Raw genomic sequence first — 57,671 nt, 5'->3', positions numbered from 1 at the left:
AAATATCTGTTTTTTATCAACCTTTATAATTTCAACAGCACCATTGGTTAAGTTAATAGTTTGCGCCTGCAAACCGGTAATGTATTCAATGCGATTGTAGCTGTAATATTCGATGCGAATGTTGGCCTCATCCTTACCATTATCGTTAAAAATTTTGATGCGCTTGTGCCTGTCGGTATTGATATTGTATTGGGTATCAAAGTAAGTATCGCCTTTGTCAAATAGAATTTCGGCGTTGGCGTCGGGTTCAAAATCGCATTTGGTCATTTCCAGATCTGCCTTATCAACTTTACCGAATGATTGAGCTGTTGGTAAGGGGGTGGCAGTTTGTGCGTTCGCGGTAATGGTTAACGAGCCCAGCAATAGCAGGGAAAAGATTTTGTTCATGTCAATAAGGTTTAATCAGACGAATATAATAATAGGAAAATGATTCTTGTTAAAATAAATAAAACAATTTATTTACTTGTTTGTAATCGGGCAACGTGTTTTTGTGGGGGCAAGCGCATCTAAACAGTTAACGGCGATTAGTTTAGTGTTAACCATGTTAAAATACAAAGCATTGATTGCTAAATATTTATAAAAAACATATCTGAAATGTGTTAAGTTATGTTAACCCAATCAGATACGTTTTCCCTGCGCTCTTTTTAAAACATATTTTATTAGTAATGACAGTCAATTACCTTTGTATGTGCTATTTTGGCGTTAAATAAGCCCCGGTTGTACTATATTAGTAAATTGGCACCGTGATTGATATACCATAGTTAATGAAGCAAAAATTTTACGATACTGCTGTGAAGCAGGAAAAAGCTGTTCTGGTTGGCGTGATGACACCCCATGTAACCGATGAGCAGGAGAAAGAATATTTAGAGGAGCTGGAGTTTCTGGTTGCTACGGCAGGCGGCGAAACCATAACTCATTTTACCCAAAAACTACAAAGGCCCGATAGGGCTACCTTTGTGGGCAGCGGTAAGCTGGAAGATATTAAAGCTTTTGTTATTGAAGAAGAGATTGATATGGTGGTGTTCGACGATGAGTTATCGCCATCGCAACTGCGCAATATTGAAAACGAACTACAGGTAAAGATACTTGACAGGAATAACCTTATCCTGGATATTTTTGCCAATCGCGCGCAAACGGCCCAGGCCAAAACCCAGGTTGAGCTGGCCCAGCTACAATATTTACTGCCACGCCTTACCCGTTTGTGGACTCACCTTGAGCGCCAGAAAGGTGGTATTGGTATGCGCGGACCGGGTGAATCGCAGATTGAAACCGACAGGCGTTTGATATTGAATAAGATAGCCTTACTGAAAGACCGGCTGAAACAAATAGACAAGCAAAACGAAACCCAGCGTAAAAACCGGAGCCAGATGGTGCGTGCAGCATTGGTGGGTTATACCAACGTTGGTAAATCAACCATCATGAACATGGTATCCAAATCGGAAGTGTTTGCCGAAAACAAACTGTTTGCCACCTTAGATACTACGGTAAGGAAAGTGGTGCTGGAAAATGTTCCTTTCCTGTTATCAGATACGGTTGGTTTTATTCGCAAGCTGCCGCACCAACTGGTAGAGTGTTTTAAATCGACCCTGGATGAAGTGCGCGAGGCAGATATATTGGTGCACGTGGTAGATATTTCGCACCCTAATTTTGAGGATCAGATACGCACTGTTAACGAAACCCTGAAAGATATTGGCGCCGTTGACAAAAGGATGATAACGGTATTTAATAAAATAGATGCTTTTAAGCCGGAAGATCACCAGATAGAGCAACAGGAAGAGCCGCTAACGCTTGACGATTTTAAACACAGCTGGATGGCCAAAAACAATAGCCCGGCCATATTTATATCGGCCACAAAAAGGGAAAATGTTGATGAGTTCAGGAGTTTACTTTATGAGGAAGTGAAAGCGATACATACCGAGCGTTATCCATACGATCATTTGTTGTATTAGCAGGTAAAGCCCCCTAACCCCCTGAAGGGGGAACTTTTGATTCGCTAAGTCGCTAAATAAAACGGCCCCTCTGATGCAAGAAGGGTCGTTTTATTTTAAACTATGGTTCCCCCTTCAGGGGGTTAGGGGGCTTAGAAACAGTTCTTCTTCTATTTTGGGTATAATATTCTTTTCCTGCGCCGTATCAAAAAGCAACGTTATCGCCTTCCTTCCCTCCTCGCCTAATTCCACGGAGTATTTATTTACATACAAATCAATGTGTTTGTACATCACCTCTTCACTCATTTCCTGGGCGTGCGAGCGGATAAATTCCAAACCCGATTTTGGGTTGGCAAAAGCAAACTCAACCGATTTACGCAATACCTTGTTTAATTTGTACTGAACATCTGCTGGTAAATTACGGTTGGCTACTATTCCGCCAAGCGGAATGGCGCAGCCGGTTTGCTTTTCCCAATGATCGCCCAGGTCGATTATTTTTTTTAAACCCTTATCCTGGTAGGTGAAGCGGTTTTCGTGGATAATCAATCCCACGTCAACGCGGCCTTCCAATACCGCGTTCTCGATATCAGAAAAAACAAGCTCAACCTTATTGGTTGCATTTGGGAAAGCGTTGCCCAATAAAAAATTGGCGGTAGTGTATTTTCCGGGAATTCCTATTTTAAGTTGTGAATTGTGAGTTGTGAGTTGTGAGTATAGTTTTTCAGGGTCGGCTTTGCAGATCAGCATTGGTCCCACGCCAAAGCCCAGGGCGCTGCCCGAATCAAGCAGTACATATTTATCGGCCACGTAAGCAAAGGCATGGTAGCTAAGTTTAGTCACATCTAATTCCCCTCGAAATGCTTTTTGGTTCAGGGTTTCTACGTCATCGTAAAAAACCTCAAATTCCAGTCCTTCGGTGTCAATTTTATGGTGAATTAGGGCATCAAAAATAAAAGTATCATTGGGGCAGGGCGAAAAACCGAGAGTTAGTTTCATTTACGTTATAAGTTGTACGTGTTACGTTATACGTTAAAAAAGGGTACGTATAACGTATAACGTCAAACGTAAAACCTCTGCTTGCGTTTTTGAAGTTTCACGTATAACGTACTACGTCAAACGTAAAACCTAACCCGTCATTAAAGCTTAATGATTGCGTCAATCAGGTCGATAGCAAAGGTATTCAGATTTTTTATGGCAAGCCCTATCTGCCAGTTATCACGATTGCGTTTTTCGACGAAATTTGACACTGCCCTGATTTGGATACAGCGCGCGTTAACCTGCCGGCAGGCATAAAAAAAAGCCGCGCCTTCCATGCTTTCCAGTTGCGGGTTTAAGCGCTCCTGCACCTTTTTGATAGATGTATCATTGCCATGAACAGTATTTACCGTAATGGCCCTGGCTTTTTTTAAATAGAAATTGCTTTCAACCTCGTCTAATGAGGTTGTTGGTTTATAGGTAACCTCGCCAAAGCCCAAAACGTTCATGGGTATAAACTTTTCGTCGTCTTCTGCACCGGTTTCAGCAAAGGTATCGTCGGTTACTTCTACTACAAAGCCAGGTTCAATGCTTTTGTCAAAGCTGCCTGCGATGCCTAAATTTATTACCAGGTCATATTTATTATGGGCAAAAAGACGCCCCAGGGCAAAGGCTGTAGGAACCATGCCGGCGCCGGTTATTAATACATCTATTTTATTCCCGAAGTATTTGGCCAATGGTTCAACTTCGGGCGCCGTTGCGGCAACAACTAATATGAGCATATTGCTTTTGTACCTTTTATTATTTACAGTTTTTTGACCACGAATATAAAACAACTGGCCTGTTTTTGTTTTGTATATTTGCACCCACTTATTATTATGATGATACATATAACGCGCAAAGAACATTTTAATGCCGCTCACCGGATGTACCGTGAGGAATGGAGCGCTGAAAAAAACAATGAGGTATTTGGCAAATGCGCCAACCCCAACTGGCATGGTCATAATTACAATTTATTTGTAACGGTTAAGGGCGAAGTTACCCACGCAACGGGCTATCTGATGGACTTGAAAGAGCTTAAGGTTATTATTAACGAGCATGTTATTGAAAAGCTTGATCATAAAAACATCAATTTAGATGTTGAATTCATGGCGGGTAAAATGGCATCAACGGAGTTACTTTGCATCGAGATTTTTAATCAGCTTAAGGCGCCAATTGAGGCTTATGAGGGGGTGTTTTTACACTCGGTAAAACTATATGAAACTGAAAATAATTCCGCGGAATATTTTGGCGGATAACCAGATAAAATGATTGATAAAAACCACATCCCCGACCGCGATGATGATATTGACGGTTACACCAAAATAGACAGGTATAACCCGCAACTGATTGAAAACCTATCGGCCCATTACCTTGATGTTTTAAAACAAATTGGCGAAAATCCTCAAAGAGAAGGACTGTTAAAAACACCTGAACGGATAGCCAAGGCAATGCTGTTTTTAACCCATGGCTATGACCTGGACGCTAAAAGCATTTTGAATTCGGCCATGTTCAAAGAAGAATACAGCCAGATGGTAATTGTAAAAGATATTGAAGTATACTCGATGTGCGAGCACCACATGCTGCCTTTTTTCGGAAAGGCACACATTGCCTATATTCCTAACGGCTACGTGGTTGGGCTAAGCAAAATACCACGCGTAGTTGATGCTTTTGCCCGCAGGCTGCAGGTGCAGGAGCGCTTAACCAACGAAATTCGTGATTGTATACAGGAAACGCTTAACCCGGTTGGTGTAGGAATAGTTATTGAATGCCGCCACTTGTGCATGAGCATGCGCGGTGTGCAAAAGCAAAACTCGGTAACCACCACATCGGCTTTTACAGGCGAGTTTTTGAAAGAAAAAACCCGCACCGAATTTTTAAATTTAATAAGTTCGAAATTAAGTTGAGCCCCCCGGCCCCCTAAAGGGGGAGCAGGAAGGGTTGATAAGCAATAATTATAAACATAAAATTCCCCCTTTAGGGGGTTAGGGGGCTAAATGAAAGCATATATTTTTCCAGGGCAGGGCGCCCAATTCCCGGGTATGGGCAAAGATCTTTACGAGCAATCGGATAAAGCACATGAGTTATTTGAAAAGGCCAATGAAATATTGGGCTTCAGGATTACCGATGTGATGTTTGATGGCACAGCCGAAGATTTGGTTCAAACAAACGTTACCCAGCCGGCTATATTTTTACACTCGGTTATTTTAGCTACCGTGTTGGGCGACGACTTTAAACCGGATATGGTTGCCGGCCACTCCCTTGGCGAGTTTTCGGCCCTGGTTGCTGCCGGTGCATTATCGTTTGAAGATGGCTTGCGTTTGGTGGCCGCACGTGCCAATGCCATGCAAAAAGCTTGCGAATTACAACCATCAACCATGGCTGCCATATTAGGGTTGGATGACTTTACAGTAGAAGACATATGTCAACGCGCTACCGGCGTGGTGGTAACGGCAAACTATAACTGCCCGGGCCAGTTGGTTATTTCCGGCAGTATTGAAGGGATTGACGAAGCTTGCGAAAAATTGCTGGCCGCTGGTGCCAAACGGGCTTTAAAACTCAAAGTTGGCGGAGCTTTCCACTCGCCATTAATGGAATCGGCCAGGGTTGAATTAGAGGCAGCAATTGTTGCCACCGAAATTAAAGCCCCGGTTTGCCCCATTTATCAAAACATTGATGCCAAACCTTATACCGATCCTGCTGTTATAAAACAAAATTTAATAGCACAGCTTACAGGTGCCGTAAGGTGGACACAAACGGTGAAGCATATGTTAGAGGATGGTGCCACCTCATTTACCGAGGTTGGGCCGGGCAATGTATTGCAGGGGCTTGTTAAAAAAGTTGACAGGGCAATAGTTACACAAAGCGCGGTTATACCTCAATAATATTTTAAAAAGGCACTATTTAATAGTGCCTTTCGTTTTTAAACCAGTAATACCTGATAGTAATTTGACAACCCCGGGAAAAATACGTGTGCTGCTAACCCTTATTGGTATAGGGTTGTTGTTTACGGCTATTTTTATCCAAAAAACATATACGCCGGTAAATAACCTCGACCAATCAGCGCTGGCTCTTGAGGCTAACTTACACAAAAAGGAAGCTTACATTGGTAAGCTGCTAAAAGATAAAGAACAGGTTAACAAATTTAAAACCCTGGCCGATAACGACCAGGAGGCCATTAACAGGATAGAGGAGTTTACAACCAAAAGGAACACCTGGTTTATAACAGCGTACAATAACCATTTAAGTTTTTGGAGCGGCATTAAAGTTTTGCCTGATAGCATAGGCAATATCCACGAGGGCAATTCCTTTATCAGGCAGCCCAATGGATATTATGAGGCGATTAGGAAAACTGAAGGGGCTTTTTCTGTAATATTTTTCATCCCGGTAAAAATAAATTACAGCTTTACTAACCAGTATCTTCAAAACACTTTTGCTAAAGATTTAATAACGACAGACAATATTGAGCTTACCGACCTGGGCGATAAAAATGCTTACGATGTACACAGCATCAACAACGATTATCTTTTCTCTGTTAAACAAAAAGCCAGCAGCGTCAACTACGCATTTATATATTATCAAGCTGTTTTTTGGATTTTAACCATCATAACGCTTTGTATATTAATTCATAATATTTGCTGCCATATGGCGGCAAAGGGCTATGCCTGGTTATCGGTGGTTTTCCTGGGCTTGTACATAATTCTGTTTCGCATCGTTAATTTATATTATCACCTGCCCGATTTTCGGGGGATGCTTAAATTGTTCGACCCCGCCATTTTCCATTCCGGAGTTTTGTATCCGTCTTTTGGCGACCTGTGTATAAACCTGCTTTGTGTTTTTTGGTTTGTTGCATTTATTTACCTGCAACGGCGAAGATTGTTTACAGCGGTTTACAAAAACTCAATAGGCTATTTCATCGTAGCAGGCTGCATTCTTTTGCTCATTGGCTTGTCCACATCGCTGTTAAGGCTATTTTATGACCTGGTCATTCATGCAGGCATCAACTTTAACGTGAACAATGTGCTTGGTTTGTCATCATTCAGTATTCTGGGTGTTTTAATGTTGTGCTTTAGTTTTCTAATTTTTTATCTGGTTGATGAGGTGGTCCTTTTTATATGCCTCAAACTGGATGTACCCAAATTGCACCAATTACTATTGCTGGTAGTAGGCGTTGTTATTAGTACAGTTGTTTTTGCACATCATTACGATTTTAGTTTGTTTTATTTGTTGTGGATGCTGTTGGTTGTGATGAGGGCATTTGGATTTATTTACCAGGGCGGTAAGCTTACAACAAGCGCTTTTTTGGGCGTTCTTTTAATCTGTTCGTTAATTTCGGCTATTAAGTTAAACCATTTTGAAGGCATTAAAGAGGAAGCTGTACGCAAAAAGTTGCTGCAACGGTTAGGCGACCCAATTGACCATTATGCCGAAAACGCATTTATAAAGATTGAGAAGCGGATTCTTGTTGACACAACTATTGTACGCTACTTTAAGGAAAACATACATAACAACGAGTACCTGTTAACCCGATTTCAGAAACTGTACTTTGATGGATACCTGTCAAAATATGTTATAAAAATACACGAGTATGATGCCAGTGACCAACCCCTGGCTAACGACGACATCCCGATAACAGGATTTAAAGACCAGGTTGTATATAATTCATATAAGGTTGTACCAACATCTTATTTTTACCGGGGCACGGCATCGTTTGGACGCCAGAGTTATTTCGCGATACTGCCCATAAAAAACGGGAATAAGCAATTAGGAACATTGGCCATTGAATTTACATCAAAACCAGTTCAGGTGCTTGGGGCTTTCCCTGATCTGTTGATCGAAGGGTCGTTACAATCCGAAGATGAATTTAAAGATTACTCGTATGCGTATTACTATGATAATCGCTTGCAAAGCCAACGGGGAAGTTATGTTTACACCCTTAATAATCCGGATTTTAAAGGGGTATTGAAAAGTTATATTACAAAAACCACCCGGTTCAACAATCCCGAATGGTACAATACTTTTACAAAATACGACCACCTGATTTATAAACCCAACAAACGCAATATCATCGTAGTAAGTAAAGAAACAAACCCGCTCTATAACGGTGTTGCCTCTATAACTTTCTTTTTTATGGCGCTGTTGGTATTTAGTGCTATTATTATTATAGCCCGGGGCGTGTGGGTACGCGTTAGGATTTTGAGTATTAAGGATGATAAAATCCGCTGGAAATTCAGGATCAATTTTGATAAGGTACTTTACAGAACCCGCATTCAGTTTGTAATGATATTTGCGGTTGTTGTTACGCTTATTGTGGTGGGCTTTATCACCTTTGTATCAATCGGGCGGCAATATCATGAACAGCAAGACAAGCAGATTCGCGATAAAATAACCAGGATTGCCGAGACTTTTCAAACCGGAGCTTTAAACAGGTACATCTATAATGTAAACGAAAAAAACCAGGTTGATTTTAACGTATTGGCCGAAACATATTCTACCGACCTTATTTTGTTTGATACCAACGGGGTGCCGCTGGTTACAACCCAGCCAAAAATGTATGAGGCTGGCCTGGTGGCAAAAAAAATGAACTCCCGGGCTTTTATTTACCTGAGCCGGCTGCAAAAAACAGAATTTGTGAACGATGAAAAAATAGGAGAATTGAGCTACAAGGCCGCTTATGCACCCATAGTAAGTTCGGGGCAAAAGGTTATTGCCTACATCCAATTGCCCTATTTTTCAAATGAGGCCGATTATAAGCAGCGTATAAGTTCGTTGTTGAATGTGATGATAAACGTTTATGCACTGGTATTTATAGCAATAGGCTTATTGGCTATTATTATTGCCAGGCAAATTACTGCCCCCTTAAGCTTTATACAGGAAACCCTGAGTAAAACCATATACGGCAAAAAGAACGAGCCGATAAAATGGCAACGAAATGATGAGATTGGAGCGCTGGTTAAGGAATATAATAAAATGATCTCGGCCCTCGAGAACAGTGCAACCAGGCTGGCGCAATCTGAACGTGAAAGCGCCTGGCGCGAAATGGCCAAACAAGTGGCCCACGAAATTAAAAACCCATTAACGCCACTCAAATTAGGTTTGCAGTTGCTTGATAAATCGTGGCGGGATAAGGACCCTAAGTTTGATCAGAAATTTGAACGTTTTAGCAAATCGTTTGTTGAACAGATAGAAAGTTTATCGTCCATCGCGTCTGAGTTTTCCGCTTTTGCAAAAATGCCCGATACCCGTATTGAGCAATTGAATGTTTTTGAAATGCTTAACCAGGCGGTAACTATATTTAAACAGATGGATAACATACATATAGTATACCAATTGCCCGAGGCCCCTTTTATGATAAATGCTGATAAAGATCAGCTATTGAGGTGCTTTAACAATTTATTGAAAAACGCCATCGAGGCCACGCCGGCAGATAGAAACGGGCTGATAAACATCAACTACCTTATAACCAGCAAAAATGTGTTGCTTACCATAAAAGATAACGGTAACGGCATCCCCGAGAATATGCGTGAAAAAATATTCGAGCCCAATTTTACAACCAAAAGCTCGGGTACGGGCCTTGGGCTTGCTTTTGTGAAAAACTCAATTGAAAATGCCAACGGTAAGGTTTGGTTTGAGACAACCATCGGCGTCGGTACCACTTTTTACCTGAGCTTTCCATCCGCGTAATTTGAGGTGAAAGGCAAAAGGTCAAAGGCGAAAGGTAGCTGCGGAAAAGGTATGTAATTTGGGGCGAAAGGTTAAAGGCAACTGCGGAAAAGATAAAAGACAGCTCCGATTTAATAGATAATGGCATTTGTCCCAAAAAACCATTCACCTTTGACCTTTCGCCTTTAACCTTTCCCCTAATCGCGGGCGAATTTCTTCACCGTTTCCGTAATATGCGCTAAATGATGCTTGCTATGCCATGAGTATAAGGCCAGCCCCTTTTTAAGCGAAACGGTATCGCCCGATGCAGGATGTACAAAAGTGCGTTCCCATTCGTTTTCGGTAAAACTTTCAAATAAGGCTACCATATGAATATGGATGCCTTCCAATATTTTTAATGACGATTCTACCGGCAGGCGATAATCGGGCAGTAAAGCCCAGTCGGCTTCTTCATATGGCTTTATAACAGGATTGGTTTCGGTGAGTGCAAGCTTAAACCGGGTAATCGAGTTCATGTGGCTATCGGCCAGGTGGTGGATCACTTGCCTCAATGTCCATCCGCCGGTACGGTACGGGGTATCCAGTTCCTGGTAGTTTAAACCGGCTATTGCATTACGCAATTTACCTGGCAATGTGCGCAGATCATCTACCCATTCGCGAATGTTTTCGTCGGTGTAAGATGCCGGTGGTGCAAATTTCCCAATCGGGAACTTCATTTGTTCGTCTGTCATAAATGTAAAAAAAAATTAAATTAGGTATAATTTTATAGTACAGCAAGCTTTAACCTAAATTAGCGTTCTGTAGGTGTTAGTTAAAACGATGATAAAAAGACTGTTTTTTGTACTGCTGCTGTTAAAATGCCCCATTACATATGCACAAACCATTAAAACCGATATTTTGGTAATTGGCGGCGGTCCGGCCGGCTGCTCGGCGGCCATACAGGGCGCTCGCAGCAAAATTAAAACAGTACTTATTGAAGCAGGGCCGCAACTATGCCCATCAATGCAAGCCCAAACAATGGTAACCATCGGCCACGGGCACAATCTGCCATCAGGTATCTGGGGCGAATTCCGGAAATGGGTAACGGTGTTTTACAAAAAAACACCTGGATATGACACCGCGTACAATGCCCCGCTCCGTTTAGAACCATACACAGGAGCCGCTATTATTAAAAAAATGGCCGATACGGTTAAAAATCTAACCACGAAGCTAAATACTGTTGTGATTGCGATAAAAAAAGATGGGGACGGCTGGGTGGTAACTGTTAACCAAGATTCAAAATCGCAACAAATAAAAGCAAAGCTGATTATCGATGCTACGCCAAATGCTTCAATAGCCGAAAAATTGAATATCAATTTTAAACCGGTTGATTTAATTGCCGATAATCACCAATCGGCCGCATACCGTACCAGCATTGCAACAGGCGACGGTTATCCGGAGCAAAACGGAGACAAAACCCCTCCTTCGGGCAACTACCCACAACTGCCATTATATTGTATTCCGCTGAGTTCAATTGTAGCTCCTGGTGCCGAGAACCTGTTGGTTACTGGCAAGCTTTTTCCTGGAGATGACATACAATACCTGCCCAACCAACTTATGCTGGGCCAGGGTGCAGGGGCTGCCGCGGCATTTTGTGCGTTTTTTAAAACTACAACCCATAAGTTAAATTCACGCACGGTGCAGGGCGAACTGCTTGATTTTAAAAGTTACCTGGTTCCCTTTGCCGATGTAAACCAAAACGATCGTTATTTTAGGTCGGTGCAGCAGGTTGCTGCAACCGGGTTATTAAAGGGAGGGCAAAAATTGGATAGCAATGTGCCAGAGTTGCTGTTTATGCCCGATTCTGCAGTTAATACCGCCGAGATTGAACCCGTATTAAATGATATTTATACCCGCACATTTTTATGGTTCAACAGGGAAAAACCTAAGCCGAAATTCACGGTCGAAAACACATTATCGCTTATAAGTGAAATAACGTTAACTGATCCTAAAACGCTGCACATCTCCATGGCCAAAGCCTGGAAAAGCCAATATAAATTCCAATCGGATTTTGATGTTAACCGGCCAATAACCCGCCGGGAGTTTGCTATATTGGTTAATCAGTTTTTAAACCCCTTTGCCCGAACAGTGGATTTATCGGGTAGGTTTATAAATTAGGCAGAGGGCTTAAGTGTAGCGTACAAATGCTCGTCGAAAATAAGGCCGTTTTTAATGATGGCATTTTTACAGATAGCTTCTTTTACAAACCCCGCCTTTTCCAATACCCGCATCGATTTTGGATTATTGCCCAATACACCTGCCTGTAGTCGTACAATATCCAGGTTGGCAAACCCGTAATTAACTACCAGTTTTACGGCCTTTGGCATAATCCCCTTGCCCCAATGGTCCTGGCCCAGCCAATAGCCTATCAATGCCGATTTTCGGTAAATATCACCTCTTAAATCAATGCCAATTACGCCGGCTACTTCGCCGTTAATAACTATCGCGAATTTGGTTTGCACGTTTTCGGCCATCGCAAGCCCAATAAAATCAACGGCATCGGCCATTGTGTATGGCGATGGAAAGCGATCAAGAAGGGCATCAAATATCCTTGGGTTATCAGCGTGTTTTTGTAGCGATTCGGCATCGGCCAAACGCAGTTCACGTAAAATAAAACCGTCGCTTTTGATTTCCATTTTGTAACAATAAAACGTCTAAAATTAGCAAAGCAAAGCCAAACTGTTAAATTGCATCCGCGTATTAGTTGCGCGAAACAAGACTGACTCATGAAAAAAATATTTACACTGCTATTACTGGCCAATACTGCCGGTGCTTTTGCCCAAAAGCTGGATACCCTTACCATTGAAAAAATTATGCGCGATCCAAAATGGATAGGTGTATCCCCATCAAACATTCACTGGAGCGATGATAGCAAAAAGATTCTTTTTACCTGGAATCCGGATAAGATCGGGCCGGATGAATTGTTTGCCGCTACCCCCGGCGGTACCGGGCCGCAAAAAGTAAGCATTTCCGATAGGCGCGGTTTGCCGGCCGAAAACGGTAGCTGGAATAAAAAACGCACCCAAAAAGTTTTTGAAAAAAATGGCGACCTGTTTTTAGAAGACCTAAAAACGGGCAAAATAACCCAGCTTACCCATACTGAGGAGCGCGAAAGCTCGCCGGCTTTTAATGGTGATGAAAGCCACATCATATTTTCGCAGGGCAGTAACCTGTTCTATATGAAGCTTAACGGAAATGGATTGGAGCAACTTACTAATTTTGTTAAATCAAAAAGCAAGAAGGGGACCGACGAACTTAACGAAGAAGAAAAATGGCTTAAAAGGCAGCAGCTGGAATTGTTTGATATTGTTAAGGTTGAGAAGAAAGAGGCAAAACAAGACTCGACCGAAAGGGCAGATCTGGCACCGAAGGAATTGAAGGAACTGATTTTTGGAACTAAACGGGTTGGGCGGGTTAAAATAAGCCCCGATGAGCGTTTTGTTACTTACCGGCTGACAAAATCTGCCGACGATGTAAAAAATGCCATCGTTCCTAATTATGTAACCGAATCGGGCTTCACAGAGGATATTCCCAACCGTTCAAAAGTAGGCAGGCCTTCATCAACATCCGAAGCATTTATTTACGACAGACAGCGCGATAGTGTTTACCGTATAAAAACATCAGACCTGCCGGGCATTAAAGACGCGCCTGATTATTTAAAAGATTACCCAAAGGAGCAGGATGCCTATAAAAAAGCGAATGCCGACAGGGCGGTAACTATTGAGGGTATATTCTGGAGCGAAAACTCAGCCAATGCTGTCGTAGTAATATCTGCCCAGGATAATAAGGACCGCTGGATTATGCGATTAGATGCCCTTACCGGCAAACTTAGCCTGCTCGACCGCCAGCGCGATGAAGCCTGGATTGGCGGTCCCGGAATTGAAAACTCGGCAACAGGGAACGTTGGTTTTATTGATAACTATCATTTCTATTTTCAAAGCGAGGCCAGCGGTTACTCGCACATCTATATAGTTGATATTAATAGCGGCGTAAAAAAGCAAATTACCAGTGGTAAATGGGAAGTACAAACGCTGCAGCTATCCAATGATAAAAAAAGATTCTACTTCACCGCTAATATCGATCATCCGGGGTTAACGGATTTTTACAGCCTGCCGGTGGATGGCGGTACACCAACAAAAATAACAGGCTTAAAGGGAGGAAACGATGTAACACTATCGCCCGATGAAAAATGGCTGGCCATCCGTTACTCCTACTCTAACAAACCATGGGAATTATATGTGCAGGCCAATAAACCCGGAGCCCGGGCGGTACAGGTTACCAGATCGATAAGCGCCGAATACGAATCGTACCCGTGGCGCGCGCCGGAAATCATCACCTTTAAAAACAGGTACGGCAGCGATGTTTACGCCCGTTTGTACTTGCCCAAAAAGGTCGACCCTGCAAAACCGGCTGTAGTGTTTGTACATGGCGCAGGCTACCTGCAAAACGTAACGTATTCCTGGAGCTATTACTTCCGCGAGTTTATGTTTAACAATATGCTGGCCGATAATGGTTATACCGTATTGGATGTTGATTACACCGCAAGTGCAGGCTACGGCCGCGACTGGCGAACAGGCATCTACCGGCACATGGGCGGTAAAGATTTGACAGACCAGGTTGATGGTGTAAAGTACCTGGTAGATAAATATGGCGTAAACCCTAAACACGTTGGCTTATATGGCGGATCATACGGCGGGTTTATTACGTTGATGGGCATGTTCACCGAACCGGATGTTTTTGCTGCCGGCGGTGCCATTCGCTCGGTTACCGATTGGGCACATTACAACCACGAGTACACTTCCAATATTTTAAACGAACCTTTTACAGATGAAACAGCTTACCGTAAAAGCTCGCCTATTTACTTTGCCAATGGCTTAAAAGGCAATTTATTGATGCTGCACGGCATGATAGACCAGAACGTGAACTACCAGGATATTATCCGCCTGACGCAGAAACTAATTGAGCTGCACAAAGAAAACTGGGAACTGGCATCGTACCCTGTAGAAGACCACGCCTTTGAACAACCCAGCAGCTGGACGGATGAGTATAAACGTATTTATAAATTATTTGAGCAAACGTTGAAGAAATGATGGCTCCACAAAAAAAGCAAGGGACAGTGCGATTCCTTCCTTGGGGAAGGGAAGGTAGGGGTTTAATAAACTATGCAAAACTCATCGCGCGTAGAAACCCCTCCCTGCTCTCGCTCAATCCACCACACCCCTCCCGTCGGGAGGGAATTACCTTTTTTTTTGTTAAGATGATTGGTATAATGACACTGTTTATTATCGGCTGCTCTTCCAATCAACACAAAATCAACAACGTCAAAATAAACCTTACCCCCGATAAGCACTCCCTCAAAATAACCGGCCTCGATCCGCTGATTGTTCAGGATATCAACCGCGATTCAACTGAAGGTAACTGGCAGAGCCTGGTGCCTGTGTATAAAATGCCCGCCGATACAGATCTGAAAAACTATCAGCCTATTCAGCCGGGCAAATACATGGTAGCCGATAGCGTGGTTACATTTACGCCCGATACCCCTTTTGCAGCGGCCCAAACTTATTTTGTTCGCTATTATAAATATGATGCCAACAGCAAAGCTTCGGATTTTATATTAGGAAAAAATAAACTGGGCAGTTTGCATTATACAGATTTGATTTTTAAGCAATAACCCTGTTTGATAGTTGAAAAATTAATAAATTTGATTATATTTGCAGTCAATTAATAAAAGAGGGGGCAAATAGCCCCCTCTTTTATTTTATCAATTAAAAATTATCAATCAAAAACGGGCGGGTAATGAACATTGAAAAAAGAGTAAGGGAACTGGTAGAAGAGAAGATAGCCGATAAGCCGAATTTGTTTTTGGTGGATGTTAAAATGCACTCAAACGGAAAACTTATCGTTTTGCTTGATGGCGATGATGGTGTAGGTATTGACGATTGCGTGGCAGTAAGCAGGCATGTGGGCTTCCATTTAGAGGAAGAAAATGTAATTGAAACCGCCTACAACCTGGAAGTATCGTCGCCGGGGATTGATTTTCCGCTTTCGTCGCCAAGACAATATGCCAAGAATGTTGGGCGTACGTTGGGCATCAAAATGGCTGATGGCGTAAAACGGGAAGGGATTTTATCGGCATTAACCGAGGATGCCATTGTAATTGAAGAAAAAATAAAAGAAAAAGGGAAAAAGGCCGAAACTGTTGAGAGCGTTATCCCATTAGATAAAATAACAGAAACAAAAGTTTTAATATCATTCAAGTAGAAAATGAGCAATATTAATTTAATTGATTCTTTTCAGGAATTTAAAGATTTCAAGAACATTGACCGCCCAACCATGATGAGCGTTTTGGAAGACGTTTTCAGAAGTATGATCAGGAAAAAATACGGCACAGATGAAAATTGCGACGTGATTGTTAATACCGACAACGGTGACTTAGAGATTTGGCGCACCCGTAAGGTTATGGAAGATGGGTTTAGCGAAGATGATGACCTGGAGGTTGAACTGGCCGAAGCAAAATTGTTTGATCCGGATTTGGAAGTAGGCGATGAGCAAATTGAGCAAATTACCCTGGAAAGCTTTGGCCGCCGTGCTATTTTAGCGGCACGCCAAACACTGGTTTCAAAAATTTTGGAACTGGAGAAAGACGAGATCTTTAAAAAATACAAAGATCGTGTGGGCGAAATTGTTACCGGCGAAGTTTACCAGGTTTGGAAAAAAGAAACCCTTGTACTTGATGATGAAGGCAACGAATTGCTGCTGCCAAAAACAGAGCAGATTCCGGCCGACTACTTTAAAAAAGGCGATAGCGTAAAAGCTGTTGTACATAAGGTAGATATGCTGAATAGCAACCCTAAAATTATCATTTCGCGTACTGCGCCAGAGTTTTTACAGCGTTTGTTTGAACTGGAAGTGCCCGAAATTTTTGATGGCTTAATCACCATTAAAAAAATTGTACGCGAGCCGGGCGAAAGGGCTAAGGTTGCCGTAGAATCATACGATGACCGTATTGACCCGGTTGGTGCCTGCGTGGGTATGAAGGGTTCACGTATACATGGTATCGTTCGCGAATTAAAAAATGAAAATATTGATGTGATTAACTTCACCAACAATATCCAGCTCTATATTCAGCGTGCATTGTCGCCTGCCAAAATCACATCTATTAAATTAGATGATGAGAAAAAAACAGCAGCAGTGTACTTAAAGCCCGACCAGGTTTCTTTAGCTATTGGCCGTGGTGGTCACAATATTAAACTGGCAGGTAAATTAACCGGCTATGAGATAGATGTTTACCGCGAGGCTGATGAGCATGATGAGGATGTGGATATTGAAGAATTTACAGATGAAATTGATAGCTGGATTATTGATGAATTTAAGCGCATTGGCTTAGATACAGCAAAATCGGTATTGGCTTTAACTGTTGGCGAGTTGGTAAAACGTACCGATCTGGAAGAAGAAACGGTAAAAGAAGTGCTATCAATATTGAATGCTGAGTTTGAATAAGCATAATAACCAAAATTAAAATCGTATTTTTGCGATAATTAGCAGAGAAAATATAATAAATGTCAGAAGACAAATCAATAAAATTAATTAAGGCGGTAAAAGAGCTCAACATTGGTATGGGTACCATTGTCGATTTTTTGGCGACTAAAGGCTATAAGGTTGACAAGCACCCCATGGCCCAGCTAAATGGCGACATGTACGGTGCATTGTTGAAGGAATTTGCCTTTGATAAAAGTATTAAAGAGGAAGCCAAGCAGATCAGTATCGGTAAGATAAGGAAAGAGGAAACTGCGCCGCTGCCTGAAAAGCCGATCGAAAATCGCCGTTCACGCGATTTTGAGAACGAAGAGATACTGATCAAAAATGCCGGCCAATATACCGCGCCGCAGGCCGAGAAACCGAAACCGGTTGAGCCTGCTGCCCCGGTGAAAACCGAGGAGCGCAGTGATGTACTGCCCGGAGTTAAGGTAATTGGGAAAATTGACCTTAATAATCTGAATGCTAAACCACAGCCTGTTGCCGAAAAGCCTGCTGTAGCAGAAGCGCCAAAACCAGAGCCGGTTGTGGAAGCGCCTAAACCTGTTGTTGCCGAAAAGCCGGCCGTAGCAGAAGCGCCAAAACCAGAGCCTGTTGTTGAAACACCAAAACCGGTTGTTGCCGAAACCCCTAAAGTTGAAGCACCAAAACCACCTGTGGTTGAAGCACCAAAGGTAGAAGAACCCAAAGCAGAGGCGCCAAAACCTCCTGTTGTACAGGCACCTGTTGTTGAAGCCCCGGCCGAAACACCGGCAGATGGCGATGACGACGTAATACGGGCCAAGGCAGAGCGCCTTACAGGCCCTAATATTATTGGTAAAATACAACTGCCTGTTAATGCGCCAAAACGCAATCCGATAGCATCTTCATCAAATTCAAACAGCGCCGATCATAAGCGCAAAAGGAAACGTAAAGATAGCCAGGGCAATCCGCAGCAAGGTGGCGGTGGTAATCATCCGCAAAACCAGCAAGGTGGTGGTAACCATCCTCCGCATACCCCATCGGGTGGCGGTACTATTAACCCTAACCGTCCGGATTTCCGGAACCGGGGTAATGGTGCACCAGGAAACGGAGGCCCTCAGCAAGGAGGCGGCGGTGGAAACCGCCCTGATTTCAGAGGCAACCGTAACAATGCGCCGCAAAATACCGGCCCTAAGGAAGAGCCTTCAGAAAAAGATATACAAGACCAGATTAAAGCAACGCTTGCACGCTTAAGCGGTGCCGGTAAGTCGGGCAAATTTGCACAGCGGGCCAAATTCCGCCGTCAAAAACGCGATGACGTTGCCGCCAGTGCCGATGAATTGGCAATGGAGCAGGAGCTGCAATCGAAAGTATTAAAGGTTACCGAGTTTGTAACTGCCAATGAGCTTGCATTAATGATGGATGTATCTGTAACCCAGATTATATCTACCTGTATGAGCCTGGGCATGTTCGTATCTATTAACCAAAGGCTTGATGCAGAAACATTAACCATTGTGGCCGACGAATTTGGCTACCAGGTTGAATTTGTGAAGCCACAGGATGAAGAGGCTAACCTTGACCAGCCAGATGATCCGGCAGATTTAGTTCCCCGTGCGCCAATTGTAACCATCATGGGTCACGTGGATCATGGTAAAACATCATTGTTGGATTTTATCCGCAAAACAAACGTAATAGGCGGCGAAGCCGGGGGTATAACCCAGCACATTGGTGCCTATGAAGTTACCTTGCCAGATAATAAAGGAAAGATCACATTCCTGGATACACCGGGTCACGAGGCGTTTACCGCCATGCGTGCAAGGGGTGCACAGGTTACAGATATTGTAATCATTGTAATTGCTGCTGATGACAGCGTGATGCCGCAAACCCGCGAGGCCATAAACCACGCGCAGGCTGCAGGTGCACCAATCATCTTCGCTTTCAATAAAATTGACAGGCCTGGTGCTAATTCGGATAAGATCCGTGAGCAACTATCGGCCATGAACATTTTGGTTGAAGAGTGGGGCGGTAAATACCAAACACAAGAGATATCGGCCAAAACCGGTTTAAATATCGAACTACTGTTAGAGAAGGTATTGCTTGAAGCCGAATTACTTGAACTGACAGCCAATCCTAATAAACGTGCCGTAGGTACTGTTATTGAGGCTGCATTAGATAAAGGCCGCGGCATTGTAACCACTATATTGGTACAGGCAGGCCGTTTAAAAGTAGGTGATCCTATTTTGGCCGGTTGCTATAGCGGTCGTGTTAAGGCATTAACCAACGAGCGTGGGCAACGGGTTGATTCTGCGGGGCCTTCAACACCTGTACAGGTATTGGGTATGCAGGGGGCGCCTACAGCCGGTGATAAATTCAACGTATTGGAAAGTGAAGTTGAAGCACGTGAAATTGCCAACAAGCGTTTGCAACTACAACGCGAGCAAGGTTTGCGTACGCAGAAACACATTACACTTGATGAGATTGGCCGTCGTTTGGCAGTTGGTAACTTTAAGGAGCTTAACATTATTGTTAAGGGCGACGTGGACGGATCTATCGAGGCGTTATCAGATTCATTGCTGAAACTATCTACCGAGCAGATACAGGTTAATATTATATCTAAAGCGGTGGGTCAGATCTCCGAATCAGACGTTTTGCTGGCTTCGGCATCAGATGCAATTATCATTGGTTTCCAGGTTCGTCCTTCGGGAAGTGCCCGTAAACTGGCCGAGGCTGAGCAGATCGACATTAGGCTATACTCTATCATCTACGATGCCATTAACGAGATTAAGGCGGCGATGGAAGGTATGCTTGCACCAACCTTTGAAGAGAAGATTGTTGCAAACGTGGAGATCCGCGAAACCTTCAAGATCAGCAAGGTGGGTACCATTGCAGGTTGTATGGTGCTTGATGGTAAAATTAACCGCAACAGCAAAATCCGCATCGTTCGTGATGGCGTGGTTATATACACCGGCGAGCTTGCTTCACTGAAACGCTTTAAAGATGATGTGAAAGAAGTATTGACTGGTTACGAGTGCGGTTTGAACATCCAAAACTTCAACAATATTGAAGTAGGCGACATTGTTGAAGCTTACGAAAATGTAGAAGTAAAACGCAAGTTATAATAAGCAAAGCTTAATAATTTAAAGGGCTGATCTGTTAAAGATTAGCCCTTTTTCTTTGATATCAATAGCTGGTAAAAATGCTTACCACGAGCGCAGTGACAAAGCTATTTTCATTCCGGGCGATGCCCGTCCGATTCAATCCTTTAGCAAGCCTTCTACAAGCGCTTTCCATTGTGGGCCTGATAGTCCCTTGCGGGCAGTAAGTGCAATAATAGTATTACGGATGCTATCGTATAAATTGGTATCGGAGTTATTGATCACTTCGTTTCGTCCATGTACTGCTGCGCTAACGTGGTTTAAGTACCGCTCAACAATAAAAGTATTGGTGGCGCTATGATCGTAAAAATTGGCAATGGCTTCACCCGGATTCCTGGGATTTGCTACTGGTCGCACAGTAATAGCTATAAATTCACTCTCCGAACCCGCGTTTTCAAATTCCCGGATGCTTTCAATCATTACCCAGTCAAGCCCCCCTCCTGCTATCGAGCCAGGAGCAGGCAGGTCTACATAAAAATGATCTCCTTTTTCGGCCATACGGTATAACTCATTTCCCTGCGCGTCGGTAAGTGAAAACTTTGAGGAGGCCGGCCCGGCAAACTGGTGCCAGTTAGAGATATCTTTCAGCCTGTTTTTAGCCAGCAGGAAAAGGTTATGCGCCTCCTCTCGTGTATCAAGGTCTGCAAAGTGGATAAAGTCGGTCATTCCGCCTTCTGTTTGTTCCGGGATATTATGATAACCATCATTCATAACTATAAATTATAAACATTTAACAGTCACTGTTACAAACGGTTTCATCATTGCGTATTATATTGTTGTACTTACAATTGTAACATAATCACTACATCATGCGCATCGGATTATCTTTTCAGGTGCGGGGTTTGATTATTAATTAAAAGTAATGTACATTTCCTTTTTATAAAACCTAAATGATAAATAAACCATTCCTGTGCTTTTTTATCGTCTTCACTTATATAAGTGGCCGTGCCTTTGGACAAACAGTAACGGATGACAGTACGATGCAAAAAATCGCCATTGGCCATGTAGTTGATGCTTACAATACGTCTATCGGCCAAATGTCGCGCCTCTATAACGGTCCCGAATATGAATTTTATGATCCTTTAATTAAAGGCAATGCTTGTTTTTTAGATGTAAACGCGTTCAAAACCGGTTCGGTTAATTACGATGGCATATTTTACGCAAACGTGCCAATGATGTACGATATCAACAAAGACCTTGTTGTAACCCTACTATATAACGGCTTTTCTAAATATTCATTAATAAACTCCAGGTTACAGAGTTTCGATTTGCTTAGCCATCATTTTGTATACGTCGCGGCCGATTCGACAAACCAGGCATCGTCTATAAGTTCGGGCTTATATGAAGAGATATATGGCGGCAACCTGCAGGTTTTAGTTAAGTGGACAAAAAGTATACAGAGTATATCAACGCAAACTACGCTCGAAACTTTTTTTACAGAAGCTAAAAAGCATTACTATTTAAAAAAAGGCAATAATTACTATAGTACAGGCGGACAAGGTGCTTTCCTGAATGCATTGAAAGACAAGAAAAAAGAATTGCAGCAGTATATAAAGGCAAATAAAATTAGTTTTAAAGATAACCCGGAAAAAGCGATGTATTTAATAGCCGCCCAATACGATCAATTATCAAAATAAGAAAGCTTTCATACCTGTAGTATCCAACTAATAGATAGTAGTTAAAACCTTAACCCAGTTCAGGATATTGCGAGAAATAAATATGCGAATGAAAAAAATTTACTTTTTTACTTTTTGTTTTTTGATCCTGATGAAGGTTGGCAATGCCCAGCAAACGGCAGTTAAAACAATTAGCGTAAACGTACAACAAGCTACTATTGAGCAGTTTGTTACCGAAATTGAAGCCAAAACCGGCTATCATTTTTATTATGAACCAGCCTTATTTGATAGTTTAAAAGTAACCGTTAAGTTAGATAATAAGCCGGTTAACGCCGTGCTTGATGCCGCGTTAAAAAACACGGTGTTTCGTTACGCAATAACCGCTGAAGGCCAGGTGTTTTTAACCAAAGGCCGCGAGATACAACCATCGCTTGCTGCTGGCTTTTTTGGAATTAAACAAGGTCCGGAAACCGTAAAGAACAACGTAACTACAACTGTAGCAGAATTTACCGATCAGAAAGAAAAGATTATTCCGGAGGCGACTACAGAAAATAAATTATATGAGATAGGTAATAAAACTAACACAATTGGTACCGGCAATGCAACGCTATCGGGTTATGTTCGCGATAGTAAATCTGGCGAGGCGGTAATTGGGGGGAGCATTTTTGTTACCAATACCAAAACAGGGGTAGCGACAGACCAATTTGGCTATTTTACCATTAGCCTGCCCAAAGGCCGCCAGATTTTGAGCATCCGTGGCCTTGGCATGCGTGATACCCGCAGGCAAATTGTACTTTACTCTGATGGGAAGCTGATTATAGAAATGAAAGAGCAGGTTACCAGCCTGAAGGAAGTAAAAATATCGGCCGAGAAAGTTGCCAACGTACGTAATGTGCAATTGGGTGTAAACCGGCTTGATATCAAGAGTATTAAACAGGTGCCAACCGTATTTGGCGAGGCCGACGTGTTGAGGGTTGTATTAACGCTGCCAGGGGTACAATCAGTAGGCGAGGCTACAACCGGGTTTAACGTACGTGGCGGATCGGCAGATCAGAACCTTATTTTAATGAATGATGCTACGATTTATAATCCCTCGCATTTTTTTGGTTTTTTCTCATCATTTAACCCCGACATCGTAAAAGATATTGAGCTTTATAAAAGCAGCATTCCGGAAAAATTTGGAGGGCGCCTATCGTCAGTATTGGATGTTACCAACCGCGAAGGCAATAAAAAGAAGTTTACCGGTTCGGCAGGCATTGGTTTAATAACCAGCCGGCTTAATGTAGAGGGGCCTATTATTAAAGATAAAACGTCGTTTTCGTTTGGTGGCCGTACCACCTACTCTGATTGGTTGCTGAAATTGCTTCCCGAGGCTTATAAACACAGCCAGGCATCGTTTTACGATTTAAACCTCGACATCAGTCACCAGATAAATGAAAAAAATAATATTTATGTAACCACCTACCTGAGCAAAGATAAATTTAAGTTAAACAGCGATACATCTTACGGGTACAGCAACCGTAACGCCAATATTAAATGGAAGCATAATTTTAACGATAAGCTGTTTAGTGTAATAGGCGCCGGTGTAGACAGGTATCAATATGATATTGCCAGCTATGATAACCCGGTAAATGCTTACAAGCTTAATTTCGACATTAACCAAACCAACTTTAAAGCCGATTTTACCTATTATCTTAATCGTAAAAACACTATTGATTTTGGCCTAAGCTCTATTTTTTATAAGCTTCATCCCGGCAACTTTCAGCCCAATAACCCCAAGTCACTGGTAGCGCCCGATGTTATCCCGGCGCAGCAGGCTTTGGAGAGCGCCTTGTACCTGGGCGATAAGTATGATTTTACAGAAGACTTTTCGGTAAGCGGAGGCATCAGGTATTCTATATATAATTTCCTGGGGCCGCAATTGGTTTATAACTATGCACCTAATTTGCCAAAAACAACCTCAAACCTGCTGGATAGTACCAATTATAGCAGCGGTAAGTTTATTAAAACATATTCGGGACCCGAGATTCGCTTGTCGGCGCGTTACCAGCTGGGCGATAATACTTCTTTAAAGGGCGGTTACAATACGTTAAGGCAATACATCCATTTATTATCAAATACAACGGCCATTGCCCCTACCGATGTTTGGCAACTGAGCGACCCGAATATCAAACCACAATACGGCGACCAGGTATCGCTTGGCCTTTACCACAACATGAAAGCAAACACCATTGAAACATCTGTCGAAATTTATTATAAAAGACTAAGGGATTACCTGGATTACCGTAGCGGCGCCAACCTGGTATTAAACCACCATATTGAAAATGATGTATTGGGTACCGAAGGCAAGGCCTATGGTATTGAGTTTTTGCTGAAGAAAACTACAGGCAAGGCCAATGGATGGATAAGCTATACCTATTCGCGCACTTTTTTAAGGCAAACCAACCCTAACGAAGGCGAGCTCATTAACGGCGGCGCCTACTACCCGGCCAATTTTGATAAACCGCATGATTTTAACTTCATTGGCAACTACCGGTTTTCGCACAGGTTTAGCGTGTCATTAAATCTTACTTATAGCACCGGCAGGCCTATTACATTACCGGTGGCCAAATATGAGTACGGCGGATCGGAACGGGTATATTATTCTGACAGGAACCAGTACCGTATCCCTGATTACTTCCGTTCAGATTTTTCGATGAACATTGAGGGTAATCACAAAGTGCATCAGCTTACACATAACTCGTTCACCATAGGGGTATATAATTTAACCGGTCGGCAAAATGCATATTCTACCTATTTTACCGAACAGGGAGGCGTAATAAGCGGGTACAAGCTGTCTATTTTTGCCAGGCCAATTCCGTTTATCAACTATAACATCAGGTTTTAAACAATATGTGCAGGGGGGGCAACTATATGGTTTATTTGATATTACTTACCGCAACAACGCCGGCCTGTCGTAAACCGTATGCGCCAAACCCGGTATCGGCCCCCGGTAGTTACCTGGTAGTTGAGGGTGTTATTGATCCCGGCGCCGATTCGACAATTATAACGGTGAGTAACTCGGTGCACCTTTCAGATACCACCTCGCTGGCAACAGAAACCAGTGCACGTTTAACAGTTGAAAGCGAGGCAGGCGCAAGCTATTCGTTAAACGAGTTTAAGGCCGGGCGCTATCTTGCTATCGGGTTAAATCTTGATAAAACAAAAAAGTATCGCCTGCATATCAGAACAAGCGGCGGGCAGGAATACGCATCAGACTATGTGCCTGTTAAACCAACCCCTCCTATTGATAGTGTAACTTATAAAGTAACATCAAGCGGTTTACAAATCAATTCAAACACCCATGATGCTACTAATAGTACGCGTTATTACAGGATGGCTTATGAGGAGGCCTGGAAGTTTCACGCACGGTTTAATTCGGGATTGATTGTAAAAAACGGCGAAATAGTGCCGCGCCGGGAAGATGAGATGATTTATTATTGTTACCGGGGCGATAAATCGTCTAATACCATTTTGGCATCATCAGAAAAACTGACGCAGGACGTAATTGCCAATGCTCCGATTACCGTGGTGCCGCCATCATCAGAAAAACTCACTATAAAATACAGCATCCAGGTAAAACAATATGCGCTTACAAAGGAAGCATATCAATTTTGGGAAAACATACGAAGAAACACCGAACAGCTGGGCAGTATATTTGATGCGCAGCCCTCGCAGTTAAAGGGAAATATTCATAACGTAACAAACCCCGATGAACCGGTTATCGGGTTTGTAAGCATAAGCACAACACAGCGTAAACGAATTTTTGTTGATAACGACAGGGTGCCTTATACCTGGTACGTTCCTGACGACGGGTTGTGTGAAAAGCTGGGCTATTTGTTAAATAATAACGGGGAGAATGATGTTGAACTTTTTATTATTAAGCTTCATCTGAACCCCCTGGAAGCTATACTGAATCCGTTTACCGGGCAGATTATTGGCTACAAAGCCGCATCAGTTGAATGTTCGGATTGTACTTTAAAAGGGAAAACAACTGCGCCACCTTATTGGGAGTTTTAATGATAGTAAAAAACAGCTACATATGGTATTTTATGACTACGGCAACAATGATGGCCGGGTGCAGAAAGCCGTATGCACCACCGGCGGTATTGGCTCCGGCCAGCTACCTGGTAGTTGAAGGTGTAATTGACAGCGGTAGCGATTCGACCCTGATAACATTGAGCAGGACAGTAAATATCGCCAACAAAACATCGCTTTTAATTGATTCGGCTGCCGAAGTAGCGGTAGAACGGGAGGATGGCGCGAGTTACCCGCTGAGTAAATTTAAAGGCCGTTACCTGGTTATTGGATTGAACCTTGATAAGGCAAAAAAATATCGTTTGCATATTAAAACCGGGGGGGATGAATACGCATCGGATTATGAGCCCGTTAAATTAACGCCTCCAATTGATAGCATTAGTTATAAGATAACAGGTGCCGGCCTGCAAATAAACTCAAATACGCATGATGTTACCAATAACGCGCGCTATTACAGATGGGAGTACGAAGAGGCCTGGAAATTCCATGCGGCCGTTAATTCCGGCCTCATTGTTAAAAACGGAAAGGTAACTTTTAGAGACGCCAATGAGATGTATTATTATTGTTATGCCGGTGATAGATCAAGTAATATTGTTTTGGCATCCTCAGAAAAGCTATTGCAGGATGTAATATCCCAAAACCCGGTTACGTTGATTCCGCCAAACTCCGGGAAGCTGGAGATAAAATATAGCATACGCCTGAAACAATATGCCTTAACCAAAGGCGCCTACGCATTTTGGGAAAACCTTCAGAAAAACACAGAGCAACTCGGCAGCATATTTGATGCGCAACCATCACAGTTGGTTGGCAATATTCATAGCATAAGCAACCCCGCCGAACCGGTAATTGGCTATGTAAGTGTAACCAATATGCAAAGCCGAAGAATTTTTATATCAAAAAATGTTTTACCGGATGAGTGGAATATAGATTTGACAGGGTGCGAAAATAATGCCTACCTATTTGCTAATCCCAATACCCGCCAGGATGATGTAGCCCTTTTTATTTTAAAAGGCGGCTTAATACCAACATTAAGCGTATTGGATAGTCTGGGCCAGGTAATAGGATACCGGGCATCAACGGTAGAGTGCACCGACTGCAGAGTGAGAGGAAATGTTAACGCACCAGGTTTTTGGCAAAACTGAATATGAAAGGAAACAAGCATATATGGATTTTGATATTAACGGCCTGGTGTGCTGCCGGCTGCAGAAAACCGTATGCTCCGCCGGTGATAACCAATAACAAAAGCTACCTGGTGGTTGAGGGGAATATTGACAGTGGCAGCGATTCGACAATAATAACCTTAAGCACAACCGTGAATCTCAACACGCATGATACAACAACGTTTCAAAGCGGCGCACAGGTATCTGTTGAAGCAGAAGGCGGCGTTAGTATGCCGCTACAGGAACAGCAGTATCAGCCAGGGCGTTATTACGCTGCAGCATTAAATCTTGATAAAACAAAAAAATATCGTCTGCATATAGTGATGCCAGGCAATGAATATGTTTCTGATTATGAGGGCGTAAAGGTTAACCCACCTATTGATAGTGTGAACTATAAGATAGGCAGCAAAGGATTGCAAATTTTTTCGAACACGCATGACCCGGCCAATAATACCCGATATTATCGCTGGGCCTATGAAGAAGCATGGCGTTTTCACTCGGCATTTAACTCGGGCCTGGTGGTTAAAAATGGCGCTATCGTTCCGCGGAGCAGCGATGAGGGCATCTACTATTGCTATGCAGGAGACAGATCGAGCACTATTATTTTGGCATCGTCGGCCAAGCTGACCCAGGATGTAATATTTGAAAATCCGGTTATTTTGATACCGCCTAATTCAGAGAAACTGGGAATTAAATACAGCATCCTTTTAAAACAATATGCGCTTACAAAAGCGGGATACGACTTTTGGGAAAACATAAAAAAGAACACCGAGCAATTAGGCAGCATATTTGACGCGCAGCCATCGCAATTGGTAGGTAATATACACAGTGTTACACACCCTAACGAGACAGTGATAGGGTACATAAGCGTAACCAACATGCAAAGTAAAAGGATATATATATCAAGCAGCGCCTTGCCCGCTTCATGGCAGCCCGATTATAAAGGCAGCTGTGAGCTTGACTCGGCTCTTTTTCAAAATCCTAACAGCAAGCAAAATGATGTTAAGGTATTGATACTTGAAGGACCGCTTATACCAATAACAACAATATTAAAGGATTCTTATGTGGTACTTGGATATACAGCATCAACCCTTGATTGTGTTGATTGCAGGTTAAGAGGAAAGACAGAAGCCCCCCCATTTTGGACAGAATAATATGAATAAGATAAAGAAACCGAGTATATGGTGTTTGTTGATTTTGGCTGGTATAGTAGTTATCGGCTGTAAAAAGCCATATAATCCATCTATTATAAGCACCCCAAATCATTACCTGGTGGTAGAAGGGGTAATTGACGTTGGCGATAGCGTTACGGTGATTAAGCTGAGCGAGACCGTAAACCTCGGCGATAACGTAAAAACATCGGGACTGGCGGGCTATACTGTTAATATTCAGGATGAAGGCGGTGCAAATGTTGCCGAATTGAAAGAGGTACCCGGTCAAAGCGGAAAATACGCTTCGGCGGCAGTGCTAACACTTGACCAAACAAAGAAATACAGGCTACATATTTCGGGGAACAGTAAGGAATATGCCTCCGATTATATCGCGGTGAAAAAGACACCTCCTATCGACAGCGTCGGCTTTGCACCCAAAGGTGGCAACCTGAATATTTATGTTAACACCCATGACGCCACCAATAATACACGCTATTACCGCTGGGATTATGCCGAGGCATGGAAGTTTCATGCCAGGTACGAATCGGGCTTTATTGTGGATCCTGATACTAAAGCAATAAGGACCAGAAGGCAGAATGAAGCGATGTATTATTGTTATACGGGCGATACCTCAAGTAACACGGTTATTGCATCATCCGCTAAGCTGAGTTCAGATGTTATATTCCAAACCCCTATAATACAAATACCCTCTACCGCCGAGAAACTCTCGATACGGTACTCCATTTTATTAAACCAGTACGGCTTAACAAAAGAGGCATATGAGTTTTGGGAAAATATCCGAAAAAATACCGAACAACTTGGAAGTATTTTTGATGCGCAGCCATCCCAGCTACAGGGTAATATTCACAGTATAACCAATCCTAATGAACCGGTTATCGGGTTCATAACCATCACCAATATCCAGCGCAAACGGATTTTTATCAACAACAGTCAATTACCCGCAGAATGGTACCCCGTTTACCCATACAACTGCTCGGCAGATACAGCCCTTTTTTATAACCCTAAAACAATGCAGCACGAGGTGCAGCTAATTATAATTGACGGCAGTGCAATACCGGTTTCGTCAATTGTAAATATGAATGTCTTAATTGGCTATACATATTCAACGGTTGAATGTACCGATTGCCGGATAAGAGGTAAGTCATTACCTCCCCCATTCTGGAAGCCATAGCACACAAATAAAAACGATAACAACGGCAACGGAATGCCGCTTACATAATTATTAAACAAACCAGCTTTTAGCTATGGGAAAACATAACAGAACTATTAAAATTATAATCTCGTCGGGTTTGATTTTATTGCTTGCACAAACAGTGGGTTTTGCACAAGTAATTGAACAGGTAAAAAACGGCTTTAACCAATACCGGCAGCGTAGCGTGCAGGAAAAAATATATGTACACACTGATAAAAGCGTGTACCTGCCAGGCGAAATTATTTGGTTTAAAACTTATAGTGTTGATGCGTCCTTTCATCAATTATTAAACTTGAGCAAGGTAGTTTATGTTGATGTTATAGATAATGCCCACAATGCCATTATGCAAGCCAAAATAGCCGCGAATTATGGCACTGGTAATGGCTCGCTATATATCCCCGTATCGGTAAGCAACGGCAATTATACGCTGCGGGCGTATACCAACTGGATGAAAAATTTCAGCCCCGACTATTATTTCGAAAAAAACATCACCATTGTAAACCCGTTGAAGTCGCCGGATGCCCCGGTAAAAGAAACAGCCGCTGCTTACGACCTGCAGTTTTTCCCCGAAGGCGGAAGTCTTGTAGCCGGTTTAAGCAGCAAGGTGGCCTTTAAAGTTACAGCGCCAAATGGCAATGGTGTGGCGGTATACCGCGGTGCTGTTATTGATCAGCATAACGATACCGTGGCGCGTTTTGAGCCACTAAAGTTTGGTATAGGCAGTTTTACATTTACGCCGGTAGTAAATAACAGCTATAAGGCCATTGTTAAAACCAGCCAGGGTAATAAACTGGTTAAGGAATTGCCCATAGTTAGCAGCCAGGGCTATGTAATGCAGCTAAAGGATAACGGACCCGATTTACAGGTTACCGTGAACAGCAATACAGGTGGCGGCGAAATATTCCTTTTTGCGCACACCAGGCAATTGGTTAAAGCTGCTTTGAGTGCTTCGCTTAACTCCGGAGTAGCTACGTTTAGCATAGATAAAAGCAAATTGGGCGAAGGCGTATCGCATATAACTATTTTTAACAACGCCAAACAGCCGGTATGTGAACGACTCTATTTTAAACGCCCTAAGCAGCTATTACAAGTAGATGCGGCTGCCGATCAGCCCCAATATGCTACACGAAAAAAAGTAAATATTAACCTGGGTACCAAAGGAGCGAAAGGAACTTCCGTGTTGGCCAATTTGTCGCTCTCGGTTTACCGGGTAGATTCATTGCAACAAATGGATGCCGATGATATATTTAGCTACCTGTGGCTTCGATCGGATTTGAGGGGCAATATAGAATCGGCAGGCTATTATGTCAAAAATCAAAATGCCGAAACTGATGCCGCCATGGATAATTTGATGCTGTCGCAGGGCTGGCGCAGGTTTCAATGGAATAATATTGTAAATGGAGGCTCGTCGTCATTTAACTTTTTGCCAGAGTATAATGACCACCTGATAAACGCGAAAATAACCAACACGCTAACGGGGGCACCGGCAAAGGATATCGTAGCGTATTTGAGTGTGCCTGGCAAAAGGGTACAATTGTACGCATCCAGAAGCGATTCATCAGGCCATCTTGTGTTTAATACAAAACAGTTATTTGGTCCGGGCGAAGTAGTTGCTCAAACTAATTCCGAGAAAGATTCAACCTACCGGATTGATGTTTTGAGCCCGTTTTCGGAGCAATACAGTAAACGTACAATACCTCAGTTAACCTTGACTGCCGATTTGCAAAAAGCCTTAGAGCAGCACAGCCTGGGCATGCAGGTACAAAATATATACGCCCTTAATAAAATCAAACGGTTTTATGATCCGGGTGTAGATAGCTCTGGTTTTTTTGCACAGCCTTATAAAACCTACCTGCTGGATAACTACACCCGGTTTACCACAATGGAAGAAGTACTGCGCGAATATGTGAGAGAAGACAATATAGTGCGCTCAAAGGGCAGATACCACATTAAAGTATTAAACGAAAAGGGGTTTTTAGACGGCGATCCTATTGTTTTACTGGATGATGTGCCCGTATTTAATATTGATAAGGTGATGGCTATTGACCCATTGAAGGTACGAAAACTGGAGGTAGTAAGAGACAGATATTTTTACGGCCCCACTGTAAATGAAGGAGTATTCAGCTTCACTACCTACAAAGGAGACCTTGGAGGCGTAGAAATAGACCCCCACGCCGTAGTTTTAGACTATGAAGGCTTACAGTTAAAACGCGAGTTTTATTCGCCGGTTTACGATACCGAAAAGGCAACTAATAGTCGTGTGCCCGACTTTAGGAACTTGTTATTTTGGTCACCAGATGTAAATACAAACACGGTTGGAAAGGGTCAGGTATCCTTTTATACTTCCGATCAGAAGGGAAAATACGTGGTATCGGTGCAGGGAATAAGCGAAGAAGGCGACGTCGGCGCGCAGTATTTTAGCTTTGAAGTAAAATAAAAAAATAAATTTTAAGAAAATTTTAAAAGGGATGACCGATAAGGTCGTCCCTTTTTGCGTTGATATTAAGATAGTTATGTCGTGTATAAAAGTCGACATTAACATTGCGAAATAGATGAAACAGCCAATAAAAGCGATTAAACCAATGTTTTTTAAAAAACCACTTGTGTAAACCAAAATGGTGCGTATATTTGCAGACCCAAACGGAGTGGTAGTTCAGCTGGTTAGAATGCCTGCCTGTCACGCAGGAGGTCGCGGGTTCGAGTCCCGTCCATTCCGCTGAAAACAATGTCAAAATTGCCTAAAAGCCTGTAAATCATCGATTTACAGGCTTTTTTGTTTGCCAAAAAACACCAAAATATGCATGTTTTAGCATAAAAAAGGTGAGCAATTCGGTGAGCATATTAAAGCTAAAAAGATGCTCACCAGAAACACCATAAGTAACTGATTTAGAAGATGTTCAGCGAGTGAACATCTTGATTGCAAGTGATGGAATAATCAATTTTGTTTCACTATTTAATTCATTTGTAATGAGAACTAACATCAATTTGCTTTTTTATTTAAAGAAGCGCTCTACCTACAAGAATGGCCCAGTGGCCATTTATCTGCGGTTTACCGTTGACGGCCAAAGAGCTGAAGCCTCAACTGGTAAAACTTGCGAACCTTCCCGCTGGAATACACAAGCGGGCCGTGCTATCGGCACCAAAGAAGACGTTCGTACCCTCAACTCTTATCTCGACACCTTACAAGCCAAAGCTCAGGATTTCCATCGCTGGATGACTGCAAACAATGAAATGGTTACCGCCGAAAGTCTAAAAAATCGTTTTATTGGTAAAACTGGAAAGGCACGCACTTTAATTACTGTTTTTGAAGACCACAATCAAAAGATGCGTAGCCTGGTAGGGCAGGAATTCGAAAAGAGTACGTTCCAGCGTTATGAAACAGCTTTAATGCATACCAAAGATTTTATGCAATGGCAGCACAATGTATCTGATATACCTATTACTAAAATCAATTTTGAATTCCTGAATGACTTTGAATACTATCTGCGGAGCGTGCGCAAGTGTGCGAACAATTCTGCGATTAAGTATATCAAAAACTTAGGCAAGATTGTCCGTATCTGTTTGGGTAACGGTTGGCTTACTGTTGATCCTTATCTCAATTATAAACCAAAAACAAAGAAAGTTCATCGGGTTGTGCTGACTAAAGAAGAATTGACAGCTATTGCCGAAAAGCAATTTCCCGTAGACAGACTGCGATTGGTTAGGGACATCTTCCTGTTTAGCTGCTATACCGGGCTTGCTTATGTCGATGTTAAAAAGCTTAAACGTTCAGAAATGACTAAGGGAATCGACGGCGATCTATGGATCCATACCAACCGTCAAAAAACAGATACTTTATCCCGCATTCCCATTTTGCCGGCCGCATTAAAAGTTATTGAAAAATATGAAGACAACCCGCAATGCATTGTCGATGACCTTTTGCTACCGGTGATGAGTAACCAAAAAATGAATGCCTATTTAAAGGAGATAGCCGACTTGTGCGGCATTTCCAAACTACTGACTTTCCATATTGCCCGGCATACGTTTGCCACGACCGTAACGCTTAATAATGGCGTTCCGATAGAAAGTGTAGCTAAGATGATGGGGCACACCAGCATCAAGACCACACAAATCTATGCTAAGGTAATGGATCATAAGATCAGTTCTGATATGGCCGCACTTAAAGTTAAGTTGTCGGCAATTAATTAAAACCATCAATTGACAAATATTCACAAATATTAGGCAGTTCGTATAGTTTTTAGTTAATTTTGGGTATGATAAAAGAGATCAATAAAAGAGTAGTATTAGTGCATTGGAAACGCTTTGCAGGAATCGATATTGATGTATTTTCAAGTCTTAAAGGTTTTTGCGACAGCTACCCTGATTTTAATTATCATACCCTCAATAATTACCTTTCCAAAAAAAAAATCCCATTTGAAAATGACGATGTTAAAATAGAGCGGCAGCCATTGATACAAAAAGTCACCAGGCCTAACCTGCCGCCTGTATTATTCTGGGATTTTGATTTTGATAAAATTGATTGGAGAAGGTCAAGGCTGACGATTATGGAGCGGGTGCTTGATAAAGGCGACGAATCTGATTGGAAGGAGTTGATACGATTTTATGGCCATGATAATGTTATCTACGCACTGAAAGAGGAAATTACTTATCTGACTGATATGACAACTGACCTTGTTTGTGAATATTTTCAATTGAGCAAAAAAGAGCTCAAATGTTACACAAAGAAACAGTTAAACCAGGGACACTGGATCTAATTAAAAAGCTGATGCGAGATCAGCAAATTAATTCATTTCATCTTGTCGGTGGAACGGCTATGGCACTACAAATGGGACACCGGGAATCGATAGACATTGATCTATTTAATTCAGGTGATTTTGACTCTGCGCAATTAGCAGATCACTTAAAAACACATTATGATGCCCGGATCAAACGGCAAAGTGGCAATTATATTAGCGGAAGTATATTAAATGTTGACTTTGACATAATAAGTCATAAATATCCAACGATTAGAAATATAGATCCACAAGAAGGTATTCGAATAATGTCTTTAGAAGATATAGCTGCTATGAAAATAAACGCAATTGTAAATAGTGGACGCAGAGTCAAGGATTTCATAGATATACATTATTTACTTAAGAAGTTTTCTTATGAGAATATAATGGACTTTTATCACATCAAGTATCCAAAAGCTGATCTCGTTATTGCACGTTTAGCCTTACTTTATCATGGAGAAGTTGACTTATCTGTTCCTGTGATTCTTAAAGACGAAAAGCTCACATGGGAAATTGTGAAAAGTAGTATTAACAGTGCAGTGTACGAATATGATTGGATGCAACACAACCCAGGATTTAATCGAGAGGGTAATGATAATTCTGAAGATACGGGAAGAGGCAGAGGCGGGTATCGAAGATGAGTGATACGGACTGCAATTTCATAATGATGCGGAGAATGCGGCATTTATTCTCCGCAAATTTGCGAAGAAAGAGATAGCGAGATAACTAAAAAAAGAGGCTGATCATAATAGATGATTCAGCCTCTTTAAATTATAATTAAAGACTCGACTCCTGTTAAAAGATATCCTTATCTCCTTCAGTCATCCATTCATCTTCAGCCATTACAATCGGGTCGAGCCAATCTGCTTTGTGCGTGGCCCAATCAAGCCAGTTGGTGTCAGGGCTGGGTATTGCGGCAAGGTACTCTCGAATAAGCTGGGCTTGTTTCCAGCGCTTTACCTGCGTTAGTAACTCTTTAAAACTCTCTCGCTCTTCATGCTGGTGTGCATCATGTTTTGCCTGAAGTTTGCGTTGCTTTTCCCAGTTTTCTTGCCATATACGCGCATTTTTTAAATACTCCTCTTCTTGCTTAGCTGATATATCCAGCTTAGCCATTATTGGGGGCAGATGGTCTTCTAATAGTTTGGTTTTTGAATCTCCCCACTCGGACTTTAACCTGTCATCAAGTCGAAATACTATCTTACCATTTGGCCGCCACTCATATTCCTGGTAGGGCTTATCCACCTTGAATTTGGTTGTTCGTTCTCGAAAATTGACCCTGAGTTTTACCTCACCAACAACAATATAATTCCCATCAGTAGTTATTTCATAAATGTATCCTCTGGCACGCACGCACTTAATTAACGTATCCATAAAACGAAGTGCCCGCCCAATATTGGATGGTGCCACGCGAATGTCCAGTTGCCCTTTTTTGGTTACAGCCATTCCAGGATAATTGATATCAGTCAATTTTTCCAAACTTTCTTTTGCAGCTATAATTAACGGATCAGGTTTTGTCAACCGTCCTGGTACCTTGAATGGTAATTCCTTCTGAGTTATTTCCTTAACGAGTTTTATTCGTTCGGAAGTTTTTTTAACAGGTTGTTCATGAGGTCGTTCTTTGAGTTCAATAAAATCTTGTCCGTCCCACTTTGCCGGCAACTTAGGTTGGCGCCTATGATGCCCTGCTTTAACTTTAGCCCAGGAACCCGTTTTGGGAACAGGAATATTCATGCGCAGACATATTTTACGAAAACCAACATCCGATATCTTATATTTCTTAGCAATCTCTGTCATTGGTAGCTCCCATACCATTTGGTAGATTTCTTTACGTGTAAATCTGATCATAAAACTGGCGCTGCAGATTTTAACTCATCCATGTTAAACTCACCCAGGCTTCGTAGATATTTCATCGTTATAAGCACTGATGAATGTCCCATCATTTTCTGAACCATATAAACATCCTTCGTACGGCGAAATACATCTATCGCAGCGGTATGCCGAAAAGAATATAATGTCTGTTTAGGATATATCAATCCATGGCTCAATAATATTTTCTTTTCCCGTGACCATTGTTTGCTGAAGTAATCATCATTAAATGGCTCGTTAATTAAACTGAATATATTGTCATCTCTTTTAATCCCGTCAAGAACAGGTTCCAGTTCGTGCCTTACATAATCGGGGACATAGACAACCCGAATCTTGCCGCCCTTATTCTCACTACCATCTAAATGGATCTCGGTGTTGTTAATCTTAAAATGCTTTTTAGTTAGTAGCCGTATCTCCTCATGAGGGCGCAATAAGCAGCCATAGGTCATCAGGCAGCAGCGATAAAGATTGATTTGCCTGGCTTTTAGAAAATTGAGCACTGGTTTTAGCTGATCCTTTTCATAAGCTAAATGAAGTGTAGGCTTGATTTTCTGTACTTCTGTTTTCTTAACCGTCATTAAAGATTCATCGATTAGTCGGGTAGCCGCGTTAAAAAGGGAGCTCAATTCACGCCTTTTATTCATGTAGCTCGTTGGAGATGAATTGTAACGTTGGAGGAATTCTTCGATTGTAGACGTCTTTAATTTCTTGATTGACATTTCACGGCCTTCTGGCCCTAAAAAGATCATGAACTGATTGTAGGCATAACGAAGGCTATCTCTATGCAGTTTACTGATGTCGGATGTAAGTTTTCTGTCGAGCGCCTGCTGAAAAAGCAAGCCAATGGATTTGTTATTTTTTTTAATTTTCATCCGGCAAACATGCGCTTATAGCACATATCGACTTTATTAAATTCTTTTTCTTTTTTGACAGCTATGAACAATACAGCCTTAATCACCGTGTAAGCAACTAAAAGCAAAGCCGGATAAAATGTCAAGGGCGAGCCAGCCGCTAAAAGCGAACAATACGGCTCGCTCGTATACCCTTGACATTTTATTCCGGATTGGACTACCTTTGCGATAGTGGTGAGTAAGGTAATCTCACGATACTAATTTATTTGTAGTTACCCATCTAATCAATTAGAGGCAAGGCTTTCCTGCAAATTTTTAAAGACTTCCACGAAAAAATGAGTTGCGAATTTTTTTAAATCCTCCCGGGAGGGCAAGAGACTTTTTGTCATACAAAAAGACATCTTGCAGTAACAAAAGCAACAGGTTTTTTGATAATGATTTAAAAGTATTTGATGCTTCGTAAAACTGAAAGAGTGATTTCCGGAAGCATTTTAAAAGCCGTTTTCGAGATTCTCAAAAACGGCTTGTCCAGTTTGGACTTAGATAGACAGATAACGTGATCGCAAGATTTGCAGGTCGCAAGATTTAGCGATAATGTGATCGTGAGATCTACGGATTACAAGATCTACCGATCTCGCGATCGTAAGATCGGTAGATATCAAGATACCTCCTCCTGCCAGGAAATCAGGCTGCCTTTTATAGGATGGTAAGATGGGCTATATTTAATATAACCTAATTCAACCAACTTCTTAATACATTTATGATAGGTATCGGTAGACCTAATATTGCTATAGGACATCAGTATCCTACGACTCACTGAAAAAGGAGTAATTCCATCATTCTGCTGTAAACAGATAAATAAAGCATTATAGAGGCTTGAATGACTTATAAATAAACTCGGGTCTTCTTTCATTTTCATAACCCGCTCATTGTACACCTTAAATTTATTGATTTTTATAGCGGGTGTCATTGTTTACCTCCTTCCAGAACTTTTTGAATGTCCTCCAGCTTGTAATACATCATGCCGCCAATTTTAGTGAAGCTAAGCGTACCATTGATACGCAAATTTTGCAAAGTACCAGGTGAGATATTCAGTAGTTTTCTCACATCCTTGCTCTTTAACCACTGCTTGCCTGGTCTTTTTTCAGGCTGAAGAAGAGCTTCAATTTTTTCCAGGATTCTTTTTTCGAAGGCATCCAGAGCCTCTGTTGTTACTAATTCATTTGGTCGCATTTAATTTAGTTAATAAAATAGTTCGTCGCGCCATTCGCTGACCTATGGGATTGGCGGGTTTTAATCTGCAATTGATTTAATTGCAGTAGTTCTTATCTAAAACAAATATAAAATAATGTTTTGACAAAATAAAATATAACAAAACAAATGATTAATTTTGACATATTCAATCAGCAAACGTCATAATTAGGATTGAGCGTTTTTGTTTAAGTCTGATTATGTATTGCGGTTTAATCAAAAGCTACAAACATCAAAAGCAGTTAAATCGCATCAAATAGTATTTTAAAAAGGTGAATAAAATTAGTTACAAGACATATTTGAATGATCGTTTGAAGCAGGTTGACTTCCACGGACAGCTAACCTACCCCTTATACGTGCAGGTAACTTATGAGCGAAAGACTATATTTTTTAAGAGTTATTATTTCGAGTTGTTCTCCAAACCCAGGTACAGTATGGCAAAGCCAGATGGTAGCATAAAAGGGCCTGAGATGGAACAGGTCATCGAAAAGGAAAACGAAGTGATCAGTTTTGTCATTGATAAAATGAAGGACGGATTTTCGTTGGATGCATTTAAAAAAAACTATGCTTATTTCAGTAAGGACCTTTGTGATGTGACGGAATTTGATTTTATCACTTACTTGTATTTATTCTTTGATGACAAGAAAATGCCACACATGGCGGAATTGATAAAATGGGGTACCCTTCAATTGGTAACTTATGACCTGATCATGGATTTTAAAAAAGTACTTAAAAAGTCTTTATATGATAAGCTTATTGAGCAAGCATTTCAAATGGCACCGCCATATCTGCAATTATATAGCTTTATGATGCACACTAAAAAATGGCCAATGCTCTGCCTTACGATGAGGGAATGGGATAATGTGGAAACGATCAAATCTTTTAAGGAATATGTGGAAGTACATTATCCGAAGTTAAAGTCTACAATATTGATTGGACAGGTGAATAACTGGCCAAAATATCGTAGAAGAGTTTAATAATTTCTATTCAAATTATTAAATCGTTATATTATGTATTAAAGACTCTCGAAAAAAGGTTGTCAAAGAAATATTATTATTTCAATTACTATTTTTTATAGCTTAGACGAATAATACTAACCTTACTTCACTTTTGCGTACCGAATTACAAATCTTAAAAGCCTATCACGGTGATTGCTTCCTGATAAAGACCTTTGATCTGAAGGAACGTTCTTTTACTATCCTTATTGACGGCGGGCCACCCACTACTTTTAATTTCGCGTTGCGGACTGCCCTTAAAGAGATTCATATAATCGACCTCCTGATACTTACTCATATCGATTCCGACCATATTGGAGGGCTGATTAGCTTTGCCGAGAACTCGCGCTTTAACGAGATAGACACCAAAAAATTATGGGTCAATTGTGCCAACCTGCTGCCTGTCGGCCCGGCCGGTGAACTGATAACATATGACCAGGGTGTTGTGTTGGAGCAATGGCTGGTTGACCGTAAAGTACCCCGGCATAAGTTCAGCGAACGGGTAACCACAGACCTGGGTTACCAGTGCATGAACGGATTGTGTTTTGAAATGTTGTCGCCCACACCTGCCATCCTGGATGCCGTGGCAGCGAACTGGCCGGAACTTTCCCAGGAGTATAAAGAAAAGCTGGCGGCTATAGCGATCACAAACAATGCACCCTCCCAGGTCAGGAAAGGGACACTAACCGAACTGGCAGCAATGCCGTTCCGTCCGTCAAATACGGTCAACCGCGACCTGTTCAACGCGATGTCTATCGCCTTTGTCCTGCGAACGCCGGATCTCAGTTTATTGCTGCTGGCCGATTCGCGGCCGGAAGTTATCAGTGCGAGTCTTAACGCGCGCGGTTATAATGATACCAACAACCGCCTTAAAGTCGACTATGTTAAAGTTTCGCATCACGGGAGCAAGAACAATACTTCAACCGAAGTGCTTGATATAATCGATTGCAGCAATTTTATTTTTTCGACGAATGGTGGAAACGGTCGGGCAAAGCACCCAGATAGGGAAACGATCTCGCGCATACTATACCATCCTAAGCGTGACAAAACCAGGCGGATCAAATTGTATTTTAACTATCCAATGTCGGAAATTACAGCGACCAGCGGCTTACTATTCACCGCCGCCGAACTGGAGGCGGCGAATGCCGAATATTTTGATGATGTTTGTATATTACCTTAAAGATGCCTCACAATTTACTTCATAAATCCTGTGTCCGGACCAAGATCTTGTTTGACGGTGAGCTGGTGAACCAGGGCAGCGGTGTGATCGTTTGCCATGACGGCAAATATTATATCCTAACTGCCGAACATTGTATCAATGGTGAGAAGGGCGAATATGCCGGCCTGCCCTGTGAACAGATCATTGCCGAATACCAGCATAATTATACTTCGGAATTTTTACCCATTAAAATATTAAGCAAAGTTCGGGATGATAAAGCAGGGGATTGGGCTTTGCTGGAAATCGAAAAACCCGAAATCGACTGTGACTATATGGCCATTCTCTGCGGGGATGAATTCCTGTCACACGAGCCTGTGCATTTCCGGGGTTACCAGGGGGTGAACAGTAATGAGCCCCGTACGTGGGAGGCCACTGTCATCGATATTGCACCCAACGAGTTTAAGATATCGCTTAAGGATAAAAGCTTTGAGCAACTCGGCGAAGCCGGGGCAAAAAAAGCGAAAGGCTTATCGGGGAGCGGCGTATATATTATTCGCGCTGATAAGGTTTACCTGCTGGGCCACCTGAAACAGGTGATCGGCGAGATCGCGCTTAATGACGATATCAAGTGCTGCAAACTCAAAAATTTGCAATCCTGTCTGGCCAAGGAACTGGTTGACCTTAGCGATATTGGCCAGATCTCATTATGGGAAAAGGCTGCTGAAAAGAAAATCACCGATGAGGATGTCCAAAACTGGATTGCACAACATGATGACCATTTTAATAACCTGATCCGTAAAAGCCGTGTATTATCTGCAAATGAGGGTAAAGCTGATGAAAATGCCCGTAACCGGCTCATTCGATTTTTGGACCAAGATTATAAAAACAGACAGATCAGCGACCGGAGCACACTGATTACCGAATATGAAGCAACAGCAGAAACATTCGAGGAGGCCGTTAAGGAAGCTTATACCCGTGCGGTCGCAGACACTGGAGCTGCAAAAGATCTGCTGTTAAAATTGGAGAATGAGTTTGCAGCGCACATTAAGGATCTGGTTGGCGATAAAAGCAATAAGATAACCCTGGAACTTGCACGACATAAAGTTACCTGGTGGCTCATGAATTGTTCATTTGATTTTACAGAGTAATATGATTGACGTAAAACTTGACATAAAGGCTATTCCGGTACCGCTTCGTTATCAGCCAATTTATAAGATCGTCATGTTGCTGGCTGTGCTTCGTTATGGCTGCGCGAAACCGTACGCGGCGACATTTCTTAAACTTCACCTCTATATGTGGGCGTTACGCTCTAATGAGAACCAGCAAATCCTTACCGCAATTAAAACAAAGACACGGGACTCAATAGTACCCTGGGTATTTGAACCTGCACTGGATCAAGTCATCACATTGGCCGTGATCAATGATTTTTGCAGTCGCACTATCCGGGCTGCCGATCTGCAAATCGAAATAAAAGAAAAGGGTTTGGAATTCCTTACCAAACTTGAAGCGCTTGAACTTTTCGCTGAAGATATAGGTCGGGTGAAAGATATCGGGGTTGTGCCACAAAGCTTAATTGCGGCCGTTAATAAAAAATGGGAGTTATACTAAGATGATCAAATTAAGAAGATTAAGACTGGTTATCCTGCCTGCGGGTACGATCGACAACACAGAGAAATATGGTTTTGATATCCCTTTTTATTCAGGGTTGAATATCATTGCAGGGCAAAACTCAAGAGGTAAATCCACGATTGGTTCGAGCATTTACTATGCGTTGGGCATGGAGGAATTACTGGAACTCGGTGCGATGAACGAAAAAGCACTTGGCAAAGCATTAAAAACAGAATTTGAAACGACCGATCCGGTAACCGGCGATATCATCGCCCATCGGGTATCCAGATCGCGTATCGCTTTGGAAATCGAAAACGATCGTGGCGAAATAGCAACCATTGTTCGGTTAATAAATTCCGGTGAATTTGATAAATCCGGGGATCTGAGGACAAAGAAGGCACGCGTGTTTAGATCATCCATTGCCGACATCACTAATGAAACGGAAGTTCAGGCTCTTTTTATCCGTAACTATAATAATAATACAGATGAATATGGTTTTTACCATTGGCTGGCAGAATTCATTGGGCTTGATCTGCCGGAAGTAGTCAACAGTAAAGGCAGAAGCCCACTCTACCTCCAATCCATCTTTTCAGCGTTGCTGATCGAGCAAACCAAAGGCTGGTCAGAGTTTTTGGCAACAATGCCTTTTTATGGCATTAACCGCGCAAAGGAAAAAGTGATCGAGTTTCTATTAAATCTTAAAGAGCTAGCCATTTCGACCGAAAGAGACGATATCGAGCGCGAAGAAACACGATTAACAAAAAAGTGGGAACAGACTGTTGCACGCCTAGATGGCCTGGCTGCCGAATTGAACGGTCATGTCCGGGAATTACCGGAAAATGTAACACCAGATCAGGACAGCCTGAAGATCGTTGCCTTAATGGTAAGAGATGAAGAAGAGCAACGTGAAAGAACACTCAAATCTCTGCTGGGAAAGCAGGAAACCAAATTGTCTGAGTTGATGCAATTACCAGTAAAAAAGGTTGGCGAAAACAAAGAGCACATTCGCGAAAAATTAGAGATTTTATACGGGCAGCAAATTGACTTCATGAAACAATATGAAGAGTTTGATACCACCCTTAATCTCCAGAAATCACAGCATGAAAATATTACCAAGCATTTAGGCAATGTCAGTAGAGAGTTGGTTGCGCAAAAGGGTATTAAAAATGTGATCGAAGAGTCTAAGTTGATTACAGATGTATTTGATCAGTGCCCAACTTGCCATCAAACTGTTTCGGACGATCTCATGAAAGCAGAAGGCGTAACTATTGAAAAATACACACTTGACCAAAATATTTCCTACCTAAGCGGGCAACAGGGCATGATGAAAAGTTCGATCAATAGTTTACGAACGATCATCGATGAGAAGGAACTGATGCGCAAATATTATCTTAATAAACAGCGCAAATTAGAAGAAGAAATAAAAGTAATCCTACGTGAACTTATCGAAGATGATCGGGATTACTCCGATGTAGACAGCCTTAACCGGGTACGTTTGGAAAAAGAAGTAAACGATCTACGCTATGCAGAAATGCGATTTGACCGTTACATACTCGGCTTAGGTGAAATTGCAGCTGAGTACCAAGTTTTACTAATTAAAAAAGGCAAGCTGGAAACCAGGGTGGCCGAAGATCGGAAAACACTGACCGATTTTGAATCCATTTTCAAAAATCAGTACCTTTTTCCGATGGGTTACGACAGTAACCAGGCTTATAATATTTTCATCCAGTTAAACGAACCTTTCAAGTATTTTCCTGTATTTAAATTTAACTCAGAAAGTGAACTGCCGCAATCCATCAAAACAAATTCATCAGCATCTGATTTTGTTCGGACTATGTGGGCCTATTCGCTGAGCCTGCTTGTCGCCGGAAAAAATCATCCGGGTTTGTTATTACTTGATGAACCGGGGCAACATTCGATACGCAGTCAAAACTTGCAGACTTTGTTCGAAAAAGCTGCGGCAATCAAAAATCGACAGGTCATTATTTTAACATCAGTCCAAAAAGTATTGATCACAGAAAATGACAAACCAATAGATAAACTTGACTTAGACGCCTTGTTATCAAAATTAATAGTGAACGAAGATTACCATATATTCCGTTTACCTAACGACGGCAAAAGTATTGTAAGATTATCTTAAAGTACATACCGATGATTAACTGGATCAATCAAAAATTAAATGTCAATCTCGACCCTAACGGCCTAGAGAGCATTAAAGACTTCTCACTAATCTGGAACATATTCGAGCGACAGGTCGGCGGCATGCGATTCACTATTAATACAGCCGAAGTGTCTTTGAGCCAAAACCAATTCCAGCAAGCCGAGTTCCAGACCTGCTACGACTACTTCCGCAACCGTTATACTGGCGATGCGGTAGCACTGAACCGCTTCGAGCATTTAAATTTCCGGCCGAATGACCGCCAGGCATATGTCAGACAAGTACTGGAGGATCCTGCCAGCTCGACAGCCAATATTGTTTTAGCTCTAACAATCATTGTTTACCGCCTGCGTAATAACCTGTTTCACGGCGAAAAGGACATGCGCTTTATCGACGGTCAGGTAGATAACTTTGAACAGGCTAATGCTTTTTTAAAAACCTTATTGAATTATTATCCTTAAAATAATGATTCAAATGTACGTCGATTTCAATGCGAAGATTGAGATAGTTTAAATTGTTCTTATATATTTAATAAACCTAATGATTGATACACCTCAATAGCTAAGGCGGTATTTAAAAATGTTTTACCATTTGTCATACTTTCATTCCATGCTTTGGAAATAATTAAGCCACAATGTTTTGATGCAGGCTCTTCTGTTCCAAAGAAATATTTATTATAAAAAACACCATTTTTAATAGGTTCGGCACTTCCAGGATAAAGCAAAAAACATTGTTTAGCTTCAAAGAAATGATGATAGGCATACATTTGCCTCAAATCGTCCATACTTATCTTAGACGGATCGTTATTAATATTTTTCCATTTTGTATCTATCACTATTTTTTCGGAATTCATTGATTCAATAACGATATCAGGTTTCAAATATCGCCGAGATCCATTCACCTCCCAAAAGCAAGTAGATTTTTGGTTATAGATCATTTTTACGCTATCCGGCTTGCTTTTTTGTAGTATTCTGTATATGTATTCTTCCCATAACTGATTCATATTGAAAAGAATGGCGATAGAATTATTTGTACCAGCACACAAATCAGGGCGATAATTTAGCAATAACATTTTTGCAATTTGAATAGCAACCTGATAGGGCTCTGATTTTCGATCGAAACTAAGTTTGTCAAACAAGCTTTCTGTTATTTTGATATCGTCAACCTCGGGGAAATTCAATCCTAAACTACAACATTCAGATAATAACACCCTGCTACTACATAAGCTTGGTAATATATCTATAGCTTTAGCAAGGATTTTATGCAATAAATGATTTTTATCAAACTGTATTTGGGCTACATAAAAGCGTTCCTGGTGAACCAAGTTTTTTTGAATATGCTTTCCAATAAGAAGTTTTCCTTTAAGGTTATTACAATTGCCCTCGACTTTTCGGTACCTTTTAATTAGCCCTTGCCTTATCAAGGTATTTACTTCAATGATAAATCGTTCAATATAAAGATCAAGTATACTATTACTATGGGTTTTTAGATGTGCATCTGATATGGACGGCGTATTTATTAAATAGCATACTTTCAACATATCAATTAATATGCTTTGCCATTTATTTTCCTCTTGCTGTATTGCTCGAAGATCATCAAAATTCGCTCGGCGATTATCAGCTTTCGGCAAAATTTCGATAGTAAGATTTAATACTTTTACAACACCAACGTATTCATTAAAGCAAACGCCATTACGCGTCGGTTTAAAAAATGGCCTCTTCTTTGAATCATACAGTTTCCATAAGGCGTCAACATACTTCTTGTCTAATGGCTCGTGTTCTGGTTTTTGCCCTTTATAAAAAATTAGAGGTTGGCCTATAGTTATCGTTTGGTGTTCAAAAACTTTGAGCGTTTTCATAAGTTAGTTTACGATTGCTTTGACAGCTGATAAAAATCTATCTTCGTCCATTTGCTGATCTTCACCTATAAAGTTGTTGATCCTGTAAACTTTTTTTTCCAGTAAAATATCTTTGTCATCGTATTCAAAATCTGCAAATTTGGGAACATCGGTAACCGAGGTGATAAAGCCTTTACCCAAAATCAATCCAATTTTGCCGTAGTCTCCAAAAAAGTATTCTTGTAATTGAGGGATAATTTTGTTGTAGAAAGCATTATGAAGTTTATCACTATCATTGATATTCAAAAAAAATGAATGACCTATCATATGATCCCGGGATAATAATGTCTCCAAGCGTCTATTAATGCTTTTTAAAACATCTTTTAAGTTGATGTCTTTAATGTCCTTTATGTCTGGGTTATCTTCCTGCGGCAGCATCTCTATAAAGCTAAAACGTCTGCGTAAGGCAGTATCCAACGCCTCAACGCTTCTATCTGCTGTATTCATAGTGCCAATAATATAGAGGTTAGGAGGAACAGAGAAGCTCTTCTTTGAGTAGGGAAGCATCACTTCTAGGGCTTCTGCACAACCTTCACGTTTATCATCTTCAATTAAGGTGATGAGTTCACCAAAAATTTGCGACACATTACCACGGTTAATTTCATCTATGATTAATACATAATTCTTAGGTTTAACCGACGCTTCTTTCTTTATTTCTTCTGCACTCTTTACGAAAAAATCGAGTTTAATATTTTGATTATCTAGTTTATATATGCTTTGCTGAGAGAACGACTTATGATAGATTTCTGATACGGGAATATCTACGTCTTTTACTAACCATTCTACTTTCCTAAATTGGTAATAGTCAATTTCATCAGTTTCCTTGAAATAATAATCGCCAGTTACTTTTCCTATCGCTCTACAACTATTATTCCCGTTAGATACTAAAACGTAATTGCCTTTTTTTAAATAGTTGATAAAATGATTGATAGCAGTTATCGCATAGCCGCTTTTTTCAATCGCTATCGCTTTCTTCTTTGTTTCTGCTTCATTCAGGTTACTGTAATCGGTGCTACCTCCCCAGCCTAAAGCTATGCAGCTATTTTTTATACAATAATCATATATTTCATCATCCTCCGATAAAAGTGTATTTCCTAGCGATATTTTAAAGAAGGCTGTTTTATTAAATTCCTCTTTGCTAATCTGGAAACGTTTAATTTGTACATCGGGTTTGTAGCGCGCTTTTTTGCAAATCTCAAAAAATATCCCAGGTTCAATTTTATAATTTATTGTTTTATTAAGCACTTCTAATTCATCTGCAGGTTCCACCAATATTGGTTTAATGCCCTCAATAAAGTCTTCATATCCCAAACTTTGATGAAAAGTTGTAAAAGCTATCTGGCCATCTGCGTATAATCGCTGATATTCATCTTTAATCTCTTTTCTGGTTTTATCAATAAACACAAAATCGGGATTTGTGATTGCAATAGCCCTATTAATGGTGTGATATGTTTTACCCGTACCGGGTGGCCCATATAAAATCGTATTTAATGACATTGCATTTTGTGATTTATTTGTTTCAGTCGGAGGGTCTGGTTTATCGCCAGTCAAAGCCCATAAGTCATCAGTGTATTCAAAATAATCTTGATTGACCGGCTTATTGTCTACTAGATATTTATGGGCTACTGAAATAGGGGCGTTACCGGCAGGCATTCCTTTGGCCCGAGCAGCTATTAATAAAGCTTCCGGCTTGAAGATGTTAATGACCTGATAATTACTATATAAAAAGGCAATCTTCCACTTATAAGCATAACCCAAATCCATCTCGTCTATAGATTCTAAATGGTTTTGTAAGGCATCTGCTGCTATTGCAACAATTAACTTCTTAATCTCAAGAAATGCACTGTAAGCATCATTGCCATATTTGGAATGCCACGCATAGGTGCCATCTGTTTTGTAATTGGTACGGGTATCCGTTTCTTGACTACTTTTTCGGTATATCCCAAACTTATATGATGAGCCACCCCAGATGCTACCTAATTCTTCTGTTCTTTTTTCAAGCCAGTAACAAAATGAAGTTGATCTGTCAAGATTAGTATATTCATCTAATTGCAGATTTTGAAGGCGGCTAAGTGGCCATGTCTCTAGAAATTGAGTTTTAAGTTCGTAACGACTCATTATGTGATAATTGCTTAGATTCTTTAACGAATGAAGATACCGTTATTCTGTGAACTCCCAAAATGCGGCCTATAGCGCTATAAGACACCTTTTTTTCCAATAAGTCTTTTATCTTCTTTTCTTGACCGGTAAGTTTAGTTGAAGATGATTTGCTACCAATAGGACGTCCTAAAATTATACCTTCTGCTTTCTTTCTTGCTAAAGCTTCTTTCGTTCTTTGAGAAATGAGATTCCTTTCGATTTCAGCAGAAAGGCCAAAGGCAAATGCTAATACTTTAGAATTAATATCACTACCTAACCTATAGTTATCTTTAATCGTCCAAACCTGAATATCTCTGTTCATGCACTCATTTAAGACGCCCATAATCATAAGTAGATTTCTACCTAATCTTGATAGTTCGGAACAAATGAGTATATCCCCTGTTTTCATTTTCTTTAGTAACGAACCTAGCTTTCTATCTTTAACCTTTTTGGCTCCTGAGATGGTTTCTTCAATCCATTTGTCAACAGCTAAAGTGCTTTTCTCACAAAATTTATTTACTTCATAGCGTTGGTTCTCTACTGTTTGTTTGTCTGTGCTTACCCTAATGTAACCGTAAATCATATACTTTTCGTTTAATTAAATAGTCAAATAAGTTGATTAAATTAAACGAAAAGTCAATATAAAGTAGGTAATTTATGTATAAAAAAAGCAGTATTTACACTTACTGTTATTATATAAAACAATCGGTGGTTTAAACACAACAGGGTTCGATATTGTAATTGGAAACCCACCTTATATAAAAGTTCAAAGTATACCAAAGAATCTCACCACTTGGTTTAAAAGTAAATTTGTATCAACAACTGGTAAATATGATTTATATGTTCTTTTTATTGAAAATTCATTTTCTCTTTTGAAAAAAGGTGGCTGCATAATATTTATTAATCCGCATCGATTTCTAATTTCCGAATATGGTGAAGGCTTAAGAAGTTTTTTACTAAAACGGACAGCTATAATGAAGGCTATTTATTTCGGAGTCGAACAGTTATTTGAAACTGCAACTACTTACACCGGTGTGTTTTTATTTAAGGAATCTTCAACCAAATTAAGTTTTGCCATACCAAAATCAAAAGATTTAAACTCATTAGTTTATTCTGAAAAATTATATAATTCAGATTTCAACTTCAATTTTTCTCTCGATAATGACTCCAACCCAATTATTAATAAAATAGCTCAACATAAAAAAGTATCAGAAATCTTCCAAGGAGTTTTTCAAGGAATAATTCCCATGGGAGATGATATTCAAGTTCTGAAAGGCGAAATTAAAGGAGACTTTTTTTATGGATTTTCAAATGCATTGAAAGAAGAAATAAAAATTGAGAAAGGAGTAGTAAAACCTCTATTGAAGGGTGAAAACATACAACGATATATGCAATGCCAATCAGATATTTATATTTTTTATCCCCATTATACTAATGAAAATGGTAAGACTAAAGTAATAGAGGAAATTCAATTAAAAACTCTTTACCCCCTTGCATATTCTTATATCTTAAATTTCAAAGTAAAACTGACTGAAAAAAAAATAAAGTATAAAACAAACGCAGATTACTGGTTTTCGCTACATAGAAGCAGAGAGTCTTATTTGTTTGAAAATGAGAAAATTATTACGCCTCAATTGCAGAACAAGCCGTCTTTTACATTAGATAATTCAAAATTTTATGCTGACGCCGGAGGTTATATGATTTTAAACAAAAAAGGTTCCAATCTAAATTTGAAATCTTATCTCGGTATTTTGAATAGTAAACTATTTTATTACTTTATTAAAAAAACAAGTACTCCTTACAACAATAACTACTATTATTTCAAAACTAATTATATCGAACCATTTGGTATACCTACATTGTCTGACGACATGTCTCGAAGAATTTCTGAAAGGGTTGAAAAAATCATAACAAATAAGATCGATGGCGAGTCTACAATTGAACTAGAAGATGAGATCGACAACCTTGTGTATCAATTATATTGCCTATCTGATCAAGAAATAGACATTATTGAAAATGCCTAACTGCAATTAATCCACATTTAAATCATAATATTCTTTTTCGGTCAATGAAAATTCAGGTTCAATTAAACATACTTCTTCGAAAGTTAAATCATAGATTCTATATGTTAAATTGTTAATTGCTGTTTCTAATTTTGTAGTGTCTAGTTTTTCACTCTTCTTTAAAAATATATTGTTCACAATTTCGGCTACTTTACTTGTATTTTTTGATATTGCTATCGGTAGATTGTCAATCATGGTAGATGACATTGAGTAGTATCCTCCTTGTTTTAAAGGGAAGGTATTATGGATAAAAAACTCAATTAGTTTAGAATTAAGTATTCCTAAAATGTACTTTAAATCAACGACGTTCGACTTTAATGATATACCAAATACCCTCGCTCCGCTGTATCCTGCTTGATTTTGATTAATACCAAATTTCATAGCCCGCTGTTCGCCTGGGAATATGATTTTTTCATTTTGGGAGAAAACTTCTAATTGGCCAAATCTTGTTAACGTATACCAGTTTTCAACATGTTCAAAAGTTTCTCTTGAATCCTTTCGCTTCTTTAGTAGAAATTCATTTGACATCAAGTATTTATAAGTGGCTGGATATTTATTTTTTATAGCATTCAAACTAAGTAAAACAGTTTGTTTTTCTATGAGCTCAAATGGGTATAAAATGTAGAGATGATTTTTTACTATTGAATATCTGTCACAATCATTGGCTCGTATTAATGGCAATAAACACTCGCTTTCAATACCTAAAGTTTGAATTTGATCCTTTGTCATTATAAAAACTTTATCAGCGCCACTAACTATCCCGTAACTACATTTTCCATAGTTTATTAGTTTTTTGAAATTATTTTTGAGTTTGGAGATAATTATCTCTTTTCTACCAGAAGACATATTCCATTTTTCTGTATTAAGATTTCGATAATTAATTTTTTCATAGCTTATACTATATTGATCAAAAGGTAAGTCCCTGACTTTGCAATACTTAAGTATTGATGTTTCCTGTTTGCTTAGATGAAATATACTTACATAGGTAACGGCACTCTCAAATACAGATAATCCACCAAAATCGACACAGCTCTTTACCCACAACTTTTTAGTTAAAAAATCTCTCAAGTTTCTTCCATACTCCGCCACTAAAAATTGATTAGAAGATATATAAAAGCAATTACCATTAACTGAGACAAGGCTGTCACTTAGTTCAAAAAACAAACTCGAAATATCTAACCGTTTATAAGCAACTTGATATCTTTCTTTGTAAAGATCAATTTCCCTGTAGTCTATGTTTTGAACTTTTACATAAGGTGGGTTTCCAATTACAATATCAAACCCTGTTGTGTTTAAACCACCATTTTCTTTTAACATTGGATTTAGTATTTCTGGAAAGTCCAATTTCCAATCAAAAAAATTTAATGGTAATTCATCATTTTCTTTAAGTTTTCTCAGTTCATTAATATTGTTTTTCCAACTTTGAGTTAGAACATATAACTCCGTGAGTTGCACGAACTTTTTACTGTTTTGGGGCGGCTTGGATAATATCCCTTTTGTGTTTATCATTAATTCTAACTGATTAATGATAATATCTATTTTCAAATTGCGTATTTCTTTACCCAATTGCTTTTTACTTGTATTAAAAGGGTGAAAATATTTTTTCTGTTTGTTTGATATCGCCTTTAGCAATTCAAGTCGTTTAAACACACTTTCATTACCAAAAACATCCGTTTGTGTTCCTCCATTAATATTCCAATCAATGTCAATAACGGTATCTCCTAGTTTGCTAATCAAACTATTGCCAACAACTATCTTATAATCAAGATTCGGCAGTGGTTGAGGCGTCTCCTCATCAACTACCAAACTTAACCAAAATCGTAAACGTGCAATATCGACAGCACCTGGTTCAATATCGACACCATAAATACTTCCTTGGATAATATCAAGTTTCACTTGAGCCGGATTCCATCCACCTTTTAGCGACCATACACGTTCTGTTGTATCTTCAATAGCATAATGCAGTGTTTCAATCGCGTGGAAAATTTCCAATAAAATACCCATCGGGAAAGCTCCGGAGCCTATCGCGGGGTCGCATATCTTTACATCGCGTAATGCAACCAATATTGCTTCTTCATAGCCTGCGATGCCGCTTAATTCTTGGTTCTTTATAAGCCGATCAAGCCCATCACGCAATTCTTCATCAAGGTCGGTTTTACATCTAGTGTAGAGGTACTCAATTAGGCTTTCCTGACACATATAATGTACTATTTCTTTAGGGGTATAAAAAGCACCCTTGTCTTTATTGTCCTCTAATAGATTTTCAAAAATGTGACCTAACATTTCCGGATCAACAGCTACCGTATGTTCTTCAGGACTGTCTTCATGAACAGTAAAGTTATATCGATCGAAAAAGGTGAATAAATCTTTAAATAGATCGGCCGGGAAAACAAGAAAATCTGTATTGTATGTTTCCGCCTCAAATAAACCGCCATTTAAAAATGGGATTTTAAGTTTACTATATCTTGTTGTGTAAAATAAGGAGTCGTCTATTGCAAAAAAATCTCCATCACGTATTTCATTCAACGTATTATGAAACAAAGGCTCCAATACCAATGGATAAAACCCTGCTTGATCTTTGCTTTCGTTAAAAAGATTTCTTAAAAAATCAGGATCGCCTTTGCCCCAACTTTCATATTCCGGTACCCCCAGCCAGCCTTTCTTTTCCAAAAAATATAAAAAAACAATACGGCCTAGCATCTTCTTTACAAAGTCGCGTGCCTTTTTATCGTCAGCGTTAAAAATTGTTTTGAATTGAGCAGAAGGGGTGCCTAAAACTTTACCATCCTCATTTTCACCAATCAAATAGCTTAAGAACGCGCCGTAATGTTTGCGATATTTGTCAAAAAACTCTTTTGACATTTTTTCAACGTTAAAGGTATCCTGAAGGCCTTTCAGGGTTGTGCCCTTACCACCTATAATATCTCCCTGTTGAATGTTTGAAAAACGGTCGGCAGCTGTTTTAGCTTTTTCGTTTTTTCCAAAAAGGTAGGTATAACGCTTAGCATCTGTTTTAATGCTTTCACGTATTCCGGTATCAGGATTACGTGTTGTTACTTCACTAACATAGCTAAACCGCCACTTATCGCCTTGGGTGAAAACTATTAATGCAGCGTCAACGGTGGTGGTATAAACGTTTTGAAGCAATTTGCGTAAACCAACTTTATTGCGATAGATCTGCTTAACTCCAGGTACATCAACCTCATAGATACCAACTTTAAATCCATCTGTAGTATCAAATTCGCCTAGTTCATAGGCAATGGCATTAAATTCATTTCCTGTAACTGCTATTATTGGAGGAGGATTATCTCTTAATACATCTACATTAAAGTTTTGCCTCAGAATTTTGTACCAATCATCGCGGTTGTATTTATTCTCTAAAATAGGCCGAAGCTGTTCTGTATTTAACATATGTGACTTATAAGGTGAAGGTTTCTGAAATTATAATAGCAGGTTTATCGGTAATTGTTACAGGTAATTCGGGCTGCTCGTCGTCGTCATTATTGACCTGATGGCCATATTTTACCGCGTAGGTTAATAATAAGTTATGCGCCTTTGCTACTGGCATTTGGTTTTTATCGCATTTTAGGCGCACCTGGTTTATTTCGGCCGCCAAATTAGTATAAGTACCCGTTTCAAGTAGGGCATAAAGCAATTCGCAGGCTTTTCTGAATTTCTCATCCGTACTGTTAGCCTTTTCTTCCCGTATAAACTTTTTAGCCTGGTTTGTTTTGGCATCGGCATGTGGACCGGATAAAGCATCGGAAGATTGTGTAAGCAAATCCTCTTCGAATTTTTTCACAGCCATTTGTACCTGTGTGTGATGATAAGATGCCAACTCGTCAGCAGCAAGTTCATTAGGTTTGGCTTCAAATATCTCGGCGGCTTCTACAAAACTTAAAGGTTCAATTTTCTTATCGGCAACCTTAAAAAAATCCATTTTATAATCCGATTTTAAAAACACCAAGGTTTGGCCTTTCATGTTTTTTCTATCAGCTTGCTGCGTATCCCGTGCGGTCCGTGCACGCAGAGGTAATCGCGCTATACGTTTAAACTCTTTTTCGTTTTTATTCCTAAAATCGCGAATAAATTCAAGATATTTTAAGCGTTTATCTTCTTCTTCTGGCAAGCCCTTAATGTGTAAAGTAACCTGTTCTAACACTTCCTCGCGAGTGTATACTTGTGCATCTTCGCCATAAGCGGAATGGAATCCCTGTAATTTTATGTACGCGTTGTTGTATAAACTTATTAACGCATCACTTTCTCGGCTTGGGTAAAACGAGTAGTTATAAATAACTTCCGCAGTGCTACCTATTCGATTAACCCTACCTATTCGCTGCATTAGCCGTGTGGCATTCCATGGCGTATCGTAATTAACTAAAATATTTGCCCTGTGTAGGTTAATACCCTCTGCCAATACTTCAGTAGTAATTAGGTATTTAATATCATCGGTTTGTTTGCCTGGCAAATTAGCATCAAAATTACTTAGAATCCGACTTTGCATAGATTTGCGATTTTCAGCCGAAATCATCAGTGTTTGCTGTTCATATCCCCATTGGCTAAATTCCTTAAATAAGTATTTTGCAGTGTCTTTTGATTCTGTAAAAATCACCAGCTTACCGGATGGATTATAGTCTTTGCGTAAAAGTTCCTGAGTTAATAATTTTTTAAACACACCCAACTTTGGATCGAGATGTATCTTTTTCCATTCTTTACATATGGCATCAATATTTACAAGATCTTCTTTTAGAAACACTAAAAATTTATCATCAAAATCTTCAGGCACAAATATTTGATTCTTAGGATTTTCTATAGAAAGTTCAAGAATGTATTCATCTATCCTTTCTTCATCCCAACCCTTGTTCATCAAATCATTGATTTGAGCATCAGGCGCAACATAAATTTTCCCTTTATCAAACATTTCTATCATACGAACCGTGGAGAGATGGAAGCGATCCAATGATATTTTAAAAGCATCGAAAGAGCTTTCTAACCGCTTCACCAATTGGGTCATCATAATGAATGCAAGCGTTTTCGACGCTGTTTCTGCTTGTGTATAATACTTCTTTTGAATCTCGGGCAAAAGATATTCTATTGCCCGGTATCTGTAATAAGCAATCTTATCTACAAGGTAATCAATAGTGCTAACAAATACTGGCCCTAGCTCAGGCCCAAGTTCATACTCAATAGAAATTGGGGGATTTATTGCTGGAAATCTAATGCCCTGTTCATCAAGGTCCTTTTTGTAATCTCCATACGACTCTACATCTTTTCGGGTGCGCCGCACAGTAATAGGTTGCAATACTTTTTCGCGAATGATCCCATAGATTTTCCTTAGTTCATTAATATCCGGTTTACCTGTTACTTTTGCTGCCGATAATACTTCCTTATATTTCCTAATTAGCGGCGCAAAAAAACTTTGCAGGTTTGTAACCGGCAAGGTAGACTTCCGGGCATCAGTAAATAATTGAAGTTGATAATAAATATCTTCGGGCCGGTTATTTAAGGGTGTTGCCGAAATTAAGATCACCTTTTTTCGTAATCCTAATACATTTCCTTCAACAGAGCGTGGTGTTTTACAGATAAGCTGAAGCTGTTGGAACATTTGGGCTTTATGATTCCTGAATTTATGAGCCTCGTCAACCAATATTAAATCGTAATCTTCTTTGGGCCAATAATCATCATTTTTATGTTCAATTATTTTATGTAAGCTCCCATTACTTATATAGCGAACATGTTTATCAAGACCAAATTGGCTAAAAGTACTTTTCCAATTCTGTTCCAAATGAGGTGGGTATACTATCAGTATTTTTGTATTTATTGTCCCATTTGCAATAAGGAAGCGTTTAGCAACTAACGTTGCAATAATTGTCTTGCCTAGACCAACCACATCAGCCAGCATAAAACCATTATGTTCCAACAACATACTATATCCCTGATTGACAGCATCAATCTGATAAGTTAATTTCTTAAAGTTCTTGGGAAGATCTCCAACTGAGTCGGGATCATATTCAATGTTTTTTCCAAAATATTCTATAAGTAACTTAATGTAAATTTCAAACGGTTTATATAACTGTCCAATGTGGCTTCCTTCTTTAATACGATTTATGTCAATTGGTAGAATCTCTTCTCCTTCGCTCCATAGTTTTTGAAATTCCATTTCGGCAAATGCGACCTCTTCATAATCTCTTAATGCAACATTAAACTCGTAATTGCCTTCATTCTTTATTCCTAACCCGGCATCTGTTAGGTTAGATGAGCCAGTAATCACCTCTCCACCACTGTATTCATTGAATTTTTTTGGTAAAAAGACATATATTTTGGCGTGGAGCTTTTTAGTTTTATGTATTTTAATATGAATCTTTTTATCAATAACATCCTCCATAAATTGCAGGATACCATCTTCAACTTCTTTAGCATATTCAGCTTCACGAATATCCTGGCGCATTAATTTAACAAACTCTTCACGAGTACGGTCCGGATCTCCAAAAAATAATAGACCCCTACGCTTGGCTTCCGCACTAATTTGATCTACGTCTATGCCAACTAATATTTTAACTTCCGGTACTTTGTGTAAATGTTCGCGAATGGGGAAATATCCAGAAGCCCTAAAATAACCAACAACAGCATGGAACGCGTAAATATCAGCCATATGATCTATGGCTCCTTTAAACTTCTTGAATAAACTTTTTTCCTCTCGGTTAGTAAAAAACTTGGCTGACATCAATATAAAAGGTTGATTAATGGCTATGATTCTGATCCTAATTCTTAGTTGTATCGAAAGCTACAACAATAATAAGGATATAAAACATCATACTATTTATATATTAAGGGTAACTGTTATATGTTATTAACATATAGCTATTATTCTTAATCATCATGTAAATATAGAATAAAGGCAAATAGAGAAACCCGTTTGGTGGAGGTATTAGCCAAATTTGAGCCAAGGATAGTTAGAATGGCAGATACGAGAGAGAAGCCAGAGGATTGAAAGAGCTATGAAGCAGGAACAATATCGGATACAGTATAAAATAGACTGTACCTGCCTGCTTTTTTTGTTTTATAAAAATTAAAAGGTTAATTAGCATACCATTAACCTTTTTTACCATGTCACAACCCGATCTGCAAGATGTAATAGCCTCCTTGTTAACCAATGCGGCTAGCCCGCTCACCACCACCGAGATCGCGGCTGCGATTGCAAAAAAACGTATATGGCACCGGCCATCCGACAACCAGTTTCCAACCCCGAGCCAAATCAGCGCACGTGTGAACAATTACGGTCATTTATTTGAAAGGATTGATGGGCGTATTGTTTTAAAAACTTCAGCCAACGAAGTTGACCGATTGTTTCGCTTAACCTGGAATACCACCGGATGGCAGTTTCCCATTAAGCACA

At 40.4% G+C, this 57,671-nt stretch carries 43 protein-coding genes and 1 tRNA gene (2 of these 44 cut by a window edge); 30 read left to right on the top strand and 14 right to left on the bottom strand.

Annotated elements, in window-relative coordinates; genetic code table 11:
* Window positions 1-387: the 5' portion of a DUF3857 domain-containing protein gene (locus FSB76_RS13680; protein ID WP_147054196.1), read on the bottom strand. It extends 1,548 nt beyond the left edge of the window; the window shows 387 of its 1,935 coding nt (coding positions 1-387); it begins with the start codon at window positions 385-387; its stop codon lies beyond the left edge, outside the window.
* Window positions 388-764: 377 nt separating this feature from the next.
* Here FSB76_RS13680 and hflX point away from each other — a divergent pair, with 377 nt between their 5' ends.
* Window positions 765-1,949: a GTPase HflX gene (gene hflX, locus FSB76_RS13675; RefSeq protein WP_147054194.1), complete on the top strand. Its 1,185-nt coding sequence runs from the start codon at window positions 765-767 to the stop codon at window positions 1,947-1,949.
* A gap of 114 nt (window positions 1,950-2,063) precedes the next feature.
* Here the strand turns inward: hflX and FSB76_RS13670 are convergent, their stop codons facing one another.
* The gene (locus FSB76_RS13670) at window positions 2,064-2,924 is read right to left on the bottom strand and encodes a menaquinone biosynthesis family protein (RefSeq protein ID WP_147054193.1); all 861 of its coding nucleotides are present in this window, start codon (window positions 2,922-2,924) and stop codon (window positions 2,064-2,066) included.
* 140 nt (window positions 2,925-3,064) lie between these two features.
* Complete coding sequence (gene mqnB / locus FSB76_RS13665) at window positions 3,065-3,685, bottom strand: futalosine hydrolase (protein ID WP_147054191.1); 621 nt, start codon at window positions 3,683-3,685, stop codon at window positions 3,065-3,067.
* A gap of 99 nt (window positions 3,686-3,784) precedes the next feature.
* On the opposite strand from mqnB, the gene FSB76_RS13660 reads away from it, so the two are divergent.
* From FSB76_RS13660 to FSB76_RS13645, 4 genes are all read left to right on the top strand, one after another.
* Window positions 3,785-4,201 carry a 6-pyruvoyl trahydropterin synthase family protein gene (locus FSB76_RS13660; protein WP_147060976.1) on the top strand — a complete coding sequence of 139 codons (417 nt, stop codon included), beginning with the start codon at window positions 3,785-3,787 and terminating at the stop codon, window positions 4,199-4,201.
* A gap of 9 nt (window positions 4,202-4,210) precedes the next feature.
* Window positions 4,211-4,849, top strand: a complete 639-nt coding sequence (gene folE / locus FSB76_RS13655; RefSeq protein ID WP_147054189.1) for a GTP cyclohydrolase I FolE — start codon at window positions 4,211-4,213, stop codon at window positions 4,847-4,849.
* A 90-nt stretch (window positions 4,850-4,939) separates the two neighbouring features.
* Window positions 4,940-5,827 carry an ACP S-malonyltransferase gene (gene fabD / locus FSB76_RS13650; RefSeq protein ID WP_147054187.1) on the top strand — a complete coding sequence of 296 codons (888 nt, stop codon included), beginning with the start codon at window positions 4,940-4,942 and terminating at the stop codon, window positions 5,825-5,827.
* 64 nt (window positions 5,828-5,891) lie between these two features.
* Window positions 5,892-9,626, top strand: coding sequence for a sensor histidine kinase (locus FSB76_RS13645; protein ID WP_147054185.1), 3,735 nt, complete (start codon window positions 5,892-5,894; stop codon window positions 9,624-9,626).
* Between the two features lie 176 nt (window positions 9,627-9,802).
* Here the strand turns inward: FSB76_RS13645 and FSB76_RS13640 are convergent, their stop codons facing one another.
* A complete protein-coding gene (locus FSB76_RS13640) occupies window positions 9,803-10,336 on the bottom strand; it encodes a YfiT family bacillithiol transferase (RefSeq protein WP_147054183.1) in 534 nt (177 codons plus the stop codon).
* An 88-nt stretch (window positions 10,337-10,424) separates the two neighbouring features.
* Between FSB76_RS13640 and FSB76_RS13635 the strand changes: the two genes are divergently transcribed.
* Window positions 10,425-11,762 (top strand): FAD-dependent oxidoreductase, encoded by a 1,338-nt coding sequence (locus FSB76_RS13635; RefSeq protein ID WP_147054181.1) that lies wholly within the window; start codon window positions 10,425-10,427, stop codon window positions 11,760-11,762.
* On the opposite strand, the gene FSB76_RS13630 is transcribed toward FSB76_RS13635, so the two are convergent.
* Window positions 11,759-12,280, bottom strand: a complete 522-nt coding sequence (locus tag FSB76_RS13630; protein ID WP_147054179.1) for a GNAT family N-acetyltransferase — start codon at window positions 12,278-12,280, stop codon at window positions 11,759-11,761. The two genes, FSB76_RS13635 and FSB76_RS13630, sit on opposite strands and share 4 nt — an antisense overlap.
* A 90-nt stretch (window positions 12,281-12,370) precedes the next feature.
* Here FSB76_RS13630 and FSB76_RS13625 point away from each other — a divergent pair, with 90 nt between their 5' ends.
* The 5 genes from FSB76_RS13625 to infB all read left to right on the top strand — a co-directional run bounded on the left by FSB76_RS13625 (window position 12,371) and on the right by infB (window position 20,260).
* Entirely contained in the window at window positions 12,371-14,734 is a 2,364-nt protein-coding gene (locus FSB76_RS13625) for a prolyl oligopeptidase family serine peptidase (protein WP_147054177.1), read from the top strand.
* A gap of 179 nt (window positions 14,735-14,913) precedes the next feature.
* Entirely contained in the window at window positions 14,914-15,315 is a 402-nt protein-coding gene (locus tag FSB76_RS13620) for a hypothetical protein (RefSeq protein WP_147054175.1), read from the top strand.
* Between the two features lie 125 nt (window positions 15,316-15,440).
* The gene (gene rimP / locus FSB76_RS13615) at window positions 15,441-15,905 is read left to right on the top strand and encodes a ribosome assembly cofactor RimP (RefSeq protein WP_147054172.1); all 465 of its coding nucleotides are present in this window, start codon (window positions 15,441-15,443) and stop codon (window positions 15,903-15,905) included.
* Between the two features lie 3 nt (window positions 15,906-15,908).
* On the top strand, window positions 15,909-17,144 hold the full coding sequence (gene nusA / locus FSB76_RS13610; RefSeq protein ID WP_147054170.1) for a transcription termination factor NusA: 1,236 nt from the start codon (window positions 15,909-15,911) through the stop codon (window positions 17,142-17,144).
* A gap of 59 nt (window positions 17,145-17,203) precedes the next feature.
* Complete coding sequence (gene infB, locus FSB76_RS13605; protein ID WP_147054168.1) at window positions 17,204-20,260, top strand: translation initiation factor IF-2; 3,057 nt, start codon at window positions 17,204-17,206, stop codon at window positions 20,258-20,260.
* 135 nt (window positions 20,261-20,395) lie between these two features.
* On the opposite strand, the gene FSB76_RS13600 is transcribed toward infB, so the two are convergent.
* On the bottom strand, window positions 20,396-21,007 hold the full coding sequence (locus FSB76_RS13600; RefSeq protein ID WP_147054166.1) for a hypothetical protein: 612 nt from the start codon (window positions 21,005-21,007) through the stop codon (window positions 20,396-20,398).
* Window positions 21,008-21,186: 179 nt separating this feature from the next.
* On the opposite strand from FSB76_RS13600, the gene FSB76_RS13595 reads away from it, so the two are divergent.
* The 11 genes from FSB76_RS13595 to FSB76_RS13545 all read left to right on the top strand — a co-directional run bounded on the left by FSB76_RS13595 (window position 21,187) and on the right by FSB76_RS13545 (window position 34,926).
* Window positions 21,187-21,933: a hypothetical protein gene (locus FSB76_RS13595; RefSeq protein WP_147054164.1), complete on the top strand. Its 747-nt coding sequence runs from the start codon at window positions 21,187-21,189 to the stop codon at window positions 21,931-21,933.
* 88 nt (window positions 21,934-22,021) lie between these two features.
* A complete protein-coding gene (locus FSB76_RS13590; RefSeq protein WP_147054162.1) occupies window positions 22,022-24,799 on the top strand; it encodes a TonB-dependent receptor in 2,778 nt (925 codons plus the stop codon).
* Between the two features lie 5 nt (window positions 24,800-24,804).
* Window positions 24,805-25,971: a DUF4249 domain-containing protein gene (locus FSB76_RS13585; RefSeq protein ID WP_147054160.1), complete on the top strand. Its 1,167-nt coding sequence runs from the start codon at window positions 24,805-24,807 to the stop codon at window positions 25,969-25,971.
* Window positions 25,971-27,131 carry a DUF4249 domain-containing protein gene (locus FSB76_RS13580; RefSeq protein WP_158642898.1) on the top strand — a complete coding sequence of 387 codons (1,161 nt, stop codon included), beginning with the start codon at window positions 25,971-25,973 and terminating at the stop codon, window positions 27,129-27,131. Before FSB76_RS13585 ends, FSB76_RS13580 begins: the two co-directional genes overlap by 1 nt.
* 2 nt (window positions 27,132-27,133) lie before the next feature.
* The gene (locus FSB76_RS13575) at window positions 27,134-28,303 is read left to right on the top strand and encodes a DUF4249 domain-containing protein (RefSeq protein WP_147054156.1); all 1,170 of its coding nucleotides are present in this window, start codon (window positions 27,134-27,136) and stop codon (window positions 28,301-28,303) included.
* A gap of 1 nt (window position 28,304) precedes the next feature.
* Window positions 28,305-29,492 (top strand): DUF4249 domain-containing protein, encoded by a 1,188-nt coding sequence (locus FSB76_RS13570; RefSeq protein WP_147054154.1) that lies wholly within the window; start codon window positions 28,305-28,307, stop codon window positions 29,490-29,492.
* A gap of 73 nt (window positions 29,493-29,565) precedes the next feature.
* Window positions 29,566-31,950 (top strand): hypothetical protein, encoded by a 2,385-nt coding sequence (locus tag FSB76_RS13565; RefSeq protein ID WP_147054152.1) that lies wholly within the window; start codon window positions 29,566-29,568, stop codon window positions 31,948-31,950.
* Between the two features lie 205 nt (window positions 31,951-32,155).
* Window positions 32,156-32,229, top strand: a tRNA-Asp gene (locus tag FSB76_RS13560).
* Between the two features lie 251 nt (window positions 32,230-32,480).
* Window positions 32,481-33,701, top strand: a complete 1,221-nt coding sequence (locus tag FSB76_RS13555) for a site-specific integrase (protein ID WP_147054150.1) — start codon at window positions 32,481-32,483, stop codon at window positions 33,699-33,701.
* 65 nt (window positions 33,702-33,766) lie between these two features.
* Entirely contained in the window at window positions 33,767-34,267 is a 501-nt protein-coding gene (locus tag FSB76_RS13550; RefSeq protein ID WP_147054148.1) for a DUF6922 domain-containing protein, read from the top strand.
* Complete coding sequence (locus tag FSB76_RS13545) at window positions 34,225-34,926, top strand: nucleotidyl transferase AbiEii/AbiGii toxin family protein (RefSeq protein ID WP_147054146.1); 702 nt, start codon at window positions 34,225-34,227, stop codon at window positions 34,924-34,926. Before FSB76_RS13550 ends, FSB76_RS13545 begins: the two co-directional genes overlap by 43 nt.
* Window positions 34,927-35,080: 154 nt before the next feature.
* Here FSB76_RS13545 and FSB76_RS13540 read toward each other — a convergent pair whose 3' ends face one another.
* From FSB76_RS13540 to FSB76_RS13530, 3 genes are all read right to left on the bottom strand, one after another.
* Complete coding sequence (locus tag FSB76_RS13540; protein ID WP_147054144.1) at window positions 35,081-36,133, bottom strand: hypothetical protein; 1,053 nt, start codon at window positions 36,131-36,133, stop codon at window positions 35,081-35,083.
* Window positions 36,130-37,026: a tyrosine-type recombinase/integrase gene (locus tag FSB76_RS13535; RefSeq protein ID WP_147054142.1), complete on the bottom strand. Its 897-nt coding sequence runs from the start codon at window positions 37,024-37,026 to the stop codon at window positions 36,130-36,132. Before FSB76_RS13535 ends, FSB76_RS13540 begins: the two co-directional genes overlap by 4 nt.
* Before the next feature lie 945 nt (window positions 37,027-37,971).
* Window positions 37,972-38,238: a helix-turn-helix domain-containing protein gene (locus FSB76_RS13530; protein WP_147054140.1), complete on the bottom strand. Its 267-nt coding sequence runs from the start codon at window positions 38,236-38,238 to the stop codon at window positions 37,972-37,974.
* 452 nt (window positions 38,239-38,690) lie between these two features.
* Between FSB76_RS13530 and FSB76_RS13525 the strand changes: the two genes are divergently transcribed.
* The 6 genes from FSB76_RS13525 (at window position 38,691) to FSB76_RS13500 (ending at window position 44,637) form a co-directional block, all read left to right on the top strand.
* Entirely contained in the window at window positions 38,691-39,233 is a 543-nt protein-coding gene (locus FSB76_RS13525; RefSeq protein WP_225976506.1) for a hypothetical protein, read from the top strand.
* Window positions 39,234-39,366: 133 nt separating this feature from the next.
* On the top strand, window positions 39,367-40,431 hold the full coding sequence (locus tag FSB76_RS13520) for a ComEC/Rec2 family competence protein (protein WP_147054136.1): 1,065 nt from the start codon (window positions 39,367-39,369) through the stop codon (window positions 40,429-40,431).
* Window positions 40,432-40,433: 2 nt separating this feature from the next.
* Window positions 40,434-41,558, top strand: a complete 1,125-nt coding sequence (locus FSB76_RS13515; RefSeq protein WP_147054133.1) for a serine protease family protein — start codon at window positions 40,434-40,436, stop codon at window positions 41,556-41,558.
* A 1-nt stretch (window position 41,559) separates the two neighbouring features.
* On the top strand, window positions 41,560-42,018 hold the full coding sequence (locus tag FSB76_RS13510; RefSeq protein WP_147054131.1) for a hypothetical protein: 459 nt from the start codon (window positions 41,560-41,562) through the stop codon (window positions 42,016-42,018).
* Window position 42,019: 1 nt separating this feature from the next.
* Window positions 42,020-44,158 carry a coiled-coil domain-containing protein gene (locus tag FSB76_RS13505; protein WP_147054129.1) on the top strand — a complete coding sequence of 713 codons (2,139 nt, stop codon included), beginning with the start codon at window positions 42,020-42,022 and terminating at the stop codon, window positions 44,156-44,158.
* Window positions 44,159-44,169: 11 nt separating this feature from the next.
* Complete coding sequence (locus FSB76_RS13500; protein ID WP_147054127.1) at window positions 44,170-44,637, top strand: hypothetical protein; 468 nt, start codon at window positions 44,170-44,172, stop codon at window positions 44,635-44,637.
* 59 nt (window positions 44,638-44,696) lie between these two features.
* Here the strand turns inward: FSB76_RS13500 and FSB76_RS13495 are convergent, their stop codons facing one another.
* The 3 genes from FSB76_RS13495 to FSB76_RS13485 are packed head-to-tail and all read right to left on the bottom strand — an operon-like array spanning window position 44,697 to window position 48,795.
* Complete coding sequence (locus FSB76_RS13495) at window positions 44,697-46,034, bottom strand: McrC family protein (RefSeq protein WP_147054125.1); 1,338 nt, start codon at window positions 46,032-46,034, stop codon at window positions 44,697-44,699.
* Window positions 46,035-46,037: 3 nt separating this feature from the next.
* Window positions 46,038-48,191, bottom strand: coding sequence for an AAA family ATPase (locus FSB76_RS13490; protein ID WP_147054123.1), 2,154 nt, complete (start codon window positions 48,189-48,191; stop codon window positions 46,038-46,040).
* Window positions 48,172-48,795 (bottom strand): master DNA invertase Mpi family serine-type recombinase, encoded by a 624-nt coding sequence (locus FSB76_RS13485; protein ID WP_147054121.1) that lies wholly within the window; start codon window positions 48,793-48,795, stop codon window positions 48,172-48,174. The genes FSB76_RS13490 and FSB76_RS13485 overlap by 20 nt, the downstream gene beginning before the upstream one ends.
* 103 nt (window positions 48,796-48,898) lie before the next feature.
* On the opposite strand from FSB76_RS13485, the gene FSB76_RS13480 reads away from it, so the two are divergent.
* Window positions 48,899-50,236 (top strand): Eco57I restriction-modification methylase domain-containing protein, encoded by a 1,338-nt coding sequence (locus FSB76_RS13480; RefSeq protein WP_317131374.1) that lies wholly within the window; start codon window positions 48,899-48,901, stop codon window positions 50,234-50,236.
* Window positions 50,237-50,242: 6 nt separating this feature from the next.
* Here the strand turns inward: FSB76_RS13480 and FSB76_RS13475 are convergent, their stop codons facing one another.
* Window positions 50,243-53,686, bottom strand: a complete 3,444-nt coding sequence (locus FSB76_RS13475) for an Eco57I restriction-modification methylase domain-containing protein (RefSeq protein ID WP_147054117.1) — start codon at window positions 53,684-53,686, stop codon at window positions 50,243-50,245.
* Between the two features lie 7 nt (window positions 53,687-53,693).
* On the bottom strand, window positions 53,694-56,999 hold the full coding sequence (locus tag FSB76_RS13470) for a helicase-related protein (RefSeq protein WP_147054114.1): 3,306 nt from the start codon (window positions 56,997-56,999) through the stop codon (window positions 53,694-53,696).
* A 383-nt stretch (window positions 57,000-57,382) separates the two neighbouring features.
* Between FSB76_RS13470 and FSB76_RS13465 the strand changes: the two genes are divergently transcribed.
* Window positions 57,383-57,671, top strand: the start of a protein-coding gene (locus FSB76_RS13465; RefSeq protein ID WP_147054112.1) for a hypothetical protein. 995 nt of this gene lie beyond the right edge of the window; 289 of the gene's 1,284 nt are visible here — the first part of the coding sequence; the start codon lies at window positions 57,383-57,385; its stop codon lies beyond the right edge, outside the window.

The organism is Mucilaginibacter ginsenosidivorax (genome assembly GCF_007971525.1).
Taxonomy (GTDB): domain Bacteria; phylum Bacteroidota; class Bacteroidia; order Sphingobacteriales; family Sphingobacteriaceae; genus Mucilaginibacter; species Mucilaginibacter ginsenosidivorax.
This window is presented reverse-complemented; position numbering and strand designations above follow the sequence as displayed.

Coding starts and splice junctions, on each gene's coding strand:
- hflX (WP_147054194.1), top strand. CDS start 765: ATGAAGCAAAAATTTTACGATACTGCTGTGAAGCAGGAAAAAGCTGTT.
- FSB76_RS13670 (WP_147054193.1), bottom strand. CDS start 2,924: ATGAAACTAACTCTCGGTTTTTCGCCCTGCCCCAATGATACTTTTATT.
- mqnB (WP_147054191.1), bottom strand. CDS start 3,685: ATGCTCATATTAGTTGTTGCCGCAACGGCGCCCGAAGTTGAACCATTG.
- FSB76_RS13660 (WP_147060976.1), top strand. CDS start 3,785: ATGATACATATAACGCGCAAAGAACATTTTAATGCCGCTCACCGGATG.
- folE (WP_147054189.1), top strand. CDS start 4,211: ATGATTGATAAAAACCACATCCCCGACCGCGATGATGATATTGACGGT.
- fabD (WP_147054187.1), top strand. CDS start 4,940: ATGAAAGCATATATTTTTCCAGGGCAGGGCGCCCAATTCCCGGGTATG.
- FSB76_RS13640 (WP_147054183.1), bottom strand. CDS start 10,336: ATGACAGACGAACAAATGAAGTTCCCGATTGGGAAATTTGCACCACCG.
- FSB76_RS13635 (WP_147054181.1), top strand. CDS start 10,425: ATGATAAAAAGACTGTTTTTTGTACTGCTGCTGTTAAAATGCCCCATT.
- FSB76_RS13630 (WP_147054179.1), bottom strand. CDS start 12,280: ATGGAAATCAAAAGCGACGGTTTTATTTTACGTGAACTGCGTTTGGCC.
- FSB76_RS13625 (WP_147054177.1), top strand. CDS start 12,371: ATGAAAAAAATATTTACACTGCTATTACTGGCCAATACTGCCGGTGCT.
- FSB76_RS13620 (WP_147054175.1), top strand. CDS start 14,914: ATGACACTGTTTATTATCGGCTGCTCTTCCAATCAACACAAAATCAAC.
- rimP (WP_147054172.1), top strand. CDS start 15,441: ATGAACATTGAAAAAAGAGTAAGGGAACTGGTAGAAGAGAAGATAGCC.
- nusA (WP_147054170.1), top strand. CDS start 15,909: ATGAGCAATATTAATTTAATTGATTCTTTTCAGGAATTTAAAGATTTC.
- infB (WP_147054168.1), top strand. CDS start 17,204: ATGTCAGAAGACAAATCAATAAAATTAATTAAGGCGGTAAAAGAGCTC.
- FSB76_RS13600 (WP_147054166.1), bottom strand. CDS start 21,007: ATGAATGATGGTTATCATAATATCCCGGAACAAACAGAAGGCGGAATG.
- FSB76_RS13595 (WP_147054164.1), top strand. CDS start 21,187: ATGATAAATAAACCATTCCTGTGCTTTTTTATCGTCTTCACTTATATA.
- FSB76_RS13590 (WP_147054162.1), top strand. CDS start 22,022: ATGAAAAAAATTTACTTTTTTACTTTTTGTTTTTTGATCCTGATGAAG.
- FSB76_RS13585 (WP_147054160.1), top strand. CDS start 24,805: ATGTGCAGGGGGGGCAACTATATGGTTTATTTGATATTACTTACCGCA.
- FSB76_RS13580 (WP_158642898.1), top strand. CDS start 25,971: ATGATAGTAAAAAACAGCTACATATGGTATTTTATGACTACGGCAACA.
- FSB76_RS13575 (WP_147054156.1), top strand. CDS start 27,134: ATGAAAGGAAACAAGCATATATGGATTTTGATATTAACGGCCTGGTGT.
- FSB76_RS13570 (WP_147054154.1), top strand. CDS start 28,305: ATGAATAAGATAAAGAAACCGAGTATATGGTGTTTGTTGATTTTGGCT.
- FSB76_RS13565 (WP_147054152.1), top strand. CDS start 29,566: ATGGGAAAACATAACAGAACTATTAAAATTATAATCTCGTCGGGTTTG.
- FSB76_RS13555 (WP_147054150.1), top strand. CDS start 32,481: ATGAGAACTAACATCAATTTGCTTTTTTATTTAAAGAAGCGCTCTACC.
- FSB76_RS13550 (WP_147054148.1), top strand. CDS start 33,767: ATGATAAAAGAGATCAATAAAAGAGTAGTATTAGTGCATTGGAAACGC.
- FSB76_RS13545 (WP_147054146.1), top strand. CDS start 34,225: ATGTTACACAAAGAAACAGTTAAACCAGGGACACTGGATCTAATTAAA.
- FSB76_RS13540 (WP_147054144.1), bottom strand. CDS start 36,133: ATGATCAGATTTACACGTAAAGAAATCTACCAAATGGTATGGGAGCTA.
- FSB76_RS13535 (WP_147054142.1), bottom strand. CDS start 37,026: ATGAAAATTAAAAAAAATAACAAATCCATTGGCTTGCTTTTTCAGCAG.
- FSB76_RS13530 (WP_147054140.1), bottom strand. CDS start 38,238: ATGCGACCAAATGAATTAGTAACAACAGAGGCTCTGGATGCCTTCGAA.
- FSB76_RS13525 (WP_225976506.1), top strand. CDS start 38,691: ATGGCAAAGCCAGATGGTAGCATAAAAGGGCCTGAGATGGAACAGGTC.
- FSB76_RS13515 (WP_147054133.1), top strand. CDS start 40,434: ATGCCTCACAATTTACTTCATAAATCCTGTGTCCGGACCAAGATCTTG.
- FSB76_RS13510 (WP_147054131.1), top strand. CDS start 41,560: ATGATTGACGTAAAACTTGACATAAAGGCTATTCCGGTACCGCTTCGT.
- FSB76_RS13505 (WP_147054129.1), top strand. CDS start 42,020: ATGATCAAATTAAGAAGATTAAGACTGGTTATCCTGCCTGCGGGTACG.
- FSB76_RS13500 (WP_147054127.1), top strand. CDS start 44,170: ATGATTAACTGGATCAATCAAAAATTAAATGTCAATCTCGACCCTAAC.
- FSB76_RS13495 (WP_147054125.1), bottom strand. CDS start 46,034: ATGAAAACGCTCAAAGTTTTTGAACACCAAACGATAACTATAGGCCAA.
- FSB76_RS13490 (WP_147054123.1), bottom strand. CDS start 48,191: ATGAGTCGTTACGAACTTAAAACTCAATTTCTAGAGACATGGCCACTT.
- FSB76_RS13485 (WP_147054121.1), bottom strand. CDS start 48,795: ATGATTTACGGTTACATTAGGGTAAGCACAGACAAACAAACAGTAGAG.
- FSB76_RS13475 (WP_147054117.1), bottom strand. CDS start 53,686: ATGTTAAATACAGAACAGCTTCGGCCTATTTTAGAGAATAAATACAAC.
- FSB76_RS13470 (WP_147054114.1), bottom strand. CDS start 56,999: ATGTCAGCCAAGTTTTTTACTAACCGAGAGGAAAAAAGTTTATTCAAG.